Source organism: Saonia sp. (assembly GCF_056326165.1).
In genome coordinates this window covers 1-57,671 of sequence record NZ_JBWFBN010000005.1, presented here as the reverse complement: position 1 = coordinate 57,671, position 57,671 = coordinate 1, and the positions used below count along the sequence as shown (strand labels likewise).

55 protein-coding genes, 1 tRNA gene and 1 pseudogene (1 of these 57 running past the window's edge) are annotated in these 57,671 nt (G+C 35.3%); 15 read left to right on the top strand and 42 right to left on the bottom strand.

Features of this window, described 5'->3' with window-relative positions:
• Positions 1–1,726, top strand: partial view of a GNAT family N-acyltransferase gene (locus AC000W_RS06290; RefSeq protein ID WP_474746928.1) — the 3' portion only. The gene continues 83 nt to the left of window position 1, outside the view; 1,726 of the gene's 1,809 nt are visible here — the last part of the coding sequence; the start codon falls outside the window, past its left edge; the stop codon is at positions 1,724–1,726.
• A 13-nt stretch (positions 1,727–1,739) separates the two neighbouring features.
• Here the strand turns inward: AC000W_RS06290 and AC000W_RS06285 are convergent, their stop codons facing one another.
• From AC000W_RS06285 to AC000W_RS06190, 20 genes are all read right to left on the bottom strand, one after another.
• Complete coding sequence (locus AC000W_RS06285; RefSeq protein ID WP_474746927.1) at positions 1,740–2,366, bottom strand: arsenate-mycothiol transferase ArsC; 627 nt, start codon at positions 2,364–2,366, stop codon at positions 1,740–1,742.
• A 4-nt stretch (positions 2,367–2,370) separates the two neighbouring features.
• Entirely contained in the window at positions 2,371–2,868 is a 498-nt protein-coding gene (locus AC000W_RS06280) for an N-acetyltransferase family protein (protein ID WP_474746925.1), read from the bottom strand.
• A gap of 1 nt (position 2,869) precedes the next feature.
• Positions 2,870–3,442, bottom strand: coding sequence for a hypothetical protein (locus AC000W_RS06275; protein ID WP_474746923.1), 573 nt, complete (start codon positions 3,440–3,442; stop codon positions 2,870–2,872).
• Positions 3,443–3,456: 14 nt separating this feature from the next.
• A complete protein-coding gene (locus AC000W_RS06270) occupies positions 3,457–3,948 on the bottom strand; it encodes a DUF6428 family protein (RefSeq protein ID WP_474746921.1) in 492 nt (163 codons plus the stop codon).
• 15 nt (positions 3,949–3,963) lie between these two features.
• Positions 3,964–4,287 carry an ArsR/SmtB family transcription factor gene (locus AC000W_RS06265; protein ID WP_474746920.1) on the bottom strand — a complete coding sequence of 108 codons (324 nt, stop codon included), beginning with the start codon at positions 4,285–4,287 and terminating at the stop codon, positions 3,964–3,966.
• A gap of 79 nt (positions 4,288–4,366) precedes the next feature.
• On the bottom strand, positions 4,367–4,855 hold the full coding sequence (locus AC000W_RS06260; protein ID WP_474746918.1) for an NINE protein: 489 nt from the start codon (positions 4,853–4,855) through the stop codon (positions 4,367–4,369).
• A gap of 52 nt (positions 4,856–4,907) precedes the next feature.
• Positions 4,908–5,294, bottom strand: a complete 387-nt coding sequence (locus tag AC000W_RS06255; protein WP_474746916.1) for a VOC family protein — start codon at positions 5,292–5,294, stop codon at positions 4,908–4,910.
• Positions 5,291–5,749, bottom strand: a complete 459-nt coding sequence (locus tag AC000W_RS06250) for a DUF1801 domain-containing protein (protein ID WP_474746915.1) — start codon at positions 5,747–5,749, stop codon at positions 5,291–5,293. Before AC000W_RS06250 ends, AC000W_RS06255 begins: the two co-directional genes overlap by 4 nt.
• A gap of 7 nt (positions 5,750–5,756) precedes the next feature.
• Positions 5,757–6,263: a DUF4199 domain-containing protein gene (locus AC000W_RS06245; protein ID WP_474746913.1), complete on the bottom strand. Its 507-nt coding sequence runs from the start codon at positions 6,261–6,263 to the stop codon at positions 5,757–5,759.
• Between the two features lie 96 nt (positions 6,264–6,359).
• Positions 6,360–6,776: a response regulator transcription factor gene (locus AC000W_RS06240; RefSeq protein WP_474746911.1), complete on the bottom strand. Its 417-nt coding sequence runs from the start codon at positions 6,774–6,776 to the stop codon at positions 6,360–6,362.
• A gap of 9 nt (positions 6,777–6,785) precedes the next feature.
• Positions 6,786–7,748, bottom strand: coding sequence for a 2-hydroxyacid dehydrogenase (locus AC000W_RS06235; protein WP_474746910.1), 963 nt, complete (start codon positions 7,746–7,748; stop codon positions 6,786–6,788).
• A complete protein-coding gene (locus AC000W_RS06230) occupies positions 7,748–8,113 on the bottom strand; it encodes a cupin domain-containing protein (protein WP_474746908.1) in 366 nt (121 codons plus the stop codon). Before AC000W_RS06230 ends, AC000W_RS06235 begins: the two co-directional genes overlap by 1 nt.
• A 14-nt stretch (positions 8,114–8,127) precedes the next feature.
• A complete protein-coding gene (mgtE, locus tag AC000W_RS06225) occupies positions 8,128–9,480 on the bottom strand; it encodes a magnesium transporter (protein ID WP_474746907.1) in 1,353 nt (450 codons plus the stop codon).
• Complete coding sequence (gene rsmA / locus AC000W_RS06220; protein WP_474746905.1) at positions 9,467–10,336, bottom strand: 16S rRNA (adenine(1518)-N(6)/adenine(1519)-N(6))-dimethyltransferase RsmA; 870 nt, start codon at positions 10,334–10,336, stop codon at positions 9,467–9,469. Before rsmA ends, mgtE begins: the two co-directional genes overlap by 14 nt.
• A gap of 4 nt (positions 10,337–10,340) precedes the next feature.
• Positions 10,341–10,658, bottom strand: a complete 318-nt coding sequence (locus AC000W_RS06215) for a gamma-glutamylcyclotransferase family protein (protein WP_474746903.1) — start codon at positions 10,656–10,658, stop codon at positions 10,341–10,343.
• 6 nt (positions 10,659–10,664) lie between these two features.
• Positions 10,665–10,976: a DUF4286 family protein gene (locus AC000W_RS06210; RefSeq protein WP_474746901.1), complete on the bottom strand. Its 312-nt coding sequence runs from the start codon at positions 10,974–10,976 to the stop codon at positions 10,665–10,667.
• Positions 10,977–10,980: 4 nt separating this feature from the next.
• Positions 10,981–12,765 carry a tetratricopeptide repeat protein gene (locus AC000W_RS06205; RefSeq protein ID WP_474746900.1) on the bottom strand — a complete coding sequence of 595 codons (1,785 nt, stop codon included), beginning with the start codon at positions 12,763–12,765 and terminating at the stop codon, positions 10,981–10,983.
• Positions 12,766–12,889: 124 nt separating this feature from the next.
• Positions 12,890–14,161: a serine--tRNA ligase gene (gene serS, locus AC000W_RS06200; protein ID WP_474746898.1), complete on the bottom strand. Its 1,272-nt coding sequence runs from the start codon at positions 14,159–14,161 to the stop codon at positions 12,890–12,892.
• Positions 14,162–14,269: 108 nt separating this feature from the next.
• On the bottom strand, positions 14,270–15,595 hold the full coding sequence (locus AC000W_RS06195; RefSeq protein ID WP_474746897.1) for an HTTM domain-containing protein: 1,326 nt from the start codon (positions 15,593–15,595) through the stop codon (positions 14,270–14,272).
• A 2-nt stretch (positions 15,596–15,597) separates the two neighbouring features.
• On the bottom strand, positions 15,598–16,524 hold the full coding sequence (locus AC000W_RS06190) for a bifunctional riboflavin kinase/FAD synthetase (protein WP_474746895.1): 927 nt from the start codon (positions 16,522–16,524) through the stop codon (positions 15,598–15,600).
• Between the two features lie 51 nt (positions 16,525–16,575).
• Here AC000W_RS06190 and AC000W_RS06185 point away from each other — a divergent pair, with 51 nt between their 5' ends.
• Positions 16,576–20,373 (top strand): reprolysin-like metallopeptidase, encoded by a 3,798-nt coding sequence (locus AC000W_RS06185; protein ID WP_474746894.1) that lies wholly within the window; start codon positions 16,576–16,578, stop codon positions 20,371–20,373.
• The gene (locus tag AC000W_RS06180) at positions 20,370–21,050 is read left to right on the top strand and encodes a hypothetical protein (protein ID WP_474746893.1); all 681 of its coding nucleotides are present in this window, start codon (positions 20,370–20,372) and stop codon (positions 21,048–21,050) included. The genes AC000W_RS06185 and AC000W_RS06180 overlap by 4 nt, the downstream gene beginning before the upstream one ends.
• Here the strand turns inward: AC000W_RS06180 and pth are convergent, their stop codons facing one another.
• From pth to AC000W_RS06165, 3 genes are all read right to left on the bottom strand, one after another.
• Positions 21,051–21,677, bottom strand: a complete 627-nt coding sequence (pth, locus tag AC000W_RS06175) for an aminoacyl-tRNA hydrolase (protein WP_474746891.1) — start codon at positions 21,675–21,677, stop codon at positions 21,051–21,053.
• A 65-nt stretch (positions 21,678–21,742) separates the two neighbouring features.
• The gene (locus tag AC000W_RS06170) at positions 21,743–22,399 is read right to left on the bottom strand and encodes a 50S ribosomal protein L25/general stress protein Ctc (protein ID WP_474746890.1); all 657 of its coding nucleotides are present in this window, start codon (positions 22,397–22,399) and stop codon (positions 21,743–21,745) included.
• A 50-nt stretch (positions 22,400–22,449) separates the two neighbouring features.
• The gene (locus AC000W_RS06165; RefSeq protein ID WP_474746888.1) at positions 22,450–23,391 is read right to left on the bottom strand and encodes a ribose-phosphate pyrophosphokinase; all 942 of its coding nucleotides are present in this window, start codon (positions 23,389–23,391) and stop codon (positions 22,450–22,452) included.
• Between the two features lie 176 nt (positions 23,392–23,567).
• Here AC000W_RS06165 and AC000W_RS06160 point away from each other — a divergent pair.
• Positions 23,568–23,648: transfer RNA gene (locus tag AC000W_RS06160), tRNA-Leu, on the top strand.
• 135 nt (positions 23,649–23,783) lie between these two features.
• Here AC000W_RS06160 and AC000W_RS06155 read toward each other — a convergent pair.
• Positions 23,784–25,394: a RagB/SusD family nutrient uptake outer membrane protein gene (locus tag AC000W_RS06155; RefSeq protein ID WP_474746887.1), complete on the bottom strand. Its 1,611-nt coding sequence runs from the start codon at positions 25,392–25,394 to the stop codon at positions 23,784–23,786.
• A gap of 18 nt (positions 25,395–25,412) precedes the next feature.
• On the bottom strand, positions 25,413–28,496 hold the full coding sequence (locus AC000W_RS06150; protein WP_474746885.1) for a SusC/RagA family TonB-linked outer membrane protein: 3,084 nt from the start codon (positions 28,494–28,496) through the stop codon (positions 25,413–25,415).
• Positions 28,497–28,814: 318 nt separating this feature from the next.
• Here AC000W_RS06150 and AC000W_RS06145 point away from each other — a divergent pair, with 318 nt between their 5' ends.
• The 4 genes from AC000W_RS06145 to AC000W_RS06130 all read left to right on the top strand — a co-directional run bounded on the left by AC000W_RS06145 (position 28,815) and on the right by AC000W_RS06130 (position 34,684).
• Complete coding sequence (locus AC000W_RS06145) at positions 28,815–29,831, top strand: LacI family DNA-binding transcriptional regulator (protein WP_474746884.1); 1,017 nt, start codon at positions 28,815–28,817, stop codon at positions 29,829–29,831.
• Between the two features lie 12 nt (positions 29,832–29,843).
• The gene (gene pgmB, locus AC000W_RS06140; protein ID WP_474746882.1) at positions 29,844–30,503 is read left to right on the top strand and encodes a beta-phosphoglucomutase; all 660 of its coding nucleotides are present in this window, start codon (positions 29,844–29,846) and stop codon (positions 30,501–30,503) included.
• Positions 30,500–32,803 carry a glycoside hydrolase family 65 protein gene (locus tag AC000W_RS06135; RefSeq protein WP_474746881.1) on the top strand — a complete coding sequence of 768 codons (2,304 nt, stop codon included), beginning with the start codon at positions 30,500–30,502 and terminating at the stop codon, positions 32,801–32,803. Before pgmB ends, AC000W_RS06135 begins: the two co-directional genes overlap by 4 nt.
• 66 nt (positions 32,804–32,869) lie before the next feature.
• Positions 32,870–34,684 (top strand): alpha-amylase family glycosyl hydrolase, encoded by a 1,815-nt coding sequence (locus AC000W_RS06130; protein ID WP_474747126.1) that lies wholly within the window; start codon positions 32,870–32,872, stop codon positions 34,682–34,684.
• A 54-nt stretch (positions 34,685–34,738) separates the two neighbouring features.
• Here the strand turns inward: AC000W_RS06130 and AC000W_RS06125 are convergent, their stop codons facing one another.
• The gene (locus tag AC000W_RS06125) at positions 34,739–35,161 is read right to left on the bottom strand and encodes a hypothetical protein (RefSeq protein ID WP_474746879.1); all 423 of its coding nucleotides are present in this window, start codon (positions 35,159–35,161) and stop codon (positions 34,739–34,741) included.
• Positions 35,162–35,341: 180 nt separating this feature from the next.
• Between AC000W_RS06125 and AC000W_RS06120 the strand changes: the two genes are divergently transcribed.
• Complete coding sequence (locus AC000W_RS06120; protein ID WP_474746878.1) at positions 35,342–36,094, top strand: glycerophosphodiester phosphodiesterase; 753 nt, start codon at positions 35,342–35,344, stop codon at positions 36,092–36,094.
• Positions 36,094–37,371, top strand: a complete 1,278-nt coding sequence (locus AC000W_RS06115) for a BaiN/RdsA family NAD(P)/FAD-dependent oxidoreductase (protein WP_474746876.1) — start codon at positions 36,094–36,096, stop codon at positions 37,369–37,371. The genes AC000W_RS06120 and AC000W_RS06115 overlap by 1 nt, the downstream gene beginning before the upstream one ends.
• A gap of 25 nt (positions 37,372–37,396) precedes the next feature.
• Here AC000W_RS06115 and AC000W_RS06110 read toward each other — a convergent pair whose 3' ends face one another.
• The 3 genes from AC000W_RS06110 to glpK all read right to left on the bottom strand — a co-directional run bounded on the left by AC000W_RS06110 (position 37,397) and on the right by glpK (position 40,393).
• The gene (locus tag AC000W_RS06110) at positions 37,397–38,026 is read right to left on the bottom strand and encodes an MSMEG_1061 family FMN-dependent PPOX-type flavoprotein (protein ID WP_474746875.1); all 630 of its coding nucleotides are present in this window, start codon (positions 38,024–38,026) and stop codon (positions 37,397–37,399) included.
• Between the two features lie 131 nt (positions 38,027–38,157).
• On the bottom strand, positions 38,158–38,886 hold the full coding sequence (locus AC000W_RS06105; RefSeq protein WP_474746873.1) for an MIP/aquaporin family protein: 729 nt from the start codon (positions 38,884–38,886) through the stop codon (positions 38,158–38,160).
• Positions 38,887–38,896: 10 nt separating this feature from the next.
• Entirely contained in the window at positions 38,897–40,393 is a 1,497-nt protein-coding gene (glpK, locus tag AC000W_RS06100; RefSeq protein ID WP_474746872.1) for a glycerol kinase GlpK, read from the bottom strand.
• 191 nt (positions 40,394–40,584) lie between these two features.
• Here glpK and AC000W_RS06095 point away from each other — a divergent pair, with 191 nt between their 5' ends.
• Entirely contained in the window at positions 40,585–41,118 is a 534-nt protein-coding gene (locus AC000W_RS06095; RefSeq protein WP_474746870.1) for a DUF1697 domain-containing protein, read from the top strand.
• Here AC000W_RS06095 and AC000W_RS06090 read toward each other — a convergent pair.
• Positions 41,115–41,588 (bottom strand): TspO/MBR family protein, encoded by a 474-nt coding sequence (locus tag AC000W_RS06090; RefSeq protein WP_474746869.1) that lies wholly within the window; start codon positions 41,586–41,588, stop codon positions 41,115–41,117. The two genes, AC000W_RS06095 and AC000W_RS06090, sit on opposite strands and share 4 nt — an antisense overlap.
• Before the next feature lie 96 nt (positions 41,589–41,684).
• Here AC000W_RS06090 and AC000W_RS06085 point away from each other — a divergent pair, with 96 nt between their 5' ends.
• From AC000W_RS06085 to AC000W_RS06070, 4 genes are read left to right on the top strand one after another with little or no spacing between them, the layout of a single operon-like run.
• On the top strand, positions 41,685–42,767 hold the full coding sequence (locus AC000W_RS06085) for a diphosphomevalonate decarboxylase (RefSeq protein ID WP_474746867.1): 1,083 nt from the start codon (positions 41,685–41,687) through the stop codon (positions 42,765–42,767).
• 2 nt (positions 42,768–42,769) lie between these two features.
• The gene (locus AC000W_RS06080) at positions 42,770–43,708 is read left to right on the top strand and encodes a mevalonate kinase family protein (RefSeq protein WP_474746865.1); all 939 of its coding nucleotides are present in this window, start codon (positions 42,770–42,772) and stop codon (positions 43,706–43,708) included.
• Between the two features lie 10 nt (positions 43,709–43,718).
• Positions 43,719–44,624: a geranylgeranylglycerol-phosphate geranylgeranyltransferase gene (locus AC000W_RS06075; RefSeq protein WP_474746864.1), complete on the top strand. Its 906-nt coding sequence runs from the start codon at positions 43,719–43,721 to the stop codon at positions 44,622–44,624.
• Positions 44,625–44,667: 43 nt separating this feature from the next.
• The gene (locus AC000W_RS06070) at positions 44,668–45,501 is read left to right on the top strand and encodes a pseudouridine synthase (RefSeq protein ID WP_474746862.1); all 834 of its coding nucleotides are present in this window, start codon (positions 44,668–44,670) and stop codon (positions 45,499–45,501) included.
• Here the strand turns inward: AC000W_RS06070 and AC000W_RS06065 are convergent.
• The 12 genes and pseudogenes from AC000W_RS06065 to proC all read right to left on the bottom strand — a co-directional run.
• Positions 45,494–46,666, bottom strand: a complete 1,173-nt coding sequence (locus tag AC000W_RS06065) for a histidine decarboxylase (protein ID WP_474746860.1) — start codon at positions 46,664–46,666, stop codon at positions 45,494–45,496. The two genes, AC000W_RS06070 and AC000W_RS06065, sit on opposite strands and share 8 nt — an antisense overlap.
• Before the next feature lie 64 nt (positions 46,667–46,730).
• Positions 46,731–46,991, bottom strand: a pseudogene (locus AC000W_RS06060) (endonuclease domain-containing protein); the annotation flags it as partial.
• Positions 46,992–47,218: 227 nt separating this feature from the next.
• On the bottom strand, positions 47,219–48,802 hold the full coding sequence (locus AC000W_RS06055) for a M1 family metallopeptidase (protein ID WP_474746859.1): 1,584 nt from the start codon (positions 48,800–48,802) through the stop codon (positions 47,219–47,221).
• Between the two features lie 60 nt (positions 48,803–48,862).
• Entirely contained in the window at positions 48,863–50,146 is a 1,284-nt protein-coding gene (gene argH / locus AC000W_RS06050; RefSeq protein ID WP_474746858.1) for an argininosuccinate lyase, read from the bottom strand.
• A 95-nt stretch (positions 50,147–50,241) separates the two neighbouring features.
• Entirely contained in the window at positions 50,242–51,315 is a 1,074-nt protein-coding gene (locus AC000W_RS06045) for a M20 family metallo-hydrolase (RefSeq protein WP_474746856.1), read from the bottom strand.
• Positions 51,312–52,091, bottom strand: a complete 780-nt coding sequence (gene argB, locus AC000W_RS06040; protein WP_474746855.1) for an acetylglutamate kinase — start codon at positions 52,089–52,091, stop codon at positions 51,312–51,314. The genes AC000W_RS06045 and argB overlap by 4 nt, the downstream gene beginning before the upstream one ends.
• Positions 52,092–52,269: 178 nt before the next feature.
• Positions 52,270–53,208 carry an N-acetylornithine carbamoyltransferase gene (locus AC000W_RS06035; RefSeq protein ID WP_474746854.1) on the bottom strand — a complete coding sequence of 313 codons (939 nt, stop codon included), beginning with the start codon at positions 53,206–53,208 and terminating at the stop codon, positions 52,270–52,272.
• 1 nt (position 53,209) lies between these two features.
• Complete coding sequence (proB, locus tag AC000W_RS06030) at positions 53,210–53,971, bottom strand: glutamate 5-kinase (protein ID WP_474746852.1); 762 nt, start codon at positions 53,969–53,971, stop codon at positions 53,210–53,212.
• A gap of 30 nt (positions 53,972–54,001) precedes the next feature.
• The gene (locus AC000W_RS06025; protein WP_474746850.1) at positions 54,002–54,373 is read right to left on the bottom strand and encodes a VOC family protein; all 372 of its coding nucleotides are present in this window, start codon (positions 54,371–54,373) and stop codon (positions 54,002–54,004) included.
• Between the two features lie 99 nt (positions 54,374–54,472).
• Positions 54,473–55,669, bottom strand: a complete 1,197-nt coding sequence (locus AC000W_RS06020) for a glutamate-5-semialdehyde dehydrogenase (RefSeq protein ID WP_474746849.1) — start codon at positions 55,667–55,669, stop codon at positions 54,473–54,475.
• Positions 55,666–56,793 carry an aspartate aminotransferase family protein gene (locus tag AC000W_RS06015; RefSeq protein WP_474746848.1) on the bottom strand — a complete coding sequence of 376 codons (1,128 nt, stop codon included), beginning with the start codon at positions 56,791–56,793 and terminating at the stop codon, positions 55,666–55,668. Before AC000W_RS06015 ends, AC000W_RS06020 begins: the two co-directional genes overlap by 4 nt.
• Before the next feature lie 132 nt (positions 56,794–56,925).
• A partial coding sequence (gene proC / locus AC000W_RS06010) for a pyrroline-5-carboxylate reductase (RefSeq protein ID WP_474746846.1) occupies positions 56,926–57,671 on the bottom strand: 746 nt, incomplete at its 5' end.

Genomic DNA, 57,671 nt, shown 5'->3' with positions numbered 1-57,671 from the left:
TTTGTTGAAAGTGACACGAATTTCCAGTATTAATTCCTTTTATGACACCATAGCAGATTTGGAAGGGGTGCATTATCCCAATGCTATATTAGACCACTACGAAATAGATTATTCCATTCCAGAAGAAGATTATAAACGTTTACCCAAAGATGGTGCTTATATTACTATTAGCAATCACCCACTAGGTGCTATTGATGGAATTTTGCTATTGAAGTTAATGGTTGAAAAACGTCCAGACTATAAAATAATGGCGAACTTTTTATTGCAAAGGATGAAGCCAATGATTCCATATATTATTCCTGTAAATCCTTTTGAAGAACACAAGGAGGCAAGAAGTAGTATTGCGGGTTTTAAAATGGCATTTCAGCATTTAAAGGAAGGCCACCCATTGGGTATTTTTCCTGCTGGTGAAGTATCAACACATAGAGATGGTAAGTTAATTGTAGACAGGCCTTGGGAAGAAGCAGCTCTAAAACTTATACGAAAGGCAGAAGTGCCAGTAGTACCTATTTATTTTCATGCCAAGAACAGTAATTTTTTCTATAGGTTGGCAAAAATTAGCGGAGTTTTTAGAACTGCTAAAATACCATCAGAAGTATATACTCAAAAAAATAGACCAATCAAGGTAAGAATTGGTCAGCCTATTTCCGTACAGGCTCAAAAAGAGCAGGAGACTTTGGAAGACTTTACGGAATTGTTGAGGAAGAAAACCTACATACTGGCAAATGCCTATGAAAAAGAAAGGTTAAGGGATCAAATCCCTACAACAATAAAAATTCCAAAAGCTCCTAAAAAAATAGCCTCTGCTGTTCGTACCGAAGTGATTCAAGGAGAGATTGAAAAGCTTAGGGAAAAGGATTGCCGATTACTGCAAAGCAAAAACTACGAGGTGTTTCTTGCCCAAGAACAGGATATGCCTTTTATTTTAAAGGAAATTGGTAGACAAAGAGAGGTAACTTTTAGAGCAATTGGAGAAGGCACCAATAATGCCATTGATTTGGATAGATTTGATTCTTATTATCATCACTTGTTTTTGTGGGATGATACTGAAAAGGAAATAGTTGGGGCATACAGGATGGGAATGGGTTCTCAGATTTATGCCAATTATGGGATTGATGGATTTTATCTCCAAGATCTTTTTAGATTAGAACCAGAACTGCACGATATGATGAGTAAGTCTATAGAAATGGGACGTGCTTATATTGTAAAAGAGTACCAACAGAAGCCAATGCCTCTTTTTTTATTATGGAAGGGGATTGTGCATACGACTCTTCGCTTTCCAGAGCACAAATATTTAATTGGCGGGGTGAGCATTAGTAACCAGTTTTCTAATTTTTCTAAATCCTTGATGATTGAGTTTATGAAATCTAATTATTGGGACCCTTATGTGGCACAGTATATCCGCCCTAAGAAGGAATTTAAAGTTAAACTTACAGATGCAGATAAAGAATTTGTATTTGACGAGACTCAGGCCGATTTAAATAAGTTTGATAGACTTATCAATGAAGTAGAACCTGGAAACCTTCGTTTGCCAGTACTTATTAAGAAGTATATTAAGCAAAATGCAAAAGTGGTGGCCTTTAATGTAGACCCATTGTTCAACAATTCTGTAGATGGTTTAATGTACATTAAGATTGCGGATTTGCCAGAAAGTACCGTAAAACCAGTAATGGAAGAATTTCAATCCGAGTTGGAACGCAAATTGGCTGAGTCACAACCCAAGTAAGTACAACTTCTTTTTAAGATTTAGCCTTAGAAAATACATAAAGTAATTCCGTAGCAATCTGTAAACTTCTTTCTCTATATTTTTCTACTTGTTGGGGGGTATTGTCAAATGCTTTTGGATCTTCAAAGGTGATTGGGAATCTTTTCTCTGCACCAGCGACAAATGGACAACCATGGTCGGCACTAGAACATGTCATGATAGCTCCAAACCCAAATTTTGGGTTGAATGTGTCGTCATATGTTTTTGAAAAGCCTATGATTGGATGCTCATTGTTAGCATATTTTACAGCGTACACAGGATTTTTATTTTCAGAGAGTTTTTTTATTTCAAAACCCGTATCACTTAAAGTATCTGCAACCATTGGGAACAAGGCTGTGGCTTCTGTCCCTCCAGAGTAACAGAATACGTTTTTAATTCCCAAATGATAGGCGATAGCCTGTGCCCATATTTGTGATAAATGACTTCTGCGAGAGTTATGCGTGCAAATAAAATTTAACCGTATAGGTTGTTGGGTTTCAATTTTAGTTTTAACATAGCCCACTAAAGGATTAAGTATTGCTTCTCGTTCCGTTGTTATCTCATTTGTATTTAACAACTTAATTTTTTTTTCTATTTCTGGGAGCAATTGCTTTTTATCCATTTTTTTATATGCCTACAGTTTTACTTCTTCTTTCAAATAATAGATTGTCTTTCCAGACATTGTCTAATTTTCCAACTCGCTCTCTTTTTCCAATATGTCGGAATCCGGATTTTTCATGTAGTTTAATACTAGCTATGTTCTCAGGGAAAATACCAGATTGTAAAGTCCAAAAACCTTGGTTTTCACTTTCCGAAATCAGCTTTTCCATTAACTTTTTCCCTACACCAAGACCCCTATTGTTCTTTCCTATATAAATACTCACTTCAGCAACACCACCATACACACATCTACTAGAAACAGGAGATAGGGCCGCCCAGCCTAAAATAACATTGTCTTTTTCTGCAACAAACCTACATTCTTTTAGGTGGGCGTTGTCCCATAAAGTGTAATCGGGAACAGTAGTTTCAAAAGTGGCATAGCCCGTTGCAATTCCTTCGGCATAAATTTCTGAAACTGCCAACCAATCATCTGGGAGCATTGCTCTTGGTTTTATTTGGCCCATTTTAACAACATATTACTTTTGCTCTGTACTTTGTCCAGATGGTTTGCGGATTTCTAAACAGTAATAAAACATGTAGCAAAGCCAAAACTAGAGAACCAGGAATTATATTAATACTTATAAAAGTAAATATTTCTTTACCAGTTGAGATGGCTATTGAATCAACAAGAGTTAAGGAGTTTTTATTGATTCTTAATTTTGACGCAAGAACAAGTGCAATGGCAGCAAAATGAAATGCATTTGAGAAAACATGTATAATGTATTCCCACTGAGGTAATCCCCCCATAAAATTTCTACTTTCCTTTTCTGAATAGGCATCAATACCTAATACTATCATGTCAACAATTACAAGGGTACAACCTATTAGGAAAGCAACCTCATTATTTTCGGTTATGAAAAGAAACCATACAATTAACGGAAATAAAATAGCCCTTATGGAATGCGTTTTATGTTCTAAAACACTTTCTTTTCTATTGAACAGTTGATATTTCCAGATGTGTAGGTAAAAACCATCATAGGTGGCTAAAATCATAAAAATTACTAAACAAAAGCTTGCCAAATAATATAAAATTTCCATAGTCCCTTTTTAAATTAACAACAACCACTTCCAGGCGCACAACTACCTTCTGTAATACCTTCTTCAACTGTTTCTGGAACGCCACAAGTTTCCTTTGCTTTGCAATCTGTTTTTTCTACTGCAAGTTGCATGGTAAGATTATTTTCATCTATTGTATAATCATTGACAAAGAGTTGGGCTGTGTGAAAATCTGGATTGCTATATTCAAATTTTACTTCGGCATTTCTATCCATGGTTCTCATCTTATCCACTTTGTTTAAAATTCCCATTGCCTTGTAAACTGACATGTATTCTGTTTTGCCTATTTCTGAAGGACTTTCCCAAAGCTGAATTATGGTTTCTTTCCAAGCATCTGTGCCAGCGCCACAGTCAACAGACTCTATGTTGACGTTTTTAACTTCGGTAATATGGTAATTGGCACCAACCAAAGCACCAGGCTTGTATTCAAAAAGAAGGCTTTTATTTTGGTGCTCTTTTAATAATTCTAAAAATTGATTTGTTTTCATGATATATCTATTTTATTAACAACAATTGGATTGGGTGGTTACAAAGAAGGAGTTTAAAAGCCGCTGAATCTCTTTCCATTTTTTTAAATTGATACAGTAACAAACACTTTTCCCTTCTATTTCTCCACTTATTAAATCTATCTTTTTTAATTCTTTTAAATGCTGCGAAATTGTGGGTTGCGCCAAACCAACCTCTTCAACAATATCGTTGCAAATACATGCTTCTTGTTTGCTTATATATTGTAGAATAGCAATACGTGCGGGATGTGCCAATACCTTTAGAATAATGGCTAACTGATTCTGTTTTTCCGTAAAAATTTGTGTTTTAGTAACGCCCATAACGTATTTTAATATTGCAATATTACGATAATAAATAATATAAAAAAAGCCAGACCTAAAAAATCTGACTTTTCTATTCTTAGAACCAAGGTTTTTTACCTACTTGGTAGGTGTTGTAAAACTCCTCATCTGACTTGGTCAAGTATATAATACCTTCTATTAAAGTTATTAGCCAAATAAGTCCGTTCGCAATGCCACAAGTTATTATTCCCAAAATTATGGTACAAACCAAAAGAATAACACCTTCTTTGGTATACCCTAAAATAAATTTGTGGATTCCAAATCCACCCAAAACAATTGCCAAAATACCAGCCAATATTTTTTTATTATCACCAGTTGCACCACTGAAAGCTTCTTTGGCACTATCAGTAAATTCTTTTGCAGTTTCTTTTGCTTCCTCAGCAAATTCACTTGCGGACTCTTTTGCATCTTCAAATGCTTCTTTTGCATCTTCTTTTAATTCAGAGGCTTTTTCACTTGCTTTTTCGGCGGCCTCTTTTGCTGCATCCTTCGCATCGTCCAATGCATCTTTTGCTTTATCTCCTAAATCTTTTTCTTCGTCTGACATAGTGTTTATGTGTTGGTTAAAATGAAACTCTAATGTAGTAAATATTTCTATTTTAAAGAAACGCTTTGTCAAAAGGCTCCCAAAGCTCTAATTTATTGCCTTCTGGATCTAAGATCCATCCAAATTTTCCGTATTCAAACTCTTCAATTTCCCCTACAACAGTAACACCTTCTTTCTTTAATACCTCCAATAGTTCAACCAAATTTTCTACCCTATAATTAATCATAAATTGCTTTTCACTGGGTTTATAATAGGTAGTGTCCTCACTCATAGGACTCCACTGGGTGGAGCAATCGTTCCCCTCCTTGTCTTTCCACCAAAAAGTACAGCCATATTGATCTGTATTTAACCCAAGGTGAGTTTTATACCATTCCTTTACTTTGTTAGGGTCCTTTGCTTTAAAGAAAAATCCTCCCAATCCAGTTACTCTTTTTTTCATTTTTTCTTAATGTTATGTTCATATAAGTCTATCCAATCGGTAGGAGTCATTTTAGCACAGAGCTCTCCAATGAGTACATAGGGAATATCACCCATATTTTTAAAACGGATACAACTTTTCCCCATATCTAATTTACGCTTGCAATGTTTTGGATATTCGGATACGAACCAATCATATAGCTTAGGGTCTGCATAGATGCCCGAATGGTAAAGGGCCACAAAGTTTTTTTGCGAGGCTAAATTTATAAAAGGAAGAGGTAATTTTGGGTCACAATGGTATCCATCTGGATAAGTTTCATGGGGTACCACATACCCAATCATTTTATAACTAATACACTCTTGGAATCCTTTTGGCAAATTCTTTTTGATTAATGTTCTAATTTTTGACACCACTTCTTTACGGTCGTCAGGAAGTTTAGAGATATATTCATCTGGTGTCTTGGCATCAATGGTCATAAAGAGATTATTTACGTTGTAGAATTAAAGCAGAAAGTAAAGAGATTATAAAACCAATCACAAAAACGGTTATGAACATTAAGAAGAAGTTCATTAATGGACTAGAAAAAAGCTCTTTTTCGGCTTCTAGAGCTTCAAGTTTTATTTTAAAATCTTCGGGTGAGAGTGTTGCTTTCATTTGCTCAACAGAATGAGCATAATATTCTGCCATAAAATCTGGATTAATGAATTTAATATAGATAATATCCAAAATTCCAAAGGCAAAAGCAGTAATAAGGCTTATAAGTATACCAATGGTCAATCCTTTTTTAAAACTGATAATCCCTTTGTTTTCTTTATCCCTAAAATGTTTTATGCCAAAAAAGACAAAAGAAAGAGAGACCAGCATGGAAGCGTACCCTATAATTTCTTGTGTAGAATAGTCAAATTCTTTTCCTAATGTCCAAGCCAAGAGAAAAAGTATACAGATTAAAATGGCCCCATAAACTCCATAACGTAAAACAGTTTTTTTCATTTATTTAAGTATTATAGTTTGTTCAAAAATAGCTGTAGATATTCATAAACCATTCATACTAAAGTACCAAAATGATATTAATTGATTGATTTTTATTTAAAATGATATAATCTGAAGCTTCTTGGCTTTCTGTATGGCTTGTGTTCTTCTTTTGACGTTTAGTTTTATCAGCAGATTGGATACATGGGTTTTTATAGTACTTTCTGAAACAAAAAGTTTGTTTGCTATCTCTTTATTAGATAGACCATTTTTTATTTCAACAAGGACTTCATATTCTCTGGAGCTAAGCCCTAGTTGTTTTATTTGGTTGTGGTCAATGTTATTTTTAGGAGTAATGTCTTGGTTAGAATCCTTTTTATTTAAGTACATACCAATTAAAAAAAAGACAATGGCTATGACCGCAATAATTATTTCAATTGATATGGTTCCGGATAAATAGGAATAAGTACTTATTTGAAACAAGACTAATAAGGCAATAATCAAAGAGGAGAAAATAAAAACAGTACGCTTCACACTCTAAATTTAGCAAAATTTTGCTTTGACTTTGTCCACAATGGTCTGAGCCAATTTTATTTTACTTTCTACTGTCCAACCTGCTACGTGAGGAGTTAAGAGCACATTTTCTGCTTCAATTAAATATTGGAAGGCTTCGGGGATAGACCCCTCGACTCCGCTCGGGGAGACACCAGTATTAAAGAGGTTTTCAAAAGACTTTTTTTCATATTCCAATACATCCAATCCGGCACCTAAAATTTTTCCAGATTTTAAGGCCTCGACCAAATCTTTTGTAATAACAGCTTTACCACGAGCCGTATTGAAAAGCCAAAATGGTTTTTGAAAAGCGTTTATGAATTCGGAATTTATCATTCCAATAGTTAATTCCGTTTGTGGCACATGCAAACTCACTATATCTACCTTTTGCTGAAATTCCAGAATACCCACTTGACGGGCATTTTCGTTACCTACACCACCAACAATATCGTAACAAAGAACTTCCACATCAAATCCCAGGAGTTTTTTGGAAAATGCTTTTCCCATATTGCCATAACCAATAATTCCAACTGTTAAACCATCCAGTTCAATTCCACGATTACCTTCTCTGTCCCATTTCCCTGAACGAACTTCTTTATCAGCTTTGTTCAATTTATTGAAGAGCGAAAGCAACATACCTAAAGTATGTTCTCCAACGGCATTTCTATTGCCCTCGGGTGCTGAAGCTAAAAAAACTCCTTTTTGTTTGGCATAATCAGTGTCAATATTTTCTAGACCAGCACCTAAACGCCCAATGAATTTTAAATTGGTTGCTTTGTCTAAAAAAGTTTGGTCAATTGTAAACCTTGACCTTATGATTACTCCATCATACTCATGAATTTTAGCCTCAATTTCTTCTTTGGTTGAGGTATAATCTTCATGATTTTCAAAACCCAATCCACTGAATTGCTCTATAATCAATGGGTGATTGGTATCTAGGTGAAGTACTTTCATTAAATCTTTGGGTATTTTGTTTGTGTTTTTTCGTGTTGCACATTTCCGGTATGTGAGGTCGTTAGCTTTTCAAAAAGAAGCACATGAACCTCTTCACCATTTTTGGTCATGGGATTATGTTCAACACCCTTAGGTACTACAATGATTTCACCCTCTTTTACAACTTCGGTTCTGTCCCTAAATTGCATATACAAAGTGCCTTTTAATACTTGGAAAAGTTCATCCTCGTTTTCATGGGCATGCCACACAAATTCTCCATTTACTTTTGCTAAAAGGACTTGCATATTGTCTACAATAGCAATTTGGTGAGGATGCCACTGTTTGGTAAACTCGGCATGTTTTTCTTTAAGGTTGATGGATTTCATTGTTAGAATTTTATTTAAATACCCAATACCAATTTGGCTATCATAAAGTAGATAAGAATTCCAAAAATGTCATTGCTAGTGGTAATAAAAGGGCCAGTAGCAATTGCGGGGTCTATACCTCTTTTGTCCAAAAACAAAGGTACAAAGGTGCCAATAATCCCAGCTACAACTATAACAACTATTAGAGATATAGAAATTGCCAAAGCGGTATAAAAATCGCCTTTCCACAACCACGTAAAAAGCAAAAGGATTGATGCCAAAATAATTCCATTTAGTAAAGCTAACAACATTTCTTTCCACAGACGATTACTAATACTGCCTTTTAAATCATCATTTGCTAATCCTTGAACAATAATAGCACTGGATTGTACACCAACATTACCAGCCATGGCTGCAATTAAAGGTGTAAATAAAAACAGAATGGCATGATTACTAATAATTTCCTCGAAACTGCCCATAATTACGGCTGCACCAACTCCTCCAAAAAGACCTAAGATTAACCATGGAAGTCTAGCACGTGTTAAATCCCAGATACTATCATCTGCTTCTACAACTTGAGAGATACCAGCGGCCAATTGATAATCTTTTTCGGCTTCTTCTTTAATTACATCTATAATGTCATCAATAGTAATTCTACCAACAAGCCTTCCTATTTCATCAACTACAGGGATTGCTTCCAAATCGTATTTGGACATTATTTTAGCCACCTCCTCTGGGTCCTCATTTACATTTACAGCATCTACTTTGGGGATATAAATTTCCTTGATATGGGTTTCTGTGGATACTGTTAGCAAATCTTTGAGCGATAAACGGCCTTTTAATACCTCGTCATTATCCACTACATAAATAGAATGTACTCTAGTTACGTTTTCTGCTTGTGAACGCATTTCCCGAACACATCTGGTAACCGTCCAGTTTTCATTTACCTTAACCAACTCTTTAGCCATAAGTCCCCCAGCAGAATTTTCATCGTACCTAAGAAGGTCAACAATGTCCTTGGCGTGTTCCTTATCCTCAATATTTGAGATAACATCCTTTACAATTTCATCTGGAAGCTCTGCAACAATATCGGCAGCATCATCTGTGTCTAGTTCATCTAGCTCTTCCGCAATTTCTTTTGCGGAAAGGTTATTTAGAATGGACTCACGAACATCCTCGTCTAATTCAGTAAGAATGTCAGAGGTTTTATCACTGTCCAAAAGTTTAATAAGATAGGTGGCCTCATCCTCATTAAGTTCATTAATGATTTCCGCAATATCCGCATAGTGATACCCATCCATAAGGGCAGTAAGTTCTTTTCCCTTTAGGTTTTCTATAAGCTGTTCAATTTCAACTACAAGTTCGTCTGTAAGTTTAAACGGTGTCATGGTCTATCTTCTTGGTCAGTGCAATAAAATCCAGTACAGATAATTGTTCTGGGCGTTGGTCAAAGATAGTATCTTCTTTTAAAACATCGGAAAGTGCAAAGGTTTTTAAACTGTTGCGCAATGTTTTTCTACGTTGGTTAAAGGCTGTTTTTATTACCTTAAAAAAAAGTTTTTCATCACAGCCAATGTCATATTTTTCTTTTCTCTTTAGTCGAAGCACACCAGATTGAACTTTTGGGGGTGGTTCAAAAACAGAAGGGGGAACAGTAAATAAATATTCTGCATCATAAAATGCTTGTACAAATACCGATAGAATTCCATAGGCCTTGCTTCCTTCTTTTTCACAAATACGTTGGGCTACTTCTTTTTGAAACATACCAGTAAATTCTGGAATTTGCTCTTTTAACTCAAGCATTTTAAAAACAATTTGTGTAGATATGTTGTATGGAAAATTACCGGTAATTGCAAACTGGTCACTACCAAAGAGGGTAGATATATCATATTTTAGAAAATCTGCTTCCAAAACCTTGAAAGTTCCTTTTCTTTGTTTGGTTTCTGGGTGTTCCAATGCAAAACTATGATTTAGATAGATGATGGATTCCTCGTCCAAGTCCATAGCAACCAAATCTATATCATGGGCTAATAAATATTTTGTAAGTACGCCAGTTCCAGGACCAATTTCTAGTACATTTTTGTACCCAGATAGAGATAGGGTATCAGCAATATCCTTGGCAATTTTTTCGTCCTTTAAAAAATGCTGCCCCAAATATTTTTTTGCCTTAACGGGACTTTCTTCCTTCCAATTTCTTTGATTTCCATTTTTAAAATTGGAGCTGTATTTTTTCTTTTTGGACATTTTATCAATCTAAATTTTCTACATAGACCCAAGCATCAGTACCAGATTTTAAGGTCACTTTTTCTCTTCTGTAGGCACTGGTTTCATAAACATCTGTCTTCAAAAGCTCTTCATTGGTAATTTTGTAAACCATTCCTGAGACTAAATCATTTTTATTTTCTGTTTTCATCACCAATGGATATTTGCCATAAACTGCATTGATCAATCGTTTGTGGCCAAGGAGAAAATCTGGCTCTCCATCTAAAATTCTTCCAAAAATATACTGTTGAACCTGAAGGTCTTGTAAGGTACCGTATGTAAATAAAAACTCTGTTGTTTTCAATTATATCTAATGCTCGCTTATTACTTCTAATTCTGTTCTAAATGCCACAAACTTATTTGGAAACTCTTTTGCCACATTTTTTCTTAACCGATCTGCGTCCTCTTTATAATATTTATTCAAAGTTTCCCTATCTATGGTTGTATATTGAATAGAATAAGAAGTGCCACCTATTTCTTCTTCCACTAGAATTCTGCTCATTTTTGCATTGAGAAATTTTCCTGTTGCCAATACATCTGGAATGTGAATTTCCCTCATCCATGATACAAATTTGTCATGAACCAATTCATCTATATTTATGGTGACGTTGTATATAATCATATTTTTAATTAATAGAATCCCCTCTTAATATTCTAAAATTCTTTCGTGCTTGTGGAAAATAATAACTGTCTTGATAGTTATAGAGTATTTTCTCATAATGTTGTTTGGCCAACTCTGGTTGATTAAGAATATTTTTATAAAGTTCTGCTATGGCAAAATGTGCATCATCGGCTAAAATATCATTTCCATAGAATTCCACTATTTTTAGATAATTGAACTTTGCGGCCTCATAATCTTTCTGCTTCTCCAATAATTGCCCTTGTTTTAGCAAAGCCTCATCTTCAATTTTCTCACCTTTATGGTTTTGCAGTATATCTTCCAAAGCTTTAATGGCCTCTTTTGTTTTGTTTTGATAGCCCAATAAATCTGCTCTAGCATATTTTTTAAGTGCCGTTTGTGTGGAATCTTCCAAGGAGTTGTCCGATATTAATAAACTCAGCTGCATGGCATCATTGGCAATTAGTTGTGAGGTTGAACCTCTAAGGACTTTCAATTGGGTAAGAGCCCAATCAAAATCACCTTTATAAAAACTGGTTTGAGCTACTTTAAAACGGGCATTTTGCCCCATGACATCGTTTTTTAATTTTTGTTGGATTTGAGAAAAGTAGATAAGTGCTTCATTAAACTTTTTGTCAAATACCAGAATATCACCCAATGCCATTTTAATATACCCTTCCCCAAACCTATTTAAAGGCAGTTCTAGGTTGTTTTTTAAAATATCTGTAGCACGTTTTGGCTCTTCTTTTTTAAATGTTAGGAAGTTGGCATAAGCTATGGGCAATTGTAATGTATTGGGTTGATAACCATATTGTTCTATCAGTTTATCAAATTTTTTTTGGACTTCATCATACTTTTTGGAATCACCATCTAGCAGGTCAATGTCAATAAGATTTAACTCGGCATTTAATCTAGTAATGGGGTCGCGACCCTTATCAACAATATATTGGAAAATGTTTTTTGCATCGGTAATAGCATTATCTTCCAAGGTAATTTCTCCCAAATTTTCCATGCGAGCCAATGAACTTTCTTCCTGTCTTTTATAAATTGCTTTTTCTTGAGTAAAAGCACTTTTATATTGTTTTTGCTGAACAAAAAGCCAGCTTAAAAGCTCATTCCACAACACATTTGGATTTTTTTGAGCTTTCAGTAATAATGTTTTTTTAAGTAAAATGTTGTTTTCATTTTCTGGGTCCTCAGCAATAAAATCATCTATGTTTCGCAGGACATTGGACTTGGATGACCTGCCAATTACTATGAGTTCTAGGTAGCTATCGTACATTTTGGAAATATTTCCCTGTTCTCCATAAATGCGAGCTAGTTGAAAATTAAAGTCTAACTCAGGATTTAATTCCATAGCTTTTGTATATGCCTTTACTGCATAATCCAACAAAGCATATTTTTGAAACCGAAAACCAACTCCATATCCAAAATTTGGATTTTCCTTAATCTTAAGGATAGCTTCATCATAATAGATAGTGGCTTTTTCAGCCATGTTCTGTAACGTAAAGTTATATCCCAATTCAACAAAAAGAACAGGGTATACATTACCTGCATTTATTTTTTTGAGCAGAAATGTTTCCACTTCTTGGTACCGTTCCAATTGCTGATAACATTCAATTAGACCATCAAAATAATCTGTTCTACGGGGATTTTGCTCTACCAGTTTTTCATAAAAAACAACAGCCTTTTCATATTCTCCATCATTGAGGTACTGTTTTGCCAAAAAATCGTCTTGGCCAAACCCAAACTGCAGGCAACAAAGAGCAAGAATAAAAAGCAGGGACCTCAAAAGCGTTGTTTTTCCAAAGATACGCAGATTGTGGAAAATTGGTGTTAAGGGATTTATAAATGGGAATTTGAATTTTAAAACCAGTCATCAATATGTTCTTTAAAAAAACCAGAACAGATGTAACTTAATTTATAATATCAAACCCGGTGTAAGGAACCAAAACCTCTGGAATTTTTATTCCTTCCGGCGTTTGGTAATTTTCCAAAATTCCGGCCAAAACCCTGGGCAAGGCCAAAGAACTGCCATTTAAGGTGTGGGCCAACTGACTTTTCCCATTTTTATCCTTAAAACGAAGCTTAAGCCTATTGGCTTGATAGGTTTCAAAATTAGAAACAGAACTTATTTCTAACCAACGGTCCTGGGCGGTAGAAAATACTTCAAAATCATAGGTAAGAGCCGATGTAAACCCTAAATCACCACCACAAAGACGAAGAATGCGATAGGGTAATTTTAAATCTCGCAGAATATCTTTTACATGATCTACCATTCCGTTCAATGCAGCATATGAATTGTTTGGGTGCTCAACACGCACTATTTCTACTTTGTCAAATTGATGCAAACGGTTCAGCCCACGTACGTGAGCACCATAACTACCAGCTTCTCTTCTAAAACAAGGTGTATAACCAGTTAAGCAAATAGGAAAATCTTTTTCATTTACGATTTCATTTCTAAAAATATTGGTAACAGGAACTTCAGCAGTTGGAATTAAATATAAATTATCTGCCCCTACGTGATACATTTGTCCTTCTTTATCTGGCAACTGACCAGTACCGTAACCTGAAGCCTCGTTTACCAAATGCGGAACTTGAATTTCTTTGTAGCCAGCTTCTGTATTTTTATCCAAAAAATAGGAAATAAGAGCTCGTTGTAATCTTGCACCTTTTCCTTTGTAAACGGGAAAACCTGCTCCTGTAATTTTTACACCCAATTCAAAATCTATAATGTCATATTTTTTTGCCAACTCCCAATGTGGTAAAGCATCACCAGAGAGCACGGGAATATTCCCCTCTTTAAAAACCTCTTCGTTATCCTCTTCTGTACTTCCAGCAGGCACAGATATATGAGGTATATTGGGGATTTGATATAATAAATCTTGTAATTCTTCAGCAGTGGTGTTTAAGTCTTCTCCTAGTTTTTTAGAATCTTCCTTGAGTGTACCAGTTTTTTCTTTTAGGGTATTGGCTTCCTGGGCTTTTCCAGTTTTAAATAGCATGCCTATTTCTTTGGAAAGACTGTTGGCCTCTGCCAAAGTTGCATCCAACTGAGTTTGTGTTGCTCTTCTTTTTTCATCTAATTGCAAAATAGTATCCAATAGGGAGGAAGCATCTAAATTGCGTTTATTCAATGCTTTTATGATTTTGTCCTTGTTTTCCCTAATGACCTGTAATTGCAACATTTTTATAAAATTTAAGGGACAAAGTTAAGTTTAATTGACCAATGTATCAATGGGAAAATTTATGGTAGTTGATGAACCATTATTAAAGCCGGTTTCTATTGATATAAGTTACTCCATCTCTTTTGACAATGGTAAAATCCATTCACTATGGGAAAAAGAATTCCAAGGTACACTAGCCAAATCTACTTGTGGGTCTATAAAAGGTTTGGATGCTTTTCCATTGATGCTAACTCTAGAATTTACGGCGTGTACCTCAACATCTTGCCCATCATTAGCATATTCTTTTTTTAAGTGCTGAGCGAATTGCCATATAAAATCTGGATACGCAGCTATTCTTTTTGCTTGTTTTTTGCTGAGATAATCAGTTGTTTTTATTGTTTCAATCTGCCCTGATTTTTTGTTCTTGGTTTTGAAAGTGATAGTTCCAGACCTACTTCTAAGCATCATACGCCAACTCATTCGATGACCTTCTTCAGTCCACAATACATCATCTTTAATAAAATAATGGCGAATAGGTAATATTAACTGAATTAGAAAATAGATACTGGCACCAATTAAAAAGAACTTTTTATATGAAGGTGATTGAGTTTCATCATCAGTATACAGTGGCTTCTTTTTAAAGAAGATGTTTCTTATTGTCTTTCCATCAAAAAAGAAGACAATAAATGCCAAGGATAAATAAGGAAAAATACCTATTTGGAATACTACGGAATTAAAAAGATGAAAGAAAATTGCAAAACAAAAAGCAATTTTTCTGGTTGGTTTCCATAGCAGGGCAGGAATAATTAAAAAATCGAACAAAATACCAAAAATGGCCACTGCTTTGTGTACCTGTGGCTGTTGTAAAAATTCACCAATCAAAAAATAATTGGCTTTTCCCTGCATCAATATTTTTACAAAAGTAAAATCAATCCAGTCCGCATATAATTTGGCCAAGGAAGCATAGGTATAGACAATAAACAATTGTGCCACTACTGCCCATTTTACCCAATTTGGCATACCATTTGTTTTTATGGACGGCGTGTATTTTGCATCCAATGATATATTCTTGTGGGCGGGCATAAAAATCATTAAAAAAGAAATTAAAATCAATAAATAGTAGTGGTTGTTGTAGGATGTTTTTTGCATTAGATACGCTCCGGTCCACATAATGGTAAAAGAGATGATACCAAACCTATATTTGTAACCCAGTGCGATTAGAATGCCCAAAGAACCCATGATAAAGAAATAGACATACATGCCATTTCCAACTAATAACTGTAACCAATCAAAACCAACAAAATTAAAAGTGAATTCAGGTTCTACAAGGTTTATTCTTACCCAACCTGTTAAAATGGCTCCATAACATTCACAAGCAATTAGAATTCCAAAAAAAATACGAAACAGAATGAGTGGGCTATTATCGATTTTTTTAAAAAGGAATCGGTTTAGCATATTTATTTGGATAGAATAGAGAGGGAGGTTTCTCTGTCTTTCTGCAATTGCTCTTTAAGGGCATCAACAGAATTGAACTTGTGCTCATCCCGAATGCGATCTAAAATAGAAACCTGTATTTTTTGACCGTAAAGGTCTTTATTAAAATCAAAAAAATGGATTTCAATATTTTTACCCGTTCCATCAACGGTAGGGTTGTAACCAATATTCATCATGCCACATACTTTGGCATTGTTCAGAACGGCTTCAACAACATAAACACCATTTTTAGGTATAAGTTTGTACGTTTCTTCTATCTTAAGATTAGCGGTTGGGAATCCTATTGTTCGACCCAAACCCTTACCTTTTTTAACGATGCCCGTTAACATATAATTGTATCCTAAATAAGTGTTGGCTATCTTAATATCACCATTGGACAACGCTTTTCTAATTTTGGTTGAACTTACTGATACATCATCAATTTCTTGTGCTGGAATTTCTTCTACCTCAAAATCTAGCGCATTTCCAAAGGAAATAAGGTCATTTATATTAGCATTGCGATTTCTACCGAACCTATGGTCATAACCAAGGACTATTTTTTTTATTTTTAAATCGTTTACCAAAATATCCCGAACAAATTCTGTAGCGGATAGCCGAGAAAACTCTTTGGTAAAGGGATGTATTATAAGGTAATCTAAACCAGATTCTTCAAGAATCTGTATTCTTTCATCAATGGTATTCAAAAGTTTAATATCTGCATCTTTTTGTAGAACCATTCTTGGGTGAGGAAAAAAAGTAAGTACGGTTGATTTTAAATTTAAATCTTTGGCATTATTTATGAGCTTTTCTAATATTTTTTTGTGGCCAACGTGCACACCATCAAAAGTCCCAATGGTTATGGCAGTGGAATGTTTTTTGTCGTATTTGGAAATGCTTTGGACTGTTATCACAGATTGGAAAAATAAAAAAGGATTACATTTGAACTAGTTAATACCCCTTGGATGCTTACAAAATTACGTCTTGTTTTTTCATTTTCCATAACTTTTCTCTGCTTTTACGGTTCTGCCCAAACCAAGTACTGGGAAGAGGGCAATCCAAGAACTGTTACTATGGAAAAATCCATGCAAAAGTTGGATGTAAACAAGACCAAGTTATTTACACTTAAACCAGAAGTTCTTAAAAATGAACTTACGTCTTTAGCTATAAATAAGAATGCCTCCAAAGTGGTTTATTTTCCAGATATAGAGGGGAATTATATTCCTTTTAAGGTTAAGGAAAAATCCATTTTGTCAAGCCAATTGGCTTTAAAATACCCAGGAATAAAATCATATGCAGGGTATGGATTAGAGGACAGGAGCAAAAGAATTAGCTTTAGTATTTCTCATAACGGAATGCAAAGTATGATTGTCCAAACGGACAAAAGCGAAAGCGTTTTTATGCAGAAAGCCAACAAAGACGATAATAAATATGTTGTGTACGCAAGAGATGCCAACTTTTCTTCCAAGGATGGATTTATATGTGATACTCAGGCAAAGATTCAGAACAATATTGAAACAATCCCTTTTGCTTTGGTGGATGACCAAATTCTTAGGAAATATAGAATAGCAGTATCAGCTACTGGAGAATATACTCAATACCATGGAGGAACTGTTGCAGATGCTTTAGCGGCTATAAACGCAACATTGACAAGGGTAAATGAGGTTTTTGAAACAGATTTGGGAGTTACATTAGAATTGGTTTCTAATAATGATTTGGTGATTTTTATGGATGCGGCAACAGACCCTTACAATGGAAATTTAAATTCTGAAACTCAAAACACACTTACAAGTATTATTGGAGAGGAAAATTATGATGTAGGACATCTTTTTCATAATGATGATAACAACGGAAATGCGGGTTTTGTAGGTTCGGTTTGTGCAGATAATAGAAAGGGAAGTGCTTTTTCATCTGGTTTAGACCCACAGGGAGACCTTTTTGATCTTGATTTTGTCGCCCATGAGTTGGGACATCAATTTGGGGCCAACCATACATGGTCTTTTGAATCTGAAGGAACTTTAGTACAAGCCGAACCAGCCAGTGGTACAACTATTATGGGTTACGCCGGAATTGTGGAAGGAAACAATGTGGCACCCAATGGGGACGATTATTTTCATTACTATAGTATTCTTCAAATTACAGAGTATTTGGCAACCACTAGTTGTGGTGAGCAAATTGCCATGAGCAATAACCCACCTGTACTGTTTCCAGTAGGGGATTATTCTATTCCAAAATCTACGGCTTTTGTTTTGTCTGGTAATGCTTCGGACCCAGATTTGGGGAACATACTTACTTACGCATGGGAGCAAATAGATGATGGAGTTGTCACTGCGACTACTTTTGGACCAAACAATCCAAGTGGGGCAAATTTTAGGTCACAAAAACCAACTATAGAGCCAGAACGTTATTTTCCCATGCTTTCAAGCGTAATTCAAGGGAATCTTACTCAGACTAACCCAACTGAAGGTTCTGAATGGGAAACAGTTTCTAATGTGGAAAGAGAAATGAATTTTGCCCTAACAGTTAGAGACAATGCAGATGACGGAGGACAGGTAGTTTCAGATTTGGTTAAAATAAATGTAGTTAATGCAGCAGGCCCTTTTTTGGTCACTTCACAAGTAACCAATGAAGTATATGTTGCTGGTTCAATACAAGAAATTACATGGGACGTTGCCAATACCAGTAATGCTCCGGTAAATGCACAAATGGTCGATATTTTTCTTTCTATAGATGGTGGAATTTCTTTTCCTATCCAAGTAGCGGATGATGTTCCCAATGATGGTTTGCAATCTATTTTATTGCCAGGAGTAACAACTACTGCAGCTCGACTCATGGTTAAAGCAAGCAACAACGTATTTTTTGCTGTGAATACTTCAGATTTTACAATTACTGCGTCGGAAGTTGTATTGGCTTTTGATGGATTAGAGTATTCTGTATGCCAACCAGCTGATTTGGTGGTGCCATTTAATTATCAAACTTTTTTAGGGTTTAATGAGGAGGTTACTTTTTCGATTCCAGATGCTCCTGTTGGTTTGGGAGTGGTATTTTCTCCAACTACGGCAACTATCAATACACCTGTAGACATTACTTTATCGAATACCGTTGGGCTGGCTACAGGAAGCTACCCAATTACTGTTACAGCAACATCAACCAGTATTACTAAAGAGGTTGTTTTGCAATTGGAGATAGATAATTCTACTTTTTCGGAGGTCAATCTTACATCGCCAATTGATGGAATGGTAGATGCCAGTGAGACACAAATTTTACAATGGGATGAAGAGGCAAATGCCACTTCTTATGATATAGAAGTGGCTACGGATGATTTGTTTACAAATATCATTGAATCTGCAACAGTTATTTTTAATTCGTATGAAGCATCAAATTTAGATACAGAGACTGTTTATTTTTGGAGGGTAAAGCCAAAAAATGATTGCGGGGAAGGGGTTTTTAGTACGCCATTCAGTTTTACTACTATACAAATAAGTTGTATAAACTTGGTGGCAAAGAATTTACCAATAGAAATTTCTGCCGTGGGAACGCCAACCGTTTCCTCTACAATTACTTTTTTGGAAGACTTGCCAATTTCTGATGTAAATATAAACTTAGATATAGAACATAGCTTTTTGGCTGATTTAGTTGTTTCTTTGACCTCTCCATCTGGGACTACAGTTGTCTTAACTTCAAGTTCTTGTGGAGACAGAATAAATATCAATGCCACTTTTGATGATGATGCTAGTCCTTTCGTATGTGGAAATAACCAAGTAGTGGATGGCGTAGTACAACCTTCCATTGGCGGTATTGTAAAACCATTGGGTTCATTGGCTTCCTTTAATGGGGAATCTACTTTTGGAGAGTGGATTTTGGAGATTCAGGATACCGCACCTTCAGATGGGGGTTTTTTAAACTCATTTACATTGGATATTTGTGTCGAAGGTAATTTTAGACCAGACGCTGATGAAGATGGTGTTTATGATGATGGTGATGACCTTTGTTTAGGCACTCCAAAAGGTGCCGAAGTCAATGTTGATGGATGTGCCATTTACAGGTTCCCAACAAATAATTTTTCTATAGCCATCAATAGTGAATCCTGTATAAATAGTAATAATGGTTCTATTGAAATTATTGCTATAGACCAGACTATTGACTATACTGTAACTCTTACCGGTAATGGGGTAAACTCAACAGATAATTTTATGGATACCTATACCATGGGTAATTTGACAGCTGGTACATACACCATATGTATTACAGGGACCGATGGAATAATTACTTATGAAGCCCATTGTTTTGAAGCTATAATTACTCAACCAGAACCCTTGGGTGTTACATCCAAAGTTTCTGCTGATGGTAAAATAGCTTTGCTCACCCTTAGTGGTTCCTCTTTATTTAATATTGAACTTAATGGGCTTTTGATGCAAACGGAGGAAAAGGAAATAGAATTGGATTTAAAAAATGGAAGAAATCAATTAAAGGTATATACCAACTTACCATGTCAAGGAAGTTTTGAAGAAGCATATGCTGTATTTAAAGAACCATCGGTTTACCCTAATCCTTTTGTTGATAGTGTAAAGGTGTTTGTAGGTTTAAATGAGGATATTACAATAAATATTTATGCCCTGAATGGAAAGCTTATAAGAACGGTTAAAAAGAATGTGGTAAATGGAGAAATAGAACTACAATTTTATGAATACCCATCTGGAGTGTATTTCATAAATCTTGAAAGTAAGGAAATAAATAGGGTATTTAAAGTCATTAAGAGATGAGGCGTCTTGTAATTTTTATATGTTGTATAGTGGTCTTTGGATGCAAGAAAAAATCTGCGCCAAAAGCACCAAAATCCAGTATTTTGGTTTTTCCTAACCAAGACTCGGAGTGTACTACGGGAGAATCTTTAGATGAGACTACAAGTAATGTGGAATTTAGATGGATGGCCTCTGATGACACTGAAACCTATGAATTAAATGTAAGTAATTTAACTACTGGAATTACTCAAAAAATAAATACAGCTTCTTTATCTGCAAAATTACCTTTGGAAAAAGGAGAGCCTTTTTCGTGGGTAGTGATTTCAAAAAATACTAAGGTAAATGAAACAGCATCAAGTGAGACATGGCAGTTTTACAATGAGGGTTCACAAACAACGTATGCACCATTTCCTGCCCAGGTTATTTTTCCTGAATCTGGAGCCTCAGTTTTAAAAGACATAAATAATGAAATAGAATTAAATTGGTCTGGGGCGGATATAGAAGATGATATTGATGTTTTTGAAGTTTATTTTGGAACTGAGTCCACGGCAAATACATTAGTTACTTCCTTATCGTCCGATGATACTGTCCACAAAGTGAGTGTTATGTCTGAAGCAACCTATTATTGGAGAATTGTGACCCGAGATTTAGAAGGGAATACATCAGACTCCGGAATTTTTCAATTTAAGGCTTTGTAGTTAAGAACCATTAAATTGGTTCATTGTGTTATGTAAACCAGAAAGCACAAAAGAATGTATGGCTTCTGAAGATTTTTCCAATCTTTCTGACAAGCCAGTTGCTTCCTCATCGTTCCATTCGCCCAAAACATAATCTACTTGCCTGCCTTTGGAAAAGCCAGAACCTATGCCAAATCTAAACCTGTTGTACGTTGTTGTTTGCAATAAATTTTGAATATCCTTAAGGCCATTGTGACCACCATCACTTCCTTTGGCCTTAATTCTAATGGTCCCAAAAGAAAGGTTTATGTCATCGGTTATTACTAGAAGATTTTCTAAGGGAATTTTTTCTTTTTCCAACCAATATTTCACGGCTTTCCCACTTCTGTTCATATAGGTAGACGGCTTTAACAGCAGAACACTTTTTCCTTTAATTTTTATGGTAGCAGTAGCGCCAAGCTTATTCAACTCAAAATTTACTTCCTTTTTTTTCGCTAGAAAATCAAGAATTTTAAACCCGATATTATGTCTAGTGTTTTCATATTCAGGGCCAATATTCCCCAAGCCCACAACTAAAAATTTTTTCATACTATTTTTTTCATCAAGTAGAAAAGATGTGTAAAAGATTGATTTTAAAAAATGCCACATAGATAAAAATACAAAAGCATCCTGAAACTACAGGATGCTTTTTTAATATTGAATTGTTTTATAAACTATTCGTTACTTTCTGATGCAGCTTCAGCAGGCGCTTCAGATGCAGCTTCTCCTCCTTCAACTTCAGCCCCTTCACCTTCTTCTTCATCCTCATCGTCAATCACAATGGCTGCACGTGCTGTTTTAACCTGTACGACTACTGTTGTATCTGGGTGTAGGATGGTGAAATCATCATTTAATAATGATTCTACGGAAATATTACCTCCAATTTTCAACTTTGAAATATCAATATCAAAGAAATCTGGAAGATTGTCTGGTAAAGCTTTAATGGTTAGCTTTCTTTTTCTAAATAACAATCTACCACCATTTCTAACCCCTGGAGAGTTTCCTATTAATCTTACAGGAATATCCATTGTAACAGGTTTGTCACTAAATAATTGATAAAAATCTATATGTAAGATTTTATCAGTTACAGGGTGAAATTGAATATCCTGCATTACAGCTTTTAAATTCTCATTTCCATCCAAATCAATCACAACAGTATGTGCGTTTGAAGTGTAAACCAAGTTTTTAAATGCTAATTCTTCTGCTGAAAAGTGCAATGGTTTATCTCCTCCGTATAATACGCAAGGAACCTTTCCAGCATTACGTAAGGCTTTTGTTGCTTTTTTGCCCACGCTTTCTCTTTGTGATCCTTTAATTGTAATTGACTTCATTATATATATTTAATTAATAAATTCTTTATTTGATAGCTATTGTGTTTTAACTACATTAAAAACTTTGACGCTATAGATGTGTTGTTATGTACTCTATGCATAACATCAGCAAAAAGTTCCGCACAACTTAAAACCTTTACTTTGTCACTTTCTTTTTTGATTGAAATTGAATCGGTAACAATGAGTTCCACTAACTGGGATTCCTCTATTTTTTTATAAGCGTCACCAGATAAAAGGCCATGCGATGCAATGGCCCTAACACTTTTAGCTCCCCTTTTCATCATTAAATCGGCTGCTTTGGTCAATGTGCCAGCAGTATCTATCATATCATCCACAAGTACAACATTTTTCCCCTGTACGTCTCCAATAAGTTCCATATGGGATATTACATTGGCCTTGGCTCGCTGTTTGTAACAGATAACCACATCACTTTCCAAAGCTTTTGAATATGCATATGCTCTTTTGGAACCTCCCATATCTGGGGATGCAATGGTTAAATTGTCCAAGTTTAATTTTCTTAAATAAGGCAAAAACATGGTTGATGCAAACAAATGGTCAACAGGTTTCTCAAAGAACCCTTGTATTTGGTCCGCATGCAAATCCATGGTAATAATTCTGGTTGCTCCTGCGGCTTCCAACATTTTAGCAACTAATTTTGCTGCAATTGGCACTCTTGGTTTGTCTTTTCTATCTTGTCTGGCCCAACCAAAATAAGGCATTACAGCAGTAATGTGTCTTGCTGATGCTCTTTTGGCAGCATCTAACATTAACAACATTTCCATAAGATTTTCTGGGCCAGGATTAGTAGAGCCTATAATGAATATACGTGCACCACGAACAGATTCCTCAAAAGAAGGTTGAAACTCACCATCACTGTATCTGGAAAAAGCTACTTTTCCTAAATCAATACCATATGATTTGGAAATCTTTTCTGCTAGAACAGTACTTTGAGTACAACCAAAAATTTTAGGTTCTGGAACCGTATAGGACATTGTAATATGTTGTTAACTAATAAATTGGCATCCTTTTTATAAAGGAGGTGCAAATTTAGAAATTTATTTGTGTTGCTAAAGGATAAATGTTGATATTTTTCTTTAAATGAAGAAAATATTTTTTAGTTTTGCAGTCCTCATTTTTGCGGAAGATTTTAATTTTCTTGAAATTAGTTGCTCGAGTGGCGGAACTGGTAGACGCGCTGGATTCAAAATCCAGTTCCTTTGGAGTGTGGGTTCGATTCCCACCTCGAGTACAAAAGCCTCACTTATTTAAGTGAGGCTTTTTTGTTTTTAGTATATGGCCTTAATATTTATTTAGTTTATTACAAAAAAAGACCGTCTTAAGACGGTCTTTTTTAACACTTAAATTTATAATTAAAACTTCTTAATTAATACCCTGGATTTTGAACTAAATTAGGGTTTAAAATTACTTGGCTTGCTGGTATTGGGAAAAGCTGGCGATCTGCATTGCCTATAGCCGCAGGATCTTTAAATTCCCAATCACGTGTGTACTGTCCAAAACGAATTAAATCATTTCTTCTCCAAAACTCTGCATACAATTCTCTACCTCTTTCATCAATCAAGTCTTGCTCAGTAACAGATCCTAAAGGAGTTGCTCCACGAATAGTTCTTAATTCATTTACTAGGGCGGTAGCATCACCACCACTTCTCATCAAGGCTTCCGCTTTCATAAGATGCGCATCAGAATATCTAAAGAAAATTTCATGTTCAGCAAATTCTCCATATCTAGGTGCATATTTTATAACTCGTATACCCGTTACTTCGTCATTATCAACCAAACTTTTTTCACCATTTACAGCACTAACAAAATCTCTTCCGAAATGTAATGGATTACCACTTCTATCTGTAAGTGGCGTACCTGTTGGGCCATATTGTTGCCCAATCAAAAATCCATTACCTATATTAGTTCCATCTGCTAACCCATCACCGTTAGAATCTTTTGTTCCAGGTGCACCCGCTGGCTCTGCTGCTAAAGGAACAAACCCTCTACGTTCTTCTTGTCCACTTCCTTCAACATTGATATTTGGGTCACCTTCAAAAAGGTCATAAAACTCTGCCAACGTACTAAAACCATTCCATCCACCTGCTTGATCAGGAGTAGTTAAATTATAGTGTAAGCCATTCCATATTCTATTCCCAACACTTGTAGGCACATACCAGATAGTTTCATTATCAGCTTCACTTCTAAATATATCAAAGTATCCACTTACCAATTCATATCCGTCACCTGCAATTTCATCCACTAAAGAAATTACTCTAGCCATATCACTGCTATCAGCAGATCCTGACCCATTGTAGATATGTTTGTTCAACAAAACTTTAGCCAATAAATACTTAGCTGCGGCTTGTGTTGCTCTGTCATTGTCGCTACCTGCTGCGGATGAAGGAAGCCCAGAAATGGCTGCCTCTAAATCGCTAACAATAAATGAAACTGCCTCGTCTCCAGATAACACTGCTGGATCATCCAATGGTGATGCAGTAGTATCTCTAAATGGGACTTGTCCAAAATTATCCAAAATTACGAATACAGCTAAACCGCGAATAAAAGATGCATGAGCCTTAGATTCTGCATCAGAGGCAGATCTATCGTCTAAAATCTCACTTGAGGTTAATTGTAATTCATTCCAATTATTCCATACATTATTAAGGTATTGGTGATCTGGAGTCCAAGAATGTTGGTGTAATTGTCTCCATATACCATTATCTCCCCAGTCAGAACCCCTGGTAGGAATCAATTGAGTATCTGTAGTAACCTCACTCAATGCAAATAAATCGGCTTGATTTCCAATGTATCCATTAAGTTGGTTGTACATAGCATTCACCGAGCTGGTTGCTTCTTCAGACGTTGAAATGCCTTCAAAGTTTGCAGCAAGTATAGAATCTGTTTGCTCTACTTCTAAATCAGTACAAGATAATAGTACTAAAGAAGAACATGAAAGCAATACTATGCTTTTTAGTTGTGTTTTTAAATTATTCATCATTGCAGTTTTTTTAAGTTAAAATTTAGCATTAATTCCCAAAGTAACAGTTCTTGGTCTTGGGAAAGAGGTATAATCTATACCTGCACTTGGTATGCCACTTCCAAAATCACCTGTGGCAGAAGATACTTCTGGATCAAGACCACTATAATCAGTTATTAATAACAAATTTTGGCCAGTAAGAGATAATCTTAGGCTTTTAAACGTTCCTGCGCCACTAAGAGGTACATTATAGCCGATGTTAGCATTTTGTAATCTTACAAAATCTCCTTTTTCTAAATATAATGTTGAAACTTCAGATGAAATTAAATCTAGCGCTTCGGGCGTTACATTACCTGTTAAATCAAAAGCTGCTCTATTTATGAAGGCATTGGCCGTATTATTATATACATAGAACCCAAATTGACCGGTAAAGAAGACTGAAGCATCCCAATTTTTAACACTTAGATTTAATGCCAAACCTGTTGTAATGTCTGGCAAAGCATCTTTACCAACAAAACCTTTGTTATCGGCACTGAAATTTGGAACTCCGCTAGCATCTTCTGAATATTCTGCCATATAGTAAGAGAATAAGGACATGCCCTCTCCTAGTTTTTGACCAAATGCTCCGGTTAACCCTGGACCATTTAAAATACCAAAATCAGCACTTGTTCCATTTAAACCTTCAACCGTATTGTTATTATATGCAATGTTGAATGAAGTTGAGAAACTAGCATCTTCTGTTTGGATAAAATCATAATTCAACCCTAATTCAACACCTTGGTTAATTAAAGTCCCATTTTCTAAATTTTTAAAAGTAAATGGATCAAAAGCGGGTGCCGCAGCTGGCTGTCTAAACAATAAATCTGTTGTTTCTCTTCTATAGACATCTACAGAACCGTTAAATCGGTCACTATTAAAACCAAAATCCAAACCAACATTCATATCCAATGTTTCTTCCCATTTAAGACCTGGGTTTTGTACAGCTACTGTTTCTTGTCCAGGCCTGTTTATACTACCATCATTATCTATGCCTGGTCCACCAAAACGAATTCGTTTTAAATAGTTGGCATAACCCAAACCTTCCTGGTTACCAGTAATACCTGCACTTACCCTTAGTTTTAAAGTTGAAAACGCTTCACCCACAAAATCTTCTTCCGCCAATTGCCATGCAAAAGCTGCGGATGGGAAATAACCATATTTATTATCTCCACCAAACCTTGATGAACCATCAGCTCTTAATGTTGCTGTAAAAAGATATTTACTATTAATAGAATAATTTACCCTACCAAAAAATGATTGTAATTCATCAGTATTATCAAATGTATCTCCCCAAAGAGAACGATAGTGTTGTGCAGTACCAGCAGGCAATGAAGCGGCATCATCAAAAGGAATAAGGCTATTCACAAAACTACCACCTGCATGAACACCAAATTGCTGATATGGTCCAGGGATTGAATTTTGGGCACTCCTAACAGATTCTATTAAATCTGCACCCATTCCATTTAAATCAGAAGTTGAAGCTCCCCAACCTTGAGAGTTAATTCCTTGTCTACGGAAATCCTGAAAAGTATAACCTACAATGGCATCCAGTTTAGAATTTTCAAAGTCCTTTTTGTAGCTTAATGTTGCTTCCAATAACTTACTAGTAGCTTCTAAAGTATTATATGCACCTTGACCATTACCACCAACACGATTAAAATTATTCAAGTTAGCTGATAATACCGAAACGGCCTCTGCACTAGAATCATCATATCCACCAGAAATTTTGGCAGTAAATTCATCTGTTATGTCATAAGACACTGATACATTAGCAAGAAACCTATCTGTATGCGTCTCTGATTGCCAATTAGCTAAATAGTTCGCTGGATTTATTTGATTTCCATCTCTAAAGAAATTTGGATCCGCAGGCCATGTAGGATTTGCAGCGTAGGCAGCACCAATTAAATTTCCACTAGCTCCAGCAGCACCACTTATTGGGGGGGCTTCATCATTAACTCTAGAAATAGACGCTTGAACACCTATACTTAATTTATCGTCCAGAAGACGATGGTTTAAGTTAATTCTTCCAGTAACTCTTTCTTGTGAAGATTTCTCGATAATTCCAAATTGTTTTCCATAGGAAAAGGTAGCTCTTACATTACCACTACCATAATTATTAGAATAAGATAAATTCTGGTTTTGAGAAGCAGTAGTTCTAGTAATATAATCTTGCCAATCTGTATTAGCTCCAAAGTTATTGTTATCTGCAATTTCTTGACCTCTTAACTCTGCTGTTTTAGCTAACCAGTCACTGGCACTAAACAAATCGAATTCATTAGCTGGAGACGAAATACTTAGATTTGAGTTAAACTCCCAAACACCACCTTGACCGCTTTTTCCGCTTTTTGTTGTAACGATTACAACTCCATTAGCACCACGTGAACCATAAATAGCCGTAGCAGATGCATCCTTTAATATAGAAATACTTTCAATATCTGAAGGATTAATAAAGCTTAAAGGGTTTCTTGTAGCATTTCCTCCATTTACTATATTTCCTCCGGACGGTGTAGTTGATTCTCCTGATATTGGAACACCATCTACAACAAATAAAGGATTGTTGTTTGAACGAATTGAGTTGGATCCTCTAATTCTAATATTTACTCCTGCTCCCGGTTCACCACTGGATTGTGCAATTTGCACACCAGCAGTTTTACCTTGTATCAACTGTTCTGGTGAAGAAATAACGCCCCCGTTAAAATCCTCTGCAGTTACTGCAGAGACCGAACCAGTTGCATCCTTAACAGTTGTTGTACCATAACCAATAATGATTACTTCCTCCAATGCTTCGGCATCTTCTTCCAAGGTAACATTAATGGTTGATTGCCCGTTTACCGCAATTTCTACTGTTTTAAAACCAATGTAACTAAAAACCATAGTAGCATCATTGTCAACATTACTTATGGTATAGTTTCCATCAAAATCTGTTTGAGTACCGTTGGTAGTTCCTTTTACCAAAACACTGGCCCCGGGTAATGGACCATTGGCATCGGAAACTGAACCTGATACATCTTGCGCTTTTGCAAGACCGAAGCATAAAAATGCCCCAATAAGCAAATAGCTCTTTAGTAGCGTAATCTTCATAAATAGCGAATTTTAAGTTTAGTTAATTTTAATTCAAGGGTTAAACATATGTAAAAAAAGTGTTAAATATTAAATTTTGTAATTTTAACAACTACGAAAACGGTTTCGTGTTAATAACTTTTTTAAAATGCAAACCTCATAATCTATTGTCGCTCAAAATATGATATCCATAATTAAAACATCATAAATATGCAGCAATTGATAATAGACATGCAAATATAGTATTTTTTTGAGTTTATACTATTTTAATAAAACCTGATATAATATTGTCATACTAAAAGAAAAACCTAATATTGCGAAATTTAATTTTTAATAAAATTGAAAAAGAAAATAACACTTAAGCATATTGCCAAGGAATTGGATGTTTCCGTTTCAACAGTATCAAAAGCTTTAAAGAATAGTGAAGAAATTGGTAAGGATACCAAAGAAAAAATTCAAGCTTTTGCCAAATTGTATAATTATAGACCCAATAATATTGCTTTAAGCTTAAAAAACAAACGCACCAAGAACATAGGCGTAATTATACCAGATATTGTACATCATTTTTTTGCTACAGTTATTAGAGGGATTGAAAAATTCGCAAATAATAAAGGGTATAACGTCATCATATGTGTGTCTAATGAATCTTATGAAAAGGAAGTCATTAACATGGAAATGCTTACCAATGGTAGTATAGATGGTTTTATTATGGCTCTATCAGCAGGGACTGAGAAAAAAAAGAAGTTTAATCATCTTGAGGAAGTAAAGAACCTTGGCTTGCCAATAGTGCTTTTTGATAGGGTGACTGATGAAATAGATTGTGATAAAGTTGTAAATAATGACATCGCCAATGCCCATGAAGCTGTTATTAAACTCATGGAAAGTGGTAAAAAAAGAATAGGCTTGTTTGCATGTGAAAAATATTATGGTGTAAGTGGCCTAAGGGAACAGGGATATAGAAAAGCACATGTTGACAAGGGAGTTTCGGTAAATGAAAACTTAATTTTAAGACTGGACCTTTTTGGGATGGATGATTATTTAATATCTGATTTTTTCAAAAAACATCAAGTAGATGCTCTTTTATGTGTTAACGAAACGTATGCGGCAAGAGCTATTAAAGGAGCCATATTAAGTGGGCATAAGGTCCCCCAGGATATTTCCATAATTGGATATACCGATGGAATACTTTCAAAATACTCATCTCCAAGCCTTACAACCATTGATCAACACGGAGAATTAATGGGAATCAAAGCTACAGAACTACTTATAAATCGGATAGAGAATGATGATGAAAGCCCATTTCATACTGAAATAGTTAAGGGTACTCTTATAAAAAGAGAATCTACTTTGTTTTAACTTGCACTCTTAATGAATAATTCTGGATTTATCTTTGATTTAGATGGTGTAATAGTGGATACCGCTAAGTACCATTATTTGGCATGGAAAAAATTAGCCAATGAACTTGGTTTTGAGTTTACTGTTGAGCAAAACGAACTTTTTAAAGGAGTTAGCAGAAAAAGATGTCTAGAAATCCTATTGGATATTGGGAATGTTGAGGCTACGTCTGAACAGTTTGACAAATGGATGATAGAAAAGAACCTAGATTATCTTGCCTACATAGAGGAAATGGATGAATCGGAGATTTTACCGGATGTTCCAAAGATTCTAAAATATATTAAAGAAAGAAATATGCCAATTGCATTGGGTTCTGCAAGTAAAAATGCCAAGCCTATTTTGGAAAAAGTAAAGTTGTTGCCCTATTTTGACACTATTGTAGATGGGAACCATGTAACCAAGGCTAAACCAGACCCAGAAGTTTTTATTATTGCAGCAGAACAATTGGGGGTTTCTACCCAAGATTGTGTGGTTTTTGAAGATGCTGTTGCAGGTGTAGATGCAGCGAATGCTGCAGGGATGATAAGTATTGGAATTGGAAATAAAGATATTCTTTCAAAGGCCGATTATAATTTCCAAAATTTTACCGAGATTAGTTTAGATTTTATTAAAAATATAGTTGAAAGTAAATGAATCAAGAGTATATACAGCCTAATGAATGGTTCATTATAGAAGAGGGTTTTGATAAGGAAAAAGTGAAATCTTCTGAAAGCCTATTTAGTATAGGTAATGGTGCTATGGGACAACGCGCCAATTTTGAGGAACAGTATACAGGAGAAGCTTTTCAAGGAAGCTATATTGCTGGGGTCTATTATCCTGATAAAACCCGTGTTGGTTGGTGGAAAAATGGATATCCAGAATATTTTGCTAAAGTACTGAACGCGCCCAATTGGATAGGAATTAATGTGTTAGTTGATGGAGAATGTCTAGATTTAAATACGTGTAAAAAAATTGAGGGTTACCGCAGAGAACTCAATATGAAAGAGGGTTGGTACAAAAGAAGTTTTGTAGCCACACTTCCTAATGATGTGAAAGTTGCTGTAAACACAACCCGATTTTTAAGCTTAGACATAGATGAGGTAGGCGCTATTCAATATGAAATTGAGGTCGTGAATTCTGGTGCCCTCATCAGAATGACACCTTATTTAGATAGTGGAATTACTAATGAAGATAGTAACTGGGACGATAAATTTTGGAACACAACCAATATCACTTCGGTTAAAAATAGAGCCTTTATTGAAGCCCATACTATGAAGACCAATTTTGCTACTTGTACTTTTATGGAGGCAAGTGCACATTCAAATGGTGTCAAATTGCAGCCAAAGACTACAGAAAGTACTGAAACTTTGGTGGAGCTAGAATTTGAGCATCAATTAAAAAAAGGTGAAAAGATTACACTTCACAAATTCGGGGGTTATACAGTTTCTAGAAATCATGATGTAGAAGATTTAATAAATGCCGCTAATAGGGCTTTGGATAAGGCAGTTGAGTTGGGTTTTGATGCACTGCTTAAAAAACAAAAAGATGCATGGGCAGCCATTTGGAAAATGAGCGATATTGCCATAGATGGAGATGTAAAGGCCCAACAGGGCATACGCTTTAATATTTTTCAATTAAATCAAACCTATTTAGGAAAAGATTCCAGATTAAATATAGGCCCAAAAGGTTTTACAGGCGAAAAATATGGAGGCAGTACCTATTGGGATACTGAAGCTTATTGTATACCTTTCTATATGGCTACCAAAGACCAACAGGTTGCCAGAAATTTATTAAAGTATAGGTATAACCATTTGGAAAAAGCCATAGAGAATGCAGAAAAATTAGGCTTCAAAAATGGAGCTGCTCTTTATCCAATGGTGACCATGAACGGAGAAGAGTGTCATAACGAATGGGAAATCACCTTTGAAGAAATCCATAGAAATGGTGCTATTGCTTTTGCAATCTATAATTATTACAGGTTTACTGGAGATTATTCTTATGTTCCAGAAATGGGGCTGGAAGTTCTTATAGGCATTGCACGTTTTTGGTACCAAAGAGCCAACTTTTCCACTCACAAAAATCAATATGTAATTTTAGGAGTAACTGGGCCCAACGAATACGAAAACAATGTAAACAATAACTGGTACACTAACTATTTGGCAAAATGGTGCATTGACTATACCTTAAATGAGACTGAAAAGGTTAAAAATGAATATTCCAATGATTATACTAGAATAGTTAATACAACAAAATTAACTAAAGAAGAATTAGCCGAATGGAAAAGAGTTGCTTCCAATATGTATTTTCCATTTTCAGATGAACATCAAATCTATTTACAACAAGACGGATTTTTGGACAAAGAATTGATTAAAGCGAGTGATTTGCCAAAATCAGAAAGACCTATCAACCAAAAATGGAGCTGGGATAGGATTTTGCGTTCACCCTATATAAAACAAGCTGATGTACTCCAGGGCTTCTATTTTTTTGAGGACCATTTTACTCAGGATGAATTAGAAAAGCATTTTGATTTTTATGAGCCTTTTACTGTTCATGAATCTTCCCTTTCTCCTTGTGTACATAGTATTCAGGCTGCTAAATTGGACAGAATGGAGCAAGCATATACCTTTTACCTAAGAACTTCCAGATTAGATTTGGATGATTATAATAAAGAAGTTGAAGAAGGATTGCACATTACCTCCATGGCAGGAACTTGGATGAGTATTGTAGAAGGTTTTGGAGGTATGAGAATTGTAGGCAATACCCTTTCTTTTGAACCAAAGATTCCAGAACAATGGCAAGCCTACACTTTTAAAATCAATTTTAGGAACAACATTGTTCAAGTAAAAGTTACAGACCAAGGGATTACTTTTTTTATGGAGGGTGATAAAGAAATGACCATTGATGTGAATGATAAAAAGGTTAGTTTAATACCTTTTAAAGAAATAAAGGCGTAATTAAGCTAGATGCAAAGGGCACTTTTCACAGTTGTTTTATTTTTGGTAATTCTATTTGCCTCGTGCATGTCATCCGATAAAAATCAAAAAGTGAAAATGAAAGAGATTGAGGGAAAAAAGGTAGTGTATCAAGTATTTACACGACTTTTTGGGAATACCAATACTACTAATAAACCTTGGGGGACCATTGAGGAAAATGGAGTTGGTAAATTTGAGGACTTCACAGATAAAGCACTTAGGGAAATAAAAGATTTGGGTATTACTCATATTTGGTATACTGGTGTCCCACACCATGCAGTTGTTAAGGACTATACGTCTTATGGAATATCTAATGACGATCCAGATGTAGTAAAGGGTAGAGCAGGATCTCCTTATGCTGTTAAGGATTATTATAATGTGAATCCTGATTTGGCAACAAACCCTGCAAATAGGTTAGAGGAGTTTAAGCAATTGATTGAACGGAGTCATAGGCAAGGTCTAAAAGTTATAATAGATATTGTTCCCAATCATATTGCTAGGAAGTATGAAGGTAGTGTAAACCCAGTTGGTGTAGAAGATTTTGGTGCTCACGATGATACCTCAGAGGTTTATAATAAGAATAACAACTTTTATTACAATCCAGGAGAAACCTTTAAAGTTCCTATATGGCAAGATAGATATCTTCCTTTAGGAGGTAGAGAAAATAATTTGGCGGATGGAAAGTTTACCGAAGTCCCTGCTAAGTGGACAGGTAATGGTTCCAATTTGTCGCAACCACATTTTAACGATTGGTATGAGACTGTAAAAATTAATTATGGAGTGAGTCCTGAAGGCAAAAAGGATTTTGATGAATTGCCAAATGGATATGATAATGAGGACTATAAAGTGCATTTTGAGTTTTGGAAGGATAAGAATGTGCCAGATTCTTGGAAAAAATTTAGGGATATTGCTTTGTATTGGCTAGATTTTGGTGTTGATGGATTTAGATATGATATGGCAGAAATGGTGCCAGTTGAATTCTGGAGTTATATGAATTCCAGCATCAAAATAAAAAATCCAGATGCATTTTTATTGGCAGAAGTGTATAACCCAAGTCTATACAGGACATATATTCATTTGGGAAAAATGGATTATTTGTATGACAAGGTAGAAATGTACGATAGTCTAAAACATATAATGAAAGGATATGGGTGGACAGACCATATTCCCTATGTACAAGATGGGATGAAGGATATAGAACATCATATGCTTCATTTTTTGGAGAATCATGATGAACAGCGGATAGCCAGCCCAGAATTTGTTGGAGATGCTGAAATAGGAAAACCAGCCATGGTCGTTTCGGCTACCATAAGCACTTCGCCAACTATGATTTATTTTGGTCAGGAAGTAGGTGAGCCAGGAGCAGAAGATGCGGGGTTTGGAAAACCGAGCAGAACTTCCATTTTTGATTATATAGGGGTGCCGCATCACCAGCGATGGGTAAACAATAAAAAGTTTGATGGAGGCCAACTGTCCCAAAAGGAAAGTAAGCTGAGAGATTTCTACAAACGACTTCTTAATGTTACCATTAAGAGTTCTGCATTAATGGGTGAGTATAAGGACATTCATAGATATAATCGTGACCATACGGAAAACTATAATCACAGGGTATTGTCTTTTGTACGTTGGTCTGATGAAGAAAAATTAATAGTTGTTTCCAATTTTGATGTACATGACCATTTCTCATTTGAACTTAAAGTTCCAAGTGACATAATTTCAGAGTGGCACCTAGAAGATGGAACATATCTATTATCTGAAGAATTGTACCACAAAAAATCATCTTCGTTAGAAGTTGAAAATGGTGTGGGAAAGGTTCTGGTTGAACTCCAACCTTTGGAATCATTTATATATAAAATGCAGTAATAAAAAAGGATTTGGGTTTCCCAAATCCTTTTGACTTTATTAAGAACAATTCTTTTAACTACTTTTTGGAGATGTAGCTTTATAAACAACTGCTATTACAACACCCGCAATGCCATAATATATTACATCAATAACACCTTCAATAAGATGACCAGTTAAGTCCATAAAATTTGCAGTTGCGTACATAACTAGGTAAACACCAAAACCGATTAGAAGTCCAATAAATGCACCAAACTCAAAACCTTCTTTTGCACTGTGATGCCCTCTTGCCCATTTTCCATATAATGTGCTCATTGCAAAGGCAGAAATTATAGTGCCTAGGACCAACATGCCATAATTAATTGGATCTTTCATTACATTGGTTATAGTGTGGCCTTCAAAAAGGTCTACTGTTGCGATTCCCCATATGAGATATCCCAATAAAAACAACGTCACGGCTCCTGCCAATGTCGCTAATAAATTAGATTTAGAAAACATAATATTTAAATTAGTTGGTTAATAATCAGATAAATATATTAAATAATGATTGTTATATCAATAAGTTTTATGAGAATTTGATAATTTTTGTTAGGTTTTTTTTCGAATTTTATCTTCTTGAATTAAGTTTAAGTTTAAACATCATGTTGTATTTTTAGGTTTTTAACGAATTTTATAACAATGAAGAAGAGATTATTAATTTGCTTTATTACATTAATAAGTATGGTGTCATGTACAAATCAAGAGTCAAAATTTATGGTAATAGGGCATAGGGGTGCTATGGGGCATGTTACGGAAAACACCTTAGCCTCAATTCAAAAAGCTATGGATTTAGAGGTAGATATGATAGAGATTGATGTCTTTAAAATAAAAAGTGGTGAAATAGTAGTTTTCCATGATGATCGAGTTGAAAGGCTTACAAATGGAGGAGGTAATATTGAAGAGTATAACATATTTGATTTAAAGAAATTAATTTTAGACGGGAATCACACTATTCCAATGCTCCAAGATGTCTTGAAATTGATTGACAATAAAGTAAAGCTTAACATTGAGCTTAAAGGAGCGAATACAGCAGATAGAGTAAATCATATTATTGATTATTATGTTAAGGAAAGAGGTTGGTCAGCTGAAAATTTTGTGATTTCTAGTTTTAAGTGGGATGAACTTAAGAGTATGAGAAGTTATAATAACGCAATCGATATAGCGGTATTAACTGAGGAAAACCCTTTGGATGCCATTACTATTGCTAAAGAATTAAATGCCATTGCTATAAATCCCAATTTTAAAACACTTACTCAAGAAAATGTAAATGAAATTAAAGAAGCCGGATTCAAAATTTACACATGGACGGTAAACGAACCTTCGGACATTGCCAAAATGAAGGAATTGAATGTAGATGGAATCTTTACTAATTACCCAGAGAGAGCCTATTAATGTTTGATGTACTAGTAATTGGTGGCGGTGCTGCAGGATTTTTTGCGGCCATAAATATTTGTGATGAATCCCCAAAGCTAAAAGTGGCAATTTTGGAAAGGGGAAAAGAAGTCCTTACCAAGGTGAAGGTATCTGGAGGTGGGCGTTGTAATGTAACCCATGCAGAGTTTATGCCAAGCGAATTGGTTAAAAATTATCCTAGGGGTGAAAAAGAACTTTTGGGTCCATTCCATACTTTTTGTAGTGGTGATACTGTAAGTTTTTTTGAAAAAAGAGGGATTCCATTAAAAATTGAAGATGATGGTAGAATGTTTCCCATCACCAATTCTTCCCAAACCATAATTGATTGTTTTCTAAAAGAAGTAGATAGGCTAGGGATTACAGTGCTTAAAAACAGTTCGGTTATAGATTTTGCACCATCCAAGGCAGAAGACAATCCAACTGGGTGGATGGTTCAATCCTATAAAAAAACCTACCAAGCTAAGAAGCTACTCGTTGCATCTGGTAGCAATCCTAAAATGTGGAAGTTGTTAGAAAGTATGGGTCACACCATAGAAACACCAGTACCTTCCCTGTTTACATTTAACATAAAGGATGATAGAATAAAAGGGATACAAGGGGTTAGTACTAGTGCCCGCGTGCAGGTAAAATCAAAAAAGTATAGTAACCCAAATATTTCTGTGAACCTTAAAAGTAAACTTTCACAGACTCCAATGCTGGAATCGGAAGGACCCTTATTGATTACCCATTGGGGAATGAGTGGCCCCGCTATATTAAAATTATCGGCATGGGGAGCACGATTATTGAATGATTACAAATACAACTTTAAGATTATCGTTAACTGGTTGCCAGACTACCATGTTGGGGGTGTTTTACCACTATTATTGGAAATTAAAGAGGTGGAAACCAAGAAGACAGTACTACGTACTAATGCGGTGGAGTTACCTAGGCGTTTATGGATTAATTTGGTAAAGGCATCAGGTATTAGTGAGACTACAAAATGGGCAGATGTTTCTAAAATACAATTGCAGAAGCTGTCAGAACAATTGACAAAATCAGAATTTTCGGTAGAGGGCAAAAGTACTTTTAAGGAAGAGTTTGTGACTGCTGGAGGTGTGGATTTAAAGGAAATCAACTTTAAGACTTTTGAAAGTAAAATTCATCCCAACCTTTATTTTGCGGGAGAAGTTATAAATGTAGATGCTATTACAGGCGGGTTTAATTTCCAAAACGCATGGACAGGGGCTTATATAGCAGCAAAGGCAATTGCGAAATAGGGTAGCTCTTGCTTAATAATGAATTTTAATACAGATTTGTTTTTTCATCATTTTTTATGCTTTCATCCAGTTCTTCCAAAGAGATGTCAAGCTTTCCATGGTCAATCAAAGCTTTGGCCAAAGATGGAACAGAACGTTCTTGGGTCTTATCAATATTCATCCATAGGTTAGATCTGATAATGCATTTAGCACAGTGCATAAATGCCTCTTTTACATTCACAATTATTGCAAATAATGGGGGTTTTCCTTTATATGTTAGTAGTTCTAAAACCTTTTTGTCAGTTACTATTTTGGCTTCTCCATTCACTCTTAAAGTCTCTTTAATTCCTGGAATTAAAAATATCAATCCTATGTTTGGGTTTTGAATTATGTTTCTTAAAGTATCTGCTTTTCGGTTTCCTGGTCTATCTGGAATAGCAAGCATTTTATCGCTCAATATTTTTACAAATCCAGCTGGGTCTCCCTTTGGAGATACGTCAAAGTTTTTATGTAAGTCAGATGTTGCTATGGTTATGAATGGAGATTTTTCAATAAAACTTCTACAATTATCATCAATATAGTTTATTGTTTTTCGAGTGACTATTTCGGTTGGATGCCCCATAATTTCACGCAGTTCTTTCTCCGAGGCAATTACTTTATTGAATGTCCATTCCATAATTTTGTTAGTTTAATTATATGTAGAACACACCTCAACGAGGTGGATTTTAGCTTTTGAAAATAAGGATTTTTATACAGTGTAAGAAATAGTTATTCTTTACCATTTAAATATGTTAATTTCCTAAAAAGTCAAGAAAGAGCCAACATCAATCCAGCTGCTAGTACACCTCCTATAATTGGGCCAACAATAGGAATCCATGCATAACCCCAATCACTCGTTCCTTTTCCTTTTATTGGCAGTAAAAAATGCATGAGCCTTGGGCCAAAGTCACGGGTAGGGTTAATGGCATACCCTGTAGTTCCTCCAAGACCTAAACCAATAACCCATACTAAAATACCAACAGGTAGCGCTCCAAGAGAACCAAGTCCAATGGGAGTATCATTTTCTAGAATAGAAGCTTCGGTAAAATAAAGGGGAACAAAAACGAGCACAAAAGCTCCTACGATTTCACTAAACAAATTAGAAATAGGATTGCGTATTGCTGGTATAGTACAAAAGACCCCAAGTTTTTTTGCTCGGTCTTCCGTAATATCAAAATGGTCTTTGTACATAAGCCACACGATAAGTGCGCCAAGCATAGCGCCAATAAATTGAGCTAAAATATAAGTTGGCACTAATGCCCAACTAAATTTACCTGCTACGGCTAAACCAATACTAACAGCTGGGTTAAGATGTGCACCACTATATGGGCCAGCGACTACAACGCCAATAAAAACAGCAAGGCCCCATGCTGTGGTTATTACCATCCACCCTTGGTCATTAGATTTTGTTTTTTCTAGAATAACATTGGCAACAACACCGCCACCTAAAAGTAATAATAAAAATGTGCCAATAATTTCTGCGATAAATGGAGTCATTGTGTTTTTTTTAGTGATTTTTTGACCAATGTTGCACAGCATCAACTGCTCTATGCCAACCTTTAATTCCTTGTTTAACTGTGTTTTGATTTTTAGTTGGGGTAAAATGCATATCGGCTTGCCAAATATCTTGAATTTCTTCAGCATTTTTCCAAAAACCAACTCCTAATCCAGCTAAAAAAGCAGCACCCATAACTGTAGTTTCAACAATTTTTGGTCGTACGGTTATTGTATTCAATACATCCGCTTGGAACTGCATTAGTAAACTATTTACTGTTGCACCACCATCCACTCTTAACTCCTTAATTGACACACCAGAATCTGCTTCCATAGCTTTTAATACATCCATGGTTTGGTAAGCAATAGACTCCAACGAAGCTCTTGCAATATGAGCATCTGTACTACCTCGTGTTAGTCCAAAAATAGTTCCTTGCGCTTGCTGATTCCAATACGGAGCTCCCAAACCTGCAAAAGCGGGTACAACATAAACACCAGCTGAGCTATCCACCTTAGTTGCCAGTTTTTCCACATCTGACGATTTTTCTATAATTTTTAATCCATCACGTAGCCACTGTACAACAGCACCAGCAATAAAAATGCTACCTTCCAATGCGTAGCAGGTTTTTCCATTTATTTTCCATGCTACAGTGGTCAATAAATTGTTTTTTGACAAGGTAGGTTCATTGCCAATGTTCATTAACATAAAACAACCCGTTCCATACGTATTTTTTACCATTCCTTTTTTTGTGCACATTTGCCCAAAAAGAGCCGCTTGTTGGTCACCTGCAATACCCGATATTGGGATTTCGCTTCCAAGAAAGTCAGCATTCGTAGTTCCATACATCTCGCTAGACTGTTTTACTTGTGGCAACATGCTTTTTGGAATATTGAAGAGGTTTAACAACTCATTATCCCACTCCATGGTATTTATATTAAAAAGCAACGTTCTGGACGCATTGGTAACATCAGTAATATGCAATGCACCTTTTGTCATGTTCCAAATAAGCCAAGTATCAATAGTGCCAGCAAGAAGCTCTCCATTTTCAGCACGTTTTTGTGCCCCATCTACATTTTCTAATAACCACTTTATTTTGGTGCCAGAGAAATAGGAATCTATAACGAGCCCTGTTTTTTCTCTAATTAAATCGGAATGTCCTCCCTGTTTTAATTCATCACAATAATCGGAGGTTCTTTTATCCTGCCAAACAATGGCATTATAAATGGGATTTCCTGTTTTTTTGTCCCAAACTACTACTGTTTCTCTTTGGTTGGTAATACCAATGGCATTAATCTGGGAAGCTTCAATTTTTTCCTTCGAAAGAACTTCTCTGGCCATGGCGGATTGTGTTTCCCATATTTCCATAGGATTATGTTCTACCCATCCAGGTTTCGGAAAAATTTGTGTGAACTCTTTTTGAGCAACAGAGACAATACGTCCTTTTTTATCAAAAATAAGTGCACGCGAACTTGTTGTTCCTTGGTCAAGTGCAAGAATATAATTGCTCATGTTGGTTGTATTACAAAGAAGTATTATAGTTCATAAATATAGTGATTGTAGATTTATCTATATTTAACTTCATAATAAATGACCTTGAAGATTTAATTGACGCATAAAATATCAAAACTGACTATGTGATACCTTATGCGTATCAATTTTGCATTTAAAATAATAATTATCTGTTGGTTTGTAAATTAAAAATGAAAACATACATAGCACTGCTTAGGGGGATTAATGTTAGCGGCCAAAAGAAAATTTTGATGGCCGACTTAAAAAAAGCCATGATTACATCTGGGTTTAATGAAGTACAGACTTATATACAAAGTGGCAATATTGTTTTTAAAAATGAAGAAACACCTGCTGGTACTTTAGAGAATAAAATTCATGATGCGATTATGACCAATTTTGGTTTTGATATTCCCGTACTGGTTACTACAGGCAAGAATTTAAGTGGTATTCTTGCCAAGAACCCTTTTGCTGAAGAAGAAGATAAAAAGCAATATTTTGTTTTGCTCAAGAATGTACCAGAAGTTTCTTTGATAGAAGAATTTAGTGAAGAAAAATATACAAACGAAGATTTCTTAGTAACCAACCAATGTGTTTATTTAGTATGCCATAAGGGAGCCGGTAACGCCAAACTTAGCAATAATCTTATAGAAAGAAAGTTAAAAGTTTCTGCTACTTCAAGGAATTTAAGAACAATGAAAAAGTTAATAGAACTAGCCAGTAACTAGTTCATCTCCCATATTTTATAGTTCAGTAAAGTTGCAAAACATACCCATAATAAGTAGGGAACCATTAAATAGGCTGCCGTTGTACTTACAATTCTAAACCAATTAATAGTAAATAGGATGAGCAATGCTAATAATAGAATAATAAGGAGTGACCAAAATGGGTCTTGAAATCCATAAAAAACAATACTCCACAATGCATTTAGCAGTAATTGAAACCCAAAATGGTATAGGGCAGTTTTTACCCAAATATGATAAGATCCTTTAGTCCATACCAAACCAGCTGCTATTCCCATCAAAATATAAAGAACTGTCCAAACAAATCCCAGTACAGGTATTGATGGAGTATAGTTGGGCTTGTTCAAAGTAGCATACCAATCGTTTACTGAATTTAAAACAGCAAATCTGGATAGGAAACCTATAAGCAAACAAATGCCAACAGAAATAGTGATATAAATTAGTTTCTTTTTCAAGCCAGATTAGTGTAAGTAACTAAATTAGGAATTTATTTTAATTGGAAACCTATGAAAAGTTGGTTAAAAACTATCTTTGTTTAAATTTTGTTGCATATGACCCATTCTGACTTTGTCCCTTCCATATATTCACATCAAAAAAATGAGGGAAAAGTAACATGGAAAGCCCCAAGTAATATTGCCTTAGTAAAGTATTGGGGAAAAAGGGATAATCAGATACCCGCCAATCCCTCTATTAGTTTTACGTTGGATGCTTGTGCCACTACCACAACAATTACGTATAAAAAACTTGGAACAAAAACTCCAGAATTTTCATTTGACCTTTTTTTTGAAGGTAAGCCTAAAGAAGATTTTAAACCTAAAATTAAATTGTTTTTTAATAGAATAGAAGAATATTTACCCTTTCTTAAGGAGTATCATTTTACAATTGAAACTTCCAATTCTTTTCCACATAGTAGTGGTATTGCTTCATCTGCAAGTGGTATGGCTGCTTTGGCTCTTTGTTTAATGAGCCTTGAAAAAGAATTGAATCCAGAAATGAATTTAGATTTTTTCAGGCAAAAAGCATCTTTTTTGGCGCGCTTGGGCTCCGGTAGTGCATGTAGAAGTGTGGAAGGTGATTTAATTCTGTGGGGAGAGCACAAGGAAATTAGAGAAAGCTCAGATTTGTTTGCTATAAAGTACCCTTACAAAGTACATTCTGTTTTTAAAAATTATTATGATACCATTTTGTTGGTAGATAAGGGACAAAAACAAGTGAGTAGTACAGTTGGCCATAATCTAATGCACAACCATCCTTTTTCTGAAAAACGATTTAATCAGGCTCATGAGAACCTAAATGCATTAAAATACGTATTAGAGGAAGGGGATTTGGATAAATTCATTGAAATTGTAGAAAGTGAAGCGCTTACATTGCACGCCATGATGATGACCAGTTTGCCTTATTTTATTTTAATGAAACCCAATACGTTGCAAATCATTAATAAAATATGGAAATTTAGAAAGACATCTGGCACCCATGTATGTTTTACATTGGATGCAGGAGCCAATGTTCATGTACTTTATCCAGAAAATGAGAAGGATGCCGTTTTTCAATTCATTAAAGATGAGTTGGTTGTATATTGCGAAGAACAACAGTATATTTGTGACAGAATAGGCTTTGGTGCTAAACAATCATAAGAATGAAAGGACCTTTATTTTACTCTAAAATTTTACTTTTTGGTGAGTATGGTATCATAAAAGATTCCAAGGGACTTTCCATTCCATATAATTTCTTCAAAGGGGCTTTAAAGACCGATGAAAATTTAGAGGGAGAGGCAAAAAAATCCAATGATAGTTTAAAAAGGTTTGTTTCGTATTTGGAAAAAATGCATGGGGAGCAACCAGAATTGGTTTCTTTTGATTTGGGTACTTTAAAAAATGATGTTTCTAACGGAATGTATTTTGACAGTTCTATTCCTCAGGGGTATGGAATAGGTAGTAGTGGTGCTTTGGTAGCAGCTATCTATGATAAATATGCCCAAGATAAAATTACTGTATTAGAAAACCTTACTAGGGGCAAGCTTTTAAAGCTTAAATCCATTTTTGGCAAGATGGAATCTTTCTTTCATGGAAAATCTTCCGGATTAGACCCATTGAATAGCTACTTAAGTTTACCTATCCTCATAAATTCTCAAGATAATATAGAATCTACCAGTCTTCCATCACAAAACCAAGAAGGAAAAGGAGCTGTCTTTTTATTGGATAGCGGTATAACTGGAGAAACAGCACCTATGGTTCAAATCTTTATGGAAAAGATGAAGCAAGAAGGGTTCAGGAGCATGCTTAAGAATCAGTTTATAAAACATACAGATGCTTGTGTGGAGGATTTTATTAATGGGAACGTAAAATCACTTTTTGGAAATTTAAAGCAATTGTCCCATGTGGTGTTTAATAACTTTAAACCTATGATTCCATCTGAATTTCATAAACTTTGGAAGCATGGTATAGATACCAATGAGTACTATCTTAAGCTTTGTGGTTCTGGTGGTGGGGGATATATTTTGGGCTTTACCCAAGATATAGACAAAGCAAAATTGGCATTGGCCGGTCATAAATTGGAAGTGGTTTACAACTTCTAAAAAAATCAACATGTTTAGTAGAAAAAACAAGCTCCTCTTATTTAAGCTGGTGAGCCTGTTTTCTGTGGTCAGGGGTTATAATATCTTAATGATTACCCTTGCCCAGTATCTAGCATCTATTTATATTCTGGCACCGGACAGGCCATTGGGAAAAGTGATTTTTGATTTGAATTTACTTCTTATTGTAACAGCTTCTGCCCTAGTAATTGCTGCTGGTTATATTATCAATAATTTTTATGATGCCGAGAAAGATTTAATCAATAAGCCACGTAAAAGTATGTTGGATAAGTTGGTGAGTCAACGTTTTAAATTAACCACATATTTTATTCTTAATTTTCTTGCTGTTTTTTTGGCAAGTTATATTTCTTTTAGGGCAGTGTTGTTTTTCTCTGCCTACATTTTTGGCATATGGTACTATTCACATAGACTAAAGAAGATTCCGTTTATTGGGAATTTTGTCTCTGCTTTACTGGCAATAGCACCGTTCTTTGCCGTTTTTGTATACTATAAAAATTTTGAAACAGTCATTTTTGTACATGCTATGTTTCTTTTTCTTTTGATTTTAGCTAGGGAAATGATTAAGGATTTAGAAAATATAAAAGGAGATATAGCTCAAAATTATAGAACTATTCCCATAATTTTTGGTGTAAAAGTCTCAAAAGTTTTGATAGGAATATTAATCCTCTTAACCTTGATTCCTGCTCTTCTCCTCATTAATAAATTTGATGTTGGTCATATGTATCTCTATTTTATTGGGAGCATACTTTTACTTCTTTTGTTTTTGGTATTGTTATGGAAATCAGGAAGTAAAAAACATTATGTATGGTTACACAATATTTTAAAGCTCATTATTATCGTTGGGGTATTTAGTATTTTGTTGATTGATATAGATTTGGTTCTCCACCGAATTTTATAAGCAAACCAATATCCTTTACCTACCTTTGCAAAAAAAATAGTTCATGGGCGATAGCGATGATAAAAAAGCTTCTGGGAGACAAAGCGGTAACTTTAGAAAAAAAAGTTTTGCCAGAGGAAATGCACCTATAAAAAAGAGAACAGAGGTTAAACAACCTTCAGATCCAAATTCTATTCGTTTAAATAAGTACGTGGCCAATTCTGGAGTTTGTTCTCGTAGAGATGCTGACATTTATATTGCTGCGGGAAATGTAACAGTAAACGGTAAAGCAGTTACTGAAATGGGCTACAAAGTAAAGTTGAATGATGTTGTTAAGTTTGATGGCCGTCTCTTAAATCCTGAAAAGAAAGAATACATTTTATTGAATAAACCAAAGGATTTTGCAACTACGGCTAAAGATGAAAGGGGTAGAAGAACAGCTGCTCAATTGGTGATGAATGCATCAAAATCTAAATTACTTCCTATTGGGAAGTTGGACAAGGCTTCAACAGGACTCATATTGTTTACTAATGATGGGGAAATGATAACCAGATTGTCCAGACCCAAAAACGGATTACGAAAAATCTATCATGTAGAACTTAATAAGGATATACGCTCAGAGGATTTAAAAAAAATACGGGAAGGAGTTACCATTGATGATAGTTTGGTTAGGGTCGCAGAAATTAGTTATGTAGAAAACTCACCTAAACGAGAAGTGGGGGTAGAACTTTATAGTAGCAGAAATAATATTGTCCGTCATATTTTTACACATTTGGAATATGAAGTTGTTAAGCTTGATCGCGTAGTCTATGCAGGTCTTACTAAAAAAGACCTTCCCCGTGGTCACTGGAGACACCTTACAGAACAAGAAGTGATTAATTTGGGGATGATTAAGTAGTTTTAAGTTCTTTGCAAAACGCATCAATCCTAGATTTGGTTATATGTTGCATTACTACAATATGGGCTATATCACCTTGGGTAGCTAGTTGATATTTGCTAACTAATTCTTGGTTTGGCTTTTTAAAAGTAACAATAATCTGGTTGGGAAAATGGGAAACATTGGGATATTCCATTTCTTTTAATTTTTGGGTAAGGTACTTTGCGTTTTCAATACACTTTTGTCCTTCTTGTTTAAAACCTACCATTCCTTTTTTCTGAAAAATATACCATAGGTTCAATGCCAAAAATCCATTTCTAGAGCCGCTTATTGTAGTGTCTTGGGTTCCTACATAAGGTACCCATTGTTCTCCAAAGGCCTTTTTGTGTAATTCCTTGTTGGTCAAAACAATACCACAGGGATGTATTGCCCCTGGAAACTTATGCCCAGAAATGGCAATGCTTGTCACGCCGTTTTCAAAAAGAATTTCCCTATTCTCCAAAAAGGGATAAATAAACCCCATGAGGGCGGCATCCGCATGGATCATAACATTATTTTGGTCAATCTGGGATTCATCTATGCATTGATTTACTTCTTTTAAATTGTCCATGGCCCCAGTCATGGTGGTGCCAATGTTGAGGTTTATGATTAGCGCAAAGGGTTCTTTCTCATTGAATTTTATTTGCTCCAATTTAGCTTTCAAATCAGAATAATCCATCTCACCAGAAATTTGGGATTCAATTTTCATGCGCTCAAGCCCCAAGAGATATCCATTTTTTGGAATTGAGTAGTGACTGGATTCAGAATATAAAAAAATTGGCTTCTTGTTTTGGGCTACAAAATACTCCCGACCTGTATATATACCATAAAGATTTCCTTCTGTACCACCACTAGTAATGTACCCCCAATAGTTATTTTTTATTCCATATAATTCGGCCACAAAGTCCAGAGCCTCCTGTTCAAATTCTTTGGTGTGCATTTTGGCATTGCCGTGAATCCATGGATCTCCAGCATTATTTAAGTGCAATTTTGCCAAACTACTGATGCCCAATATGGATAAATCATTATTTTCTGGCACTTCTGGGTACCCAAAATAGGTGGTGGAATTCTTTATTTGTTCTGCTAAAAAATAGGAAAGCCTAATCTCGGCTTCAGCCAAACGCTCAATATCTTCGGATTCGTTCATTTCTGTCAATAAATACAACAGAAAGATACTCTTTTTGGTAAAAATATAACAAATCTAATTTTTATCATTTAAAATTATCTTGAATTCCTTTAAGGACAGAGGGGAGGTTATCAAAGACCATTTTGTTTTCAAATCGGATGATGATATATCCCAATTCCTCTAAGAATTCAGTTCTTCTCTGATTATTTTCTTGTGAAATTGGGTTGTTGTGAATTTCTCCATTCAGTTCTACTATCAACCTTTCCGAAGCACAATAAAAATCAACAATGTAATTTCCAATACTGTGTTGTCTTCTGAATTTCCTTCCGTCAAATTTTTTATTTTGAAGATGTTTCCATAAAAATGCTTCGGCGGGAGTGAGATTTTGTCTTAAATCTTTTCTGAAACTTTTTTAATTCTGGTTTATTATGTTTTTTCATTCTCTTTTAAAATTCCTTCCCTTGATTAAGGGAAGGTGGATTTCGACTTAAAGTCGAAATACGGAAGGGGTTTTCTATCCTTTCCGTCAATGCTATGTCTTGACACCTTTCCCTGTCCAAGGGAAAGGAGTAATCATTCTTTTTCTTCAAACAATAGCCAAAGGTTAGGGTCTAAGACAACCTCTTTTGGCTGGTTTTTTACTTCAATTTCAAAAGTTTCAGAACTTTTGGTTACTTCTAGTGTTTCAATTTTTACATTTTCTCCAGTACTGATTCTTATATCTAATGGAAATCTAAAGAGATGGTGGTCTTGGAGTTGGTTAATAGTAACTTTTAGCCTACCCTTTCTATAGCTCCAATCCCAAGCTAACTCAGGATATCCTTTGGTAAATATCCATTGTTCAAAGAAATTTTCTAAATCTTCTCCCGAGACCTTTTCCATGGTTTTTTGAAAATCGGAAGTCATGGCATTGGAATTTCGGAAGGCTTTGTAATAGGCCCTAATTCCTTGCCAAAAAACATCATCACCCAATTTATGACGGAGCATATTTAGTACCCAGCCTCCTTTTTGGTAGGAGTTGGTACTTAGTACCCTCATGGGGTCTGTAATTGTAGGGTCTACAATTGGAGCTGGTTTTTTCTTATAATAAGCAATAATCTGTTTTCTGTCCAAGGCCAATTCTTCCTTACGTTTATCATCTCCATACACACTTTCTTGATATAAAATTGCGAAATAGGTCGCAAAACCTTCACTGAGCCAAACATGGTTCCAATCATTTTCACTGGCGGAATTACCGAACCATTGGTGGGCAATTTCATGTGCAATTAAACCTTCTACTTCATTTTTTCCATTTACTGAATTTTCGAAATAAGCTATGGTTCCAGCATTTTCTAGTCCGCCCCATTGGGTTTTGGCCTGCATGTTAGCAAGTTTGGTGTAAGAATAAGGGCCAATGTTATCAATAAAATATTTCAGCACTTTGGTAGCTACACCATAATCTGAAAAGCCATTTAAACGATTTTCGGGATATACCCAAGCAGTTACAGGAATATCATATATTTCATCGAGCAGTTTACTCGCAAATTTGGTTACACCAATCGTGACCACTTTCATGGCAACTGGAGCAGGCTCTTTGTATGTGGTCAATTTTAAACCGTCACCTAAATTACTTTCTTCTATTTTTTCACCTGTGGCGACCACATCATAGTGGTCGGGTGCAGTAATTCTAAATTCAATTGCCGCCTTATCATAGGGATGGTCCACTGAGGGTAGCCAGTGACGAGCTAAATTGGGCCAATTGTCACCAAAGAAAGAACGTTGACCAAATTTTGTAGTATCTATGACCAAGCCTCTTTCTGCCACTCCACTATACTCAATTTTATAGCTTCTGGTTTTTTTGTTTGATAAAGAGGGCACTATTTTGATTTTGTTTTGTTCGTATGTGTAGCTTGCCAAGCTATCACCTTCATAAACGTTGGCCACCGTCATGCCATATTCGCCATTTTTGCCTATTAAATCTAACGCAAATTCCCCAATATCTTTTCTAAAATCCACTGTAATTATGGCCTCCCCCTTTATTTGATTATTCTCGTCATTTAATGAAAGACTGAAAATATACTCTTGAACATCAGCAGAGATATTCCGTTGGTATAAGTCTTGGGAATTAGTTGAGAGTGTGCCTAAAAAAATTAGTATAAACAATTGAATCTTTTTCATAAAGGGAATTTATGAAGACTAAGATAGGAAAGAATAAAATTTATTGGGAAAGAGTAAGTGCTATTTTATAGCCTGTTCCATCTTCCCCCTAATCTCTTCCAAACACAAATTACCCAGACTGCCTTCATGGGTGTGTTTAATGTCCTTTTTCGGAGTAAATGTACCTTCGTTTATTTCCATTCCCATTTTCTTGTAAGCATCTCTAAAGGGCATGCCTCCAAGTACTAATTCATTTAGGGTATCTACACTGAATAGGTAATCGTATTTTGGGTCTTCCAATATTTTTTTACTAACCTTAACTTCTTTTAAACTGAAAGTCATCATTTCTAAACAAGCTTTCATTTCTTGAAGCGCAGGTACAATGACTTCTTTTACCAATTGCAAATCTCTATGGTATCCGCTTGGAAGATTATTGGTCATTAATGTTAATTGATTGGGCACTGCCTGAATCTTGTTGCATTTAGCTCTTATGAGTTCAAAAACATCTGGGTTTTTTTTGTGAGGCATTATACTACTCCCAGTTGTTAACTCATCGGGAAAGGTGATAAAATCAAAATTCTGACTCATATATAAACAAATATCCATTGCTAATTTAGATAGTGTCGCGGCAATACTTCCAATACCAAAGGCAGTGGCTTTTTCAGCTTTACCTCTACTCATTTGAGCAGCAACCACATTGTACTTCAAGGTTTCAAAACCCATCTCTTGGGTTGTGAATGTTCTGTCTACTGGGAAGGAGCTTCCGTAACCTGCAGCACTACCCAAAGGATTCTGGTCAGCTACTTTGTAGGCTGCATTTATAAAATATAAATCGTCTATTAAACTCTCAGCATAGGCAGAAAACCACAATCCAAAAGAAGAAGGCATGGCTATTTGCAAATGCGTGTACCCAGGAAGTAAAACACCTTTGTAAGTGTCTGCTAATTTCATGAGCAAATCGAACAGTTCTTTAGTCTGACTTTTAATCTCTGAAAGCTCTTCTTTTAAATACAAGTGCATAGCGACTAAAACTTGATCGTTCCTAGATCGTGCCATGTGTATTTTCTTTCCAGTATCTCCGAGTTTTTCTATGAGTAGAAATTCAATTTTGGAGTGCATATCCTCAAATGAATCCTCAATAATAAAAGTGCCTTCTTCAATAGTTTTTCCAATAACCTTTAATTCTTTTACTAAAGCATCAGCTTCATCTGCAGTTAAAAGGCCAACTTTACCCAACATTTTGGCATGCGCTGTTGATGCAATAACATCATATTTTGCCAAAAGCAAATCTAGTTCTCTGTCATTGCCAACGGTAAAATGGTCTATTTTTTTATCGGTACTGAATCCTTTATCCCAGAGTTTCATTTTTTATTCTTTTTGTGTCATTTTATGAAGACATGAACTTAGTTGGTAGTTCTCGACTCCGCTCGAACGGACATTATTTTAATTTTTTAAACAATTTATTTTAAAATAAACCCAGATATAATTTTAATATAAAGGTCAATTCCTTCCTCAATTTCATGCACATAAATATATTCATCTGCTGAATGTGACCGTGTACTATCTCCTGGCCCTAATTTTAAGCTTTGACAAGTCAAAGCTGCTTGGTCAGATAGGGTAGGAGAACCGTATGTTTCCCTTCCCAAAGCTATTCCGCTTTTTACAAGTGGATGATTCTTATCTATTTTGGATGAATTGAGTTTAAGACCGCGCTCTTGTATTTTGCACGGCGCTTCTTTCTTTAATAAATCAGCAATTTCTTTGTTGGTATAACGGTCATTAACACGTACATCAATCACTAAATCTACTTGCGAAGGAACTACATTGTGCTGACTTCCTGCTTTAATTTGAGTAACTGTAAGTTTAACATCACCCAAAGCCTCAGAAGATTTTTCGAACGTATAATTCTTAAACCATTCTAGTACTTCAATTGTATTGTAAATGGAATTATTATCATTTGGATGCGCTGCATGCGATGGTGTTCCCTCAACTACAGCATCAAAAACGACCAAGCCTTTTTCAGCAATTGCCAATTGCATCAAGGTAGGTTCACCAACAATAGCAACATCAATTTTAGGTAAACTTGGCAACAATCCTCTAAGGCTATTTTCTCCGGCATTTTCCTCTTCTGCTGAAGCAACCATAAGAATATTGTGATTCAAATTTTCTTTCGCATAAAAATGCACAAATGTTGCTAAAAGTGAAACTAAGGGGCCGCCAGCATCGTTACTTCCAAGGCCAAAAAGTTTCCCATCTTCCACATGAGGATGAAAAGGGTCTTTGGTATATGCCTGATTCGGTTTTACGGTATCGTGGTGCGAGTTTAACAACAATGTGGGCTTGGCATCATTCCAATGTTTATTCTTTGCGTAGACGTTGTTATTGTCTCTTGTAAATGAAATGTCGTGCGCTGTAAAATAGTTTTCTATAGTTTCAGCAGTTTTATCTTCTTCTTTTGAAAAAGAAGGAATGGAAATCAGTTTTTTTAGAAGCTCAATCGCCTCTTTGGTTAATATATCTTGGTTGAGACTCATAAGGTTAACGTTGTAAATAGGGTTGATTCGAAATCGAGCATGGAAACATCACCAATACACACTTTTTGCACTTTGTTATTCAAGGCATGAAAGCAATTGTGCATTTTAGGAAGCATTCCGTCTGCTATTATTTTTTGGTCTAATAATTCTTGATAGGTTTCAGAATTGATGTGCTTTACTACAGAATTATCATTTTCAACATTCATTAAAACTCCTTTTTTTTCAAAACAATAATATAGGGTTGTTTCATAAGTATCGCTCATGCCAATTGCAATTTCGGAAGCAATGGTGTCCGCATTAGTGTTTAATAATTGTCCGTTACCATCGTGAGACATGGCACAGAAAACAGGAACTAAATCAGCTTCTATTAATTTAGAAATAGTATGTTGATTAATAACATCAATATCACCTACAAAGCCAAAGTCAATCTCCTTAATAGGTCTTTTGTGTGCTTGAATACTATTCCCATCTGCACCAGATAATCCTATAGCATTACAATTTTGAGCCTGTAATTGAGCAACAATATTTTTGTTGGCTAAACCGCCATAGACCATAGTAATGAGCTCTAAACTTTGAGCATCGGTAATTCTTCTACCATTTACCAATTTGGATGCTATGCCCAATTTCTTACCCAATTCGGTTGCTAATTTGCCACCACCATGCACCAAAATTTTTAATCCTTCAATTTTTGAAAAGGCCAAAATGAAGGCAGCAAGAGCTTCTTTGTTTTCGATAACATTACCGCCAATTTTTATGATAGATAGCTTTTGTTTCATTTCTTTTTTCTCAAGTCTTTAATTGAAACCCACATAGCGATTATCATTAAAATATTAGAAAATGGGTTTAATAATGATTTCATGGTTAAATTATCGAAATCTAATTCCAAAATATTGATAATGAATAAAATAACGAATGCAATAATTAAAATACAAGCAAACTTTTCTTTATTCATGACTATAGTTTTTCAAGTATCTTCTTCAACACAGTTTGTGCCGAATAAGTTCTATTATTAGCCTGCTCTATCACAATAGATTGGTCACTATCTATAACTTCATCAGCTACAACTACATTTCTTCTTACAGGTAAACAGTGCATAAATTTAGCACTTCCCAATTTTTCTTTTGTAATGGTCCAGCTTTTATCTTCACTTATAACTTTTCCATAATCTGTATAACTGCTCCAATTTTTTACATAGATAAAATCAGCATCCTTAAAGGCCTTGTTCTGGTCGTACTCAATTTTAGAATCTTTGGTTATGTTTTTATCTAACTCATAACCCTTTGGATGTGTAATTACAAAATCGGCATCTTGCAATTGCATCATCTGAACAAAAGAATTGGCTACGGCATGTGGTAAGGCTCTTGGATGCGGTGCCCAAGACAATACCACTTTAGGCTTCTTTTTTATATTGGCTTCATTCAATGTAATAGCATCTGCCAGAGCTTGTAGCGGGTGCCCAATTGAGCTTTCCATATTTACAATGGGTACGTTAGCATATTTGGTGAAGGCCGTTAAAACCTCTTCAGATTCATCTTTTTCTTTGTCTTGTAAGGAAGCAAATGCTCTTATGGCAATAATGTCTGCATATTGAGAAACTACTTGTGCCGCCTCTTTTACATGTTCTGCCTTTCCTTGGTCCATTATGGTTCCATCTTCATATTCTAATGCCCATCCTTCGCCACCAAAATTCATAACAATAACATCCATCCCAAGATTAATGGCTGCTTTTTGAGTGCTCAATCTGGTTCTAAGACTGTTGTTAAAGAATAAAAGACATATGGTTTTACCTTTCCCCAATGATTTATATTGGGTTGGGTCGGATTTTAAATCTCTAGCTTCTTTTACCCAATCGGATAAATTATCAATATCGTTGACTGACAAATAATGCTTCATATTATTTGATTTTAGTGTATTTGCTTGTTTCATCAATAGCGCTGATGATAAAATTGTCTTTGAGTCCGTTTACAATCCAAGTCTCAATATTGGATTCTTTTGCTATGGTAACAGCATCTATTTTAGATTGCATACCACCAGTACCGTGACTCGATTTTTTCTCACTGACTTCAGCAGTTAAGTCTGAAATGTTAGAAACCAATGAAATTGTCTCTGGACTATTATTTTCTAAAGATGTTTTGGTATAGATGCCATCTGTGTTGGTGGCTATAACTAATAAATCTACTTCTAACAGTGAAGCCGTTAAAGCGGCCAGTTTATCATTGTCGCCAAACTTAATCTCATCCGTGGCAACGGTATCGTTTTCATTGATGATGGGAATAAAATTGTTTTTCACTAGCACATCAATCGTATTTTTTATATTCTCTTTAGATGCAGGTTTTTCAAAATCGGAATATGATAATAAACACTGCGAAGTAAATAGCCCAAGTTCTCTAAAACTTTCTTGAAACATTCGCATTAAATGTGGTTGTCCAATAGCCGCTAGCGCTTGTTTTACATTAATCTCCTGTCCGTTATGTTCTAGTTTAACAAATTGTTTGGCAGCAGCAATGGCGCCAGAGCTCACAATAACAAATTCATATTTGTCAGTTAGAGCGGCTATTTGCCTGCCAATATCCTCAATCTTACCTCTGGAAATGTGGTCCGTTTCCTTGGTTAAGGTATTGGTTCCTATTTTTAATAAAATGCGTTTTTTGCTCATAACCTTATCATTCCTGCGAAGGCAGGAATTTTATTGTTCGTTAAATTCACCAAAATGCCAAAGTATTCCAGAGGGGTCGTGCATAAATAATTCTCTTCCCCAAGTTTGATTCACTATTTCTGAAACTCTTACATTTTTATAGTGGTTTTGTAATTTTTTTTCAAAAAGTTCTTTTTTGAACTCATCTAAATCGTCCATTTCTAAAAAGAGCATGGAATTATTTACCCAATCTTTAACATAGGCGTCTTGCAAGTAAAAACCCAAAGATTCATGGACTTTAAAATAACTCATTTTGGCATCAATCTTTATTTCTTCAAAACCAAGGTCATTGTAAAAATTCCTTGAGATTTTAAAGTCTTTTGCTCCTATGAATGCTCGTATTGATTTTGACTTAAACTTCATACTGTTTTTCTATAATTTAGGTCTTAATTTTACTTCCCAAATCTCTCGACTCCGCTCGAGGAGACAATTTTAACACCCCTCCTTTGTATTAGATTTGGACTATCTTATTTGTCCATTTCCATGAACATACCATTTATTTGTTACCAAATGTTGTAAGCCCATAGGACCGCGTTGGTGTAATTTATCTGTACTTATTGCTAATTCTCCACCCAGTCCAAATTGAAAACCATCTGTAAAGCGGGTTGATGCATTTTGGTACACCGCTGCCGAATCCACCGAATTCATAAAGCTAGCTGCAACATCATCATTTTTGGTAATGATTACTGCTGAATGTCCACCACCATATTTGTTTATCATTTTTACAGCTTCATCTACGTCATCAACTTGACCAATAACTATTTTATAATCCAGAAATTCCTCGTACCAAGTCTTCTCTTCTGTAAGTTCCGAAACTCCATCTACAGCACTAAAATTACTATCAGTTAGAATTTCAACATCATGTTCTTTTAATTTTGAAATCAGTCTAGTGACAAAAGCTTCTTTTTCAGGAAAATCTTTGTCAATCAAAACCTTATCTAAGGCATTACACGCTGATATTTTTGCAGTTTTTGCATTGATAATAATGTCTAAAGCCATTTCTGCATCAGCATTTTTATCAACAAACAAAAAGTTATTACCACGACCACTAACAATTACAGGGCAGGTAGCATGCTGTTTTACAAAAGCAATTAATCGCTCTCCACCACGTGGTACAATTAAATCTAACTTCTGAGTTGGGTTTTCTAAGAAAGCCTGTGTCTTTGTTCGGTTGTACTGTAAGTACGTAACCCATTCTGTGCTAGCACCATTTTCCTGTAATGCTTTATGCCATAAATCTACCAAAACGAGATTACTCTGTACAGATTCTTTGCCGCCTTTGAGCAGTATTTTATTACCAGATTTAAATGCAATACCAGCAGCTTCAATAGTTACATCCGGTCTAGATTCATAAATAATTAAAATGGTGCCAAATGGAGCTGTTTTATTACTAATTTCCATTCCATTCTCATGGAGAAAATTGAATTTTTCAATCCCTAATGGGTCTACCAAAGCAGCCAGTTGGTCTAGAGAATCTATCATCCCAGTAATTTTGCCATCATCCACTTTTAAACGGTCTCTCATGGCTATGTCACTACCATCATAGTTATCCATGTCCTTTTTGTTGGCTTCTAGAATGCTTGATTGCTCTTCTTTCACCAATCTGGACATGGTTTTAAGAACAGCATTTCTTGTCTGTATGTCTAAATAGATACTCACTGTAATTCTACTTTTAAAGCATCAAAAAATAAATCGATGTCGTGTTGGGTAATATTCAATGGTGGAAGAATTCTTAATAAATGCTTGTTTTTGGCTCCGCCCGTAAATATTCCTTGATTAAAAATCAAGTTTTTTCTTAGCTCCCCTACTTCAAAATCGAATTCCAAACCAAGCATTAGCCCTTTTCCTTTAATAGTTTTTACTTGTGGAATGGCTATTGCCTTCGCCTTAAAATAATCATACAAACTTGCTGCATTTTTAATCAATTTTTCTTTTTTCATCACTTCTAAAACAGCTAATGAAGCAGCACATGCCAAATGGTTACCGCCAAAAGTAGTTCCTAAAACTCCATAGGAAGCTTTAATGTCTTCATGTATCAAAACACCACCAACAGGGAAACCGTTACCCATTCCTTTGGCAATGGTAATAATATCAGGCTTTATTGCATGATGTTGAAAAGCAAAAAACTTTCCGCTTCTACCATACCCACATTGAATTTCGTCAGCTATCAATAACACACCATTTTCTTTACATAACTTTGCAATGTCTTTAAAGAATTCGGTCGATGGTTGTCCTAGACCTCCAATACCTTGAATGGCTTCTAAAATAACCGCACAAACATCTCCTTTTTCAATTTCTGTTTTAAAACCCTTAAAGTCTTCAAACGTCAAAAAAGTAACTTTTTGTTGTTTGTTAATTGGAGCATTTATTTTTTCATTGTCTGTTGCAGCAACAGCAGCGGATGTTCTACCATGAAAACTGTTGGCAAACGAAATAACTCTGGATTTTCCTGTTTGAAACGATGCCAATTTTAAAGCATTTTCGTTGGCTTCTGCTCCAGAATTGCATAGAAACAAGTTGTAATCTTTACAGCCTGAAACTTTTCCTAATTTGGTTGCTAATTCGTGTTGTTTGGGATTTTTAATATAGTTGCTATAAAACCCAATATTATCTATTTGTTCCTTTATTTTTTTTAAATAATGAGGATGCGAATGCCCAATGGAAATAACTCCATGACCACCGTAAAAATCTATATATTCTTTTCCTTTATCATCTGTAACAATATTTCCTTTAGCGGAAACTGGTGTTACATCGTATAGCGGATAAACGTCAAACATTTTCATAATTTTTTTCTTTCTGATGTCATTTCTACCTCAAGAATTCAGGGAAGAACTCTATGAGATATCTCGTTTCACTCGATATGACAGCATAGTTATATTTAACTTTGTACTGATAACTTAATACTTCGTACTGTTTTAACCTTTTTTTATGTCACTAATTTTTTCAAATGAAGTCACAATTCCTTGAATTAAAGAAGAACTTAGGCCTTGGTGTTCCATTTCATTCAATCCTTCTATGGTACAGCCTTTAGGTGTTGTTACTTTATCTATTTCTTCTTCTGGATGACTCCCAGATTCTATTAATAAACTTGCTGCACCACTACAAGTGTGCATTGCCAATTCTTGTGCTTCTTTAGCATCAAAACCCAGTTGTATTGCTCCTTGTGTTGTAGCGCGTATTAAACGCATCCAAAATGCTGTTCCACTGGCACAAATAACTGTGGCAGCCTGCATTTGCTCTTCAGGGATAATCATAGAATGTCCCATACGGTCAAAAATGGCTTTAGCCAGTTCAACTTTCTTATTGCCTTTTTCATTACTACAAATACAAGTCATGGATTTACCAACAGATATAGCAGTATTGGGCATGCTACGAATAATATATTTATCTCTACCTATAATTGATTCTATTTTGGCTAGCGAGAAACCAAGAATGGTAGAGATAATTACATGTTTGTCATTCAACAAACCTTTAATTTCTCCTAAAATATTTTCAAGATGACCAGGTTGTACAGCAAAAATTATAATATCAGAATTTTTAACTGCTTCTTTATTGTCAGTTGTTACCGTGACATTACCGTATTTCTCAAAATCTTTAATATCAGCCGTATTCCTTTTGGTTAGGTACATGGTTGTTGCTCCATTGGAATGTAAGATTCCTT

Bases quoted from the DNA above. Each gene is read 5' to 3' on its own strand.
- AC000W_RS06285 (WP_474746927.1), bottom strand. From the start codon at position 2,366: ATGGATAAAAAGCAATTGCTCCCAGAAATAGAAAAAAAAATTAAGTTG.
- AC000W_RS06280 (WP_474746925.1), bottom strand. From the start codon at position 2,868: ATGGGCCAAATAAAACCAAGAGCAATGCTCCCAGATGATTGGTTGGCA.
- AC000W_RS06275 (WP_474746923.1), bottom strand. From the start codon at position 3,442: ATGGAAATTTTATATTATTTGGCAAGCTTTTGTTTAGTAATTTTTATG.
- AC000W_RS06270 (WP_474746921.1), bottom strand. From the start codon at position 3,948: ATGAAAACAAATCAATTTTTAGAATTATTAAAAGAGCACCAAAATAAA.
- AC000W_RS06265 (WP_474746920.1), bottom strand. From the start codon at position 4,287: ATGGGCGTTACTAAAACACAAATTTTTACGGAAAAACAGAATCAGTTA.
- AC000W_RS06260 (WP_474746918.1), bottom strand. From the start codon at position 4,855: ATGTCAGACGAAGAAAAAGATTTAGGAGATAAAGCAAAAGATGCATTG.
- AC000W_RS06255 (WP_474746916.1), bottom strand. From the start codon at position 5,294: ATGAAAAAAAGAGTAACTGGATTGGGAGGATTTTTCTTTAAAGCAAAG.
- AC000W_RS06250 (WP_474746915.1), bottom strand. From the start codon at position 5,749: ATGACCATTGATGCCAAGACACCAGATGAATATATCTCTAAACTTCCT.
- AC000W_RS06245 (WP_474746913.1), bottom strand. From the start codon at position 6,263: ATGAAAAAAACTGTTTTACGTTATGGAGTTTATGGGGCCATTTTAATC.
- AC000W_RS06235 (WP_474746910.1), bottom strand. From the start codon at position 7,748: ATGAAAGTACTTCACCTAGATACCAATCACCCATTGATTATAGAGCAA.
- AC000W_RS06230 (WP_474746908.1), bottom strand. From the start codon at position 8,113: ATGAAATCCATCAACCTTAAAGAAAAACATGCCGAGTTTACCAAACAG.
- mgtE (WP_474746907.1), bottom strand. From the start codon at position 9,480: ATGACACCGTTTAAACTTACAGACGAACTTGTAGTTGAAATTGAACAG.
- rsmA (WP_474746905.1), bottom strand. From the start codon at position 10,336: ATGTCCAAAAAGAAAAAATACAGCTCCAATTTTAAAAATGGAAATCAA.
- AC000W_RS06210 (WP_474746901.1), bottom strand. From the start codon at position 10,976: ATGATTATATACAACGTCACCATAAATATAGATGAATTGGTTCATGAC.
- serS (WP_474746898.1), bottom strand. From the start codon at position 14,161: ATGTTGCAATTACAGGTCATTAGGGAAAACAAGGACAAAATCATAAAA.
- AC000W_RS06195 (WP_474746897.1), bottom strand. From the start codon at position 15,595: ATGCTAAACCGATTCCTTTTTAAAAAAATCGATAATAGCCCACTCATT.
- AC000W_RS06185 (WP_474746894.1), top strand. From the start codon at position 16,576: ATGCTTACAAAATTACGTCTTGTTTTTTCATTTTCCATAACTTTTCTC.
- AC000W_RS06180 (WP_474746893.1), top strand. From the start codon at position 20,370: ATGAGGCGTCTTGTAATTTTTATATGTTGTATAGTGGTCTTTGGATGC.
- pth (WP_474746891.1), bottom strand. From the start codon at position 21,677: ATGTGGCATTTTTTAAAATCAATCTTTTACACATCTTTTCTACTTGAT.
- AC000W_RS06170 (WP_474746890.1), bottom strand. From the start codon at position 22,399: ATGAAGTCAATTACAATTAAAGGATCACAAAGAGAAAGCGTGGGCAAA.
- AC000W_RS06165 (WP_474746888.1), bottom strand. From the start codon at position 23,391: ATGTCCTATACGGTTCCAGAACCTAAAATTTTTGGTTGTACTCAAAGT.
- AC000W_RS06155 (WP_474746887.1), bottom strand. From the start codon at position 25,394: ATGAATAATTTAAAAACACAACTAAAAAGCATAGTATTGCTTTCATGT.
- AC000W_RS06150 (WP_474746885.1), bottom strand. From the start codon at position 28,496: ATGAAGATTACGCTACTAAAGAGCTATTTGCTTATTGGGGCATTTTTA.
- pgmB (WP_474746882.1), top strand. From the start codon at position 29,844: ATGAATAATTCTGGATTTATCTTTGATTTAGATGGTGTAATAGTGGAT.
- AC000W_RS06135 (WP_474746881.1), top strand. From the start codon at position 30,500: ATGAATCAAGAGTATATACAGCCTAATGAATGGTTCATTATAGAAGAG.
- AC000W_RS06130 (WP_474747126.1), top strand. From the start codon at position 32,870: ATGTCATCCGATAAAAATCAAAAAGTGAAAATGAAAGAGATTGAGGGA.
- AC000W_RS06125 (WP_474746879.1), bottom strand. From the start codon at position 35,161: ATGTTTTCTAAATCTAATTTATTAGCGACATTGGCAGGAGCCGTGACG.
- AC000W_RS06120 (WP_474746878.1), top strand. From the start codon at position 35,342: ATGAAGAAGAGATTATTAATTTGCTTTATTACATTAATAAGTATGGTG.
- AC000W_RS06115 (WP_474746876.1), top strand. From the start codon at position 36,094: ATGTTTGATGTACTAGTAATTGGTGGCGGTGCTGCAGGATTTTTTGCG.
- AC000W_RS06110 (WP_474746875.1), bottom strand. From the start codon at position 38,026: ATGGAATGGACATTCAATAAAGTAATTGCCTCGGAGAAAGAACTGCGT.
- AC000W_RS06105 (WP_474746873.1), bottom strand. From the start codon at position 38,886: ATGACTCCATTTATCGCAGAAATTATTGGCACATTTTTATTATTACTT.
- glpK (WP_474746872.1), bottom strand. From the start codon at position 40,393: ATGAGCAATTATATTCTTGCACTTGACCAAGGAACAACAAGTTCGCGT.
- AC000W_RS06095 (WP_474746870.1), top strand. From the start codon at position 40,585: ATGAAAACATACATAGCACTGCTTAGGGGGATTAATGTTAGCGGCCAA.
- AC000W_RS06085 (WP_474746867.1), top strand. From the start codon at position 41,685: ATGACCCATTCTGACTTTGTCCCTTCCATATATTCACATCAAAAAAAT.
- AC000W_RS06080 (WP_474746865.1), top strand. From the start codon at position 42,770: ATGAAAGGACCTTTATTTTACTCTAAAATTTTACTTTTTGGTGAGTAT.
- AC000W_RS06075 (WP_474746864.1), top strand. From the start codon at position 43,719: ATGTTTAGTAGAAAAAACAAGCTCCTCTTATTTAAGCTGGTGAGCCTG.
- AC000W_RS06070 (WP_474746862.1), top strand. From the start codon at position 44,668: ATGGGCGATAGCGATGATAAAAAAGCTTCTGGGAGACAAAGCGGTAAC.
- AC000W_RS06065 (WP_474746860.1), bottom strand. From the start codon at position 46,666: ATGAACGAATCCGAAGATATTGAGCGTTTGGCTGAAGCCGAGATTAGG.
- AC000W_RS06055 (WP_474746859.1), bottom strand. From the start codon at position 48,802: ATGAAAAAGATTCAATTGTTTATACTAATTTTTTTAGGCACACTCTCA.
- argH (WP_474746858.1), bottom strand. From the start codon at position 50,146: ATGAAACTCTGGGATAAAGGATTCAGTACCGATAAAAAAATAGACCAT.
- AC000W_RS06045 (WP_474746856.1), bottom strand. From the start codon at position 51,315: ATGAGTCTCAACCAAGATATATTAACCAAAGAGGCGATTGAGCTTCTA.
- argB (WP_474746855.1), bottom strand. From the start codon at position 52,091: ATGAAACAAAAGCTATCTATCATAAAAATTGGCGGTAATGTTATCGAA.
- AC000W_RS06035 (WP_474746854.1), bottom strand. From the start codon at position 53,208: ATGAAGCATTATTTGTCAGTCAACGATATTGATAATTTATCCGATTGG.
- proB (WP_474746852.1), bottom strand. From the start codon at position 53,971: ATGAGCAAAAAACGCATTTTATTAAAAATAGGAACCAATACCTTAACC.
- AC000W_RS06025 (WP_474746850.1), bottom strand. From the start codon at position 54,373: ATGAAGTTTAAGTCAAAATCAATACGAGCATTCATAGGAGCAAAAGAC.
- AC000W_RS06015 (WP_474746848.1), bottom strand. From the start codon at position 56,793: ATGAAAATGTTTGACGTTTATCCGCTATACGATGTAACACCAGTTTCC.